This is a genomic window from Paenibacillus sp. CF095, assembly GCF_900101225.1.
GTDB lineage: Bacteria > Bacillota > Bacilli > Paenibacillales > Paenibacillaceae > Paenibacillus.
The window spans coordinates 519,042-576,712 of the sequence record NZ_FMZN01000003.1 but is presented as its reverse complement, the minus strand read 5'-3'; the positions used below and the strand labels follow the sequence as shown (position 1 = coordinate 576,712).

At 36.8% G+C, this 57,671-nt stretch carries 46 protein-coding genes and 3 pseudogenes; 34 read left to right on the top strand and 15 right to left on the bottom strand.

From position 1 onward, the window contains the following. The first annotated feature begins 1,262 nt into the window (after window positions 1-1,262). A complete protein-coding gene (locus BLS69_RS24435) occupies window positions 1,263-3,410 on the top strand; it encodes a tetratricopeptide repeat protein (RefSeq protein ID WP_091037460.1) in 2,148 nt (715 codons plus the stop codon). Between the two features lie 392 nt (window positions 3,411-3,802). Here the strand turns inward: BLS69_RS24435 and BLS69_RS31965 are convergent, their stop codons facing one another. Together BLS69_RS31965 and BLS69_RS32295 are read right to left on the bottom strand one after the other, a co-directional pair. Then, window positions 3,803-4,219: an IS30 family transposase gene (locus tag BLS69_RS31965; RefSeq protein WP_143023627.1), complete on the bottom strand. Its 417-nt coding sequence runs from the start codon at window positions 4,217-4,219 to the stop codon at window positions 3,803-3,805. Next, window positions 4,197-4,337 carry a hypothetical protein gene (locus BLS69_RS32295; protein WP_176872998.1) on the bottom strand — a complete coding sequence of 47 codons (141 nt, stop codon included), beginning with the start codon at window positions 4,335-4,337 and terminating at the stop codon, window positions 4,197-4,199. The genes BLS69_RS31965 and BLS69_RS32295 overlap by 23 nt, the downstream gene beginning before the upstream one ends. Window positions 4,338-4,683: 346 nt before the next feature. Between BLS69_RS32295 and BLS69_RS32290 the strand changes: the two genes are divergently transcribed. The 4 genes from BLS69_RS32290 to BLS69_RS24415 all read left to right on the top strand — a co-directional run bounded on the left by BLS69_RS32290 (window position 4,684) and on the right by BLS69_RS24415 (window position 7,421). Further along, entirely contained in the window at window positions 4,684-4,830 is a 147-nt protein-coding gene (locus BLS69_RS32290) for a hypothetical protein (RefSeq protein ID WP_176872997.1), read from the top strand. Then, window positions 4,761-4,958 carry an RHS repeat domain-containing protein gene (locus BLS69_RS33020; protein WP_091037459.1) on the top strand — a complete coding sequence of 66 codons (198 nt, stop codon included), beginning with the start codon at window positions 4,761-4,763 and terminating at the stop codon, window positions 4,956-4,958. The genes BLS69_RS32290 and BLS69_RS33020 overlap by 70 nt, the downstream gene beginning before the upstream one ends. Window positions 4,959-5,906: 948 nt before the next feature. Next, window positions 5,907-6,860, top strand: coding sequence for a hypothetical protein (locus BLS69_RS24420; RefSeq protein ID WP_091037456.1), 954 nt, complete (start codon window positions 5,907-5,909; stop codon window positions 6,858-6,860). A gap of 168 nt (window positions 6,861-7,028) precedes the next feature. Then, complete coding sequence (locus BLS69_RS24415) at window positions 7,029-7,421, top strand: hypothetical protein (protein WP_091037449.1); 393 nt, start codon at window positions 7,029-7,031, stop codon at window positions 7,419-7,421. A gap of 654 nt (window positions 7,422-8,075) precedes the next feature. Here the strand turns inward: BLS69_RS24415 and BLS69_RS24405 are convergent. Then, a complete protein-coding gene (locus BLS69_RS24405; protein WP_091037446.1) occupies window positions 8,076-8,897 on the bottom strand; it encodes a hypothetical protein in 822 nt (273 codons plus the stop codon). Between the two features lie 111 nt (window positions 8,898-9,008). On the opposite strand from BLS69_RS24405, the gene BLS69_RS24400 reads away from it, so the two are divergent. The 3 genes from BLS69_RS24400 (at window position 9,009) to BLS69_RS24390 (ending at window position 10,807) form a co-directional block, all read left to right on the top strand. Next, entirely contained in the window at window positions 9,009-9,353 is a 345-nt protein-coding gene (locus tag BLS69_RS24400) for a hypothetical protein (RefSeq protein WP_091037444.1), read from the top strand. 292 nt (window positions 9,354-9,645) lie between these two features. Further along, window positions 9,646-10,257 carry a restriction endonuclease gene (locus BLS69_RS24395; RefSeq protein WP_091037442.1) on the top strand — a complete coding sequence of 204 codons (612 nt, stop codon included), beginning with the start codon at window positions 9,646-9,648 and terminating at the stop codon, window positions 10,255-10,257. Between the two features lie 307 nt (window positions 10,258-10,564). Beyond that, on the top strand, window positions 10,565-10,807 hold the full coding sequence (locus BLS69_RS24390; protein WP_091037438.1) for a hypothetical protein: 243 nt from the start codon (window positions 10,565-10,567) through the stop codon (window positions 10,805-10,807). Between the two features lie 125 nt (window positions 10,808-10,932). On the opposite strand, the pseudogene BLS69_RS24385 reads toward BLS69_RS24390, so the two are convergent. Next, window positions 10,933-12,250: pseudogene (locus tag BLS69_RS24385) on the bottom strand (IS1182 family transposase). A gap of 815 nt (window positions 12,251-13,065) precedes the next feature. Between BLS69_RS24385 and BLS69_RS24380 the strand changes: the two are divergent. After that, window positions 13,066-14,103: a hypothetical protein gene (locus BLS69_RS24380; RefSeq protein WP_091037435.1), complete on the top strand. Its 1,038-nt coding sequence runs from the start codon at window positions 13,066-13,068 to the stop codon at window positions 14,101-14,103. A 237-nt stretch (window positions 14,104-14,340) separates the two neighbouring features. On the opposite strand, the pseudogene BLS69_RS24375 reads toward BLS69_RS24380, so the two are convergent. Beyond that, window positions 14,341-14,988, bottom strand: a pseudogene (locus tag BLS69_RS24375) (IS30 family transposase). On the opposite strand from BLS69_RS24375, the gene BLS69_RS32285 reads away from it, so the two are divergent. The 11 genes and pseudogenes from BLS69_RS32285 (at window position 14,976) to BLS69_RS24320 (ending at window position 22,823) form a co-directional block, all read left to right on the top strand. Then, window positions 14,976-15,245, top strand: a complete 270-nt coding sequence (locus BLS69_RS32285; protein ID WP_176872949.1) for a hypothetical protein — start codon at window positions 14,976-14,978, stop codon at window positions 15,243-15,245. The pseudogene BLS69_RS24375 and the gene BLS69_RS32285 sit on opposite strands and share 13 nt — an antisense overlap. A 51-nt stretch (window positions 15,246-15,296) precedes the next feature. Next, complete coding sequence (locus BLS69_RS24370) at window positions 15,297-15,941, top strand: hypothetical protein (protein WP_091037432.1); 645 nt, start codon at window positions 15,297-15,299, stop codon at window positions 15,939-15,941. Window positions 15,942-16,177: 236 nt separating this feature from the next. Continuing rightward, window positions 16,178-16,366, top strand: coding sequence for a hypothetical protein (locus tag BLS69_RS24365; RefSeq protein WP_091037427.1), 189 nt, complete (start codon window positions 16,178-16,180; stop codon window positions 16,364-16,366). A 98-nt stretch (window positions 16,367-16,464) separates the two neighbouring features. Then, a complete protein-coding gene (locus BLS69_RS24360) occupies window positions 16,465-16,743 on the top strand; it encodes a hypothetical protein (RefSeq protein ID WP_091037424.1) in 279 nt (92 codons plus the stop codon). 1,296 nt (window positions 16,744-18,039) lie between these two features. Continuing rightward, window positions 18,040-19,256, top strand: a pseudogene (locus BLS69_RS24350) (DNA polymerase IV). Next, window positions 19,253-19,600 (top strand): YolD-like family protein, encoded by a 348-nt coding sequence (locus tag BLS69_RS24345; RefSeq protein ID WP_091037418.1) that lies wholly within the window; start codon window positions 19,253-19,255, stop codon window positions 19,598-19,600. The pseudogene BLS69_RS24350 and the gene BLS69_RS24345 overlap by 4 nt, the downstream one beginning before the upstream one ends. A 1-nt stretch (window position 19,601) precedes the next feature. Then, on the top strand, window positions 19,602-19,970 hold the full coding sequence (locus BLS69_RS24340; protein WP_091037412.1) for a YhjD family protein: 369 nt from the start codon (window positions 19,602-19,604) through the stop codon (window positions 19,968-19,970). 637 nt (window positions 19,971-20,607) lie between these two features. Further along, the gene (locus BLS69_RS24335) at window positions 20,608-20,820 is read left to right on the top strand and encodes a YHYH domain-containing protein (RefSeq protein ID WP_256332419.1); all 213 of its coding nucleotides are present in this window, start codon (window positions 20,608-20,610) and stop codon (window positions 20,818-20,820) included. A 464-nt stretch (window positions 20,821-21,284) separates the two neighbouring features. Beyond that, window positions 21,285-21,758 (top strand): GIY-YIG nuclease family protein, encoded by a 474-nt coding sequence (locus BLS69_RS24330; protein ID WP_091037410.1) that lies wholly within the window; start codon window positions 21,285-21,287, stop codon window positions 21,756-21,758. Next, complete coding sequence (locus BLS69_RS24325; protein WP_176872947.1) at window positions 21,755-22,387, top strand: hypothetical protein; 633 nt, start codon at window positions 21,755-21,757, stop codon at window positions 22,385-22,387. Before BLS69_RS24330 ends, BLS69_RS24325 begins: the two co-directional genes overlap by 4 nt. Then, a complete protein-coding gene (locus tag BLS69_RS24320) occupies window positions 22,377-22,823 on the top strand; it encodes a DUF6884 domain-containing protein (protein WP_371129087.1) in 447 nt (148 codons plus the stop codon). The genes BLS69_RS24325 and BLS69_RS24320 overlap by 11 nt, the downstream gene beginning before the upstream one ends. Before the next feature lie 367 nt (window positions 22,824-23,190). Here BLS69_RS24320 and BLS69_RS24315 read toward each other — a convergent pair whose 3' ends face one another. Next, entirely contained in the window at window positions 23,191-24,771 is a 1,581-nt protein-coding gene (locus tag BLS69_RS24315) for an endonuclease NucS domain-containing protein (RefSeq protein ID WP_091037402.1), read from the bottom strand. Between the two features lie 1,506 nt (window positions 24,772-26,277). On the opposite strand from BLS69_RS24315, the gene BLS69_RS24310 reads away from it, so the two are divergent. From BLS69_RS24310 to BLS69_RS24285, 6 genes are all read left to right on the top strand, one after another. After that, complete coding sequence (locus BLS69_RS24310; RefSeq protein ID WP_176872996.1) at window positions 26,278-28,644, top strand: S-layer homology domain-containing protein; 2,367 nt, start codon at window positions 26,278-26,280, stop codon at window positions 28,642-28,644. Window positions 28,645-29,210: 566 nt separating this feature from the next. Further along, window positions 29,211-29,780, top strand: a complete 570-nt coding sequence (locus tag BLS69_RS24305; protein WP_218133581.1) for a non-canonical purine NTP pyrophosphatase — start codon at window positions 29,211-29,213, stop codon at window positions 29,778-29,780. Window positions 29,781-29,782: 2 nt separating this feature from the next. Beyond that, a complete protein-coding gene (locus tag BLS69_RS24300; protein WP_091037398.1) occupies window positions 29,783-30,634 on the top strand; it encodes an SIR2 family protein in 852 nt (283 codons plus the stop codon). A gap of 36 nt (window positions 30,635-30,670) precedes the next feature. Then, complete coding sequence (locus BLS69_RS24295; protein ID WP_091037395.1) at window positions 30,671-33,658, top strand: hypothetical protein; 2,988 nt, start codon at window positions 30,671-30,673, stop codon at window positions 33,656-33,658. A gap of 12 nt (window positions 33,659-33,670) precedes the next feature. Continuing rightward, window positions 33,671-36,481, top strand: a complete 2,811-nt coding sequence (locus BLS69_RS24290) for an amidohydrolase family protein (protein ID WP_091037392.1) — start codon at window positions 33,671-33,673, stop codon at window positions 36,479-36,481. A gap of 2,093 nt (window positions 36,482-38,574) precedes the next feature. Next, window positions 38,575-40,464 (top strand): P-loop NTPase fold protein, encoded by a 1,890-nt coding sequence (locus tag BLS69_RS24285; RefSeq protein WP_091037389.1) that lies wholly within the window; start codon window positions 38,575-38,577, stop codon window positions 40,462-40,464. A gap of 99 nt (window positions 40,465-40,563) precedes the next feature. On the opposite strand, the gene BLS69_RS33015 is transcribed toward BLS69_RS24285, so the two are convergent. The 3 genes from BLS69_RS33015 to BLS69_RS24270 all read right to left on the bottom strand — a co-directional run bounded on the left by BLS69_RS33015 (window position 40,564) and on the right by BLS69_RS24270 (window position 41,693). Then, entirely contained in the window at window positions 40,564-40,800 is a 237-nt protein-coding gene (locus BLS69_RS33015; RefSeq protein WP_091037388.1) for an IS3 family transposase, read from the bottom strand. A 7-nt stretch (window positions 40,801-40,807) separates the two neighbouring features. Then, window positions 40,808-41,164, bottom strand: a complete 357-nt coding sequence (locus tag BLS69_RS24275; protein ID WP_091037385.1) for a DDE-type integrase/transposase/recombinase — start codon at window positions 41,162-41,164, stop codon at window positions 40,808-40,810. Between the two features lie 211 nt (window positions 41,165-41,375). Beyond that, entirely contained in the window at window positions 41,376-41,693 is a 318-nt protein-coding gene (locus tag BLS69_RS24270) for a transposase (RefSeq protein ID WP_091037381.1), read from the bottom strand. A gap of 169 nt (window positions 41,694-41,862) precedes the next feature. On the opposite strand from BLS69_RS24270, the gene BLS69_RS24265 reads away from it, so the two are divergent. Further along, window positions 41,863-42,369, top strand: coding sequence for a hypothetical protein (locus BLS69_RS24265; RefSeq protein ID WP_143023625.1), 507 nt, complete (start codon window positions 41,863-41,865; stop codon window positions 42,367-42,369). 292 nt (window positions 42,370-42,661) lie between these two features. Further along, the gene (locus tag BLS69_RS32280) at window positions 42,662-42,826 is read left to right on the top strand and encodes a hypothetical protein (protein WP_176872995.1); all 165 of its coding nucleotides are present in this window, start codon (window positions 42,662-42,664) and stop codon (window positions 42,824-42,826) included. A gap of 90 nt (window positions 42,827-42,916) precedes the next feature. Here the strand turns inward: BLS69_RS32280 and BLS69_RS24260 are convergent, their stop codons facing one another. Together BLS69_RS24260 and BLS69_RS33010 are read right to left on the bottom strand one after the other, a co-directional pair. Next, on the bottom strand, window positions 42,917-44,386 hold the full coding sequence (locus BLS69_RS24260) for a PIN-like domain-containing protein (RefSeq protein ID WP_091037375.1): 1,470 nt from the start codon (window positions 44,384-44,386) through the stop codon (window positions 42,917-42,919). Window positions 44,387-44,415: 29 nt separating this feature from the next. Then, window positions 44,416-44,712 carry a 23S rRNA (pseudouridine(1915)-N(3))-methyltransferase RlmH gene (locus tag BLS69_RS33010; protein WP_371129097.1) on the bottom strand — a complete coding sequence of 99 codons (297 nt, stop codon included), beginning with the start codon at window positions 44,710-44,712 and terminating at the stop codon, window positions 44,416-44,418. 748 nt (window positions 44,713-45,460) lie between these two features. On the opposite strand from BLS69_RS33010, the gene BLS69_RS24250 reads away from it, so the two are divergent. Further along, window positions 45,461-45,988 (top strand): GNAT family N-acetyltransferase, encoded by a 528-nt coding sequence (locus tag BLS69_RS24250; protein WP_091037370.1) that lies wholly within the window; start codon window positions 45,461-45,463, stop codon window positions 45,986-45,988. 235 nt (window positions 45,989-46,223) lie between these two features. Here the strand turns inward: BLS69_RS24250 and BLS69_RS24245 are convergent, their stop codons facing one another. Further along, window positions 46,224-47,042, bottom strand: coding sequence for an AraC family transcriptional regulator (locus tag BLS69_RS24245; RefSeq protein ID WP_091037367.1), 819 nt, complete (start codon window positions 47,040-47,042; stop codon window positions 46,224-46,226). Window positions 47,043-47,354: 312 nt separating this feature from the next. On the opposite strand from BLS69_RS24245, the gene BLS69_RS24240 reads away from it, so the two are divergent. From BLS69_RS24240 to BLS69_RS24225, 4 genes are all read left to right on the top strand, one after another. Then, window positions 47,355-49,547, top strand: a complete 2,193-nt coding sequence (locus tag BLS69_RS24240) for an alpha-galactosidase (protein ID WP_091037364.1) — start codon at window positions 47,355-47,357, stop codon at window positions 49,545-49,547. 26 nt (window positions 49,548-49,573) lie between these two features. Beyond that, the gene (locus BLS69_RS24235; RefSeq protein ID WP_091037362.1) at window positions 49,574-51,016 is read left to right on the top strand and encodes a PTS transporter subunit EIIC; all 1,443 of its coding nucleotides are present in this window, start codon (window positions 49,574-49,576) and stop codon (window positions 51,014-51,016) included. 106 nt (window positions 51,017-51,122) lie between these two features. After that, complete coding sequence (locus BLS69_RS24230) at window positions 51,123-51,626, top strand: PTS sugar transporter subunit IIA (protein WP_091037360.1); 504 nt, start codon at window positions 51,123-51,125, stop codon at window positions 51,624-51,626. Between the two features lie 303 nt (window positions 51,627-51,929). After that, entirely contained in the window at window positions 51,930-52,145 is a 216-nt protein-coding gene (locus tag BLS69_RS24225; protein WP_091037358.1) for a hypothetical protein, read from the top strand. Window positions 52,146-53,262: 1,117 nt separating this feature from the next. Here BLS69_RS24225 and BLS69_RS24215 read toward each other — a convergent pair. From BLS69_RS24215 to BLS69_RS32275, 3 genes are all read right to left on the bottom strand, one after another. Next, window positions 53,263-54,237: an alpha/beta hydrolase family protein gene (locus BLS69_RS24215; RefSeq protein ID WP_091037356.1), complete on the bottom strand. Its 975-nt coding sequence runs from the start codon at window positions 54,235-54,237 to the stop codon at window positions 53,263-53,265. 289 nt (window positions 54,238-54,526) lie between these two features. Then, window positions 54,527-55,510 carry an alpha/beta hydrolase gene (locus tag BLS69_RS24210; RefSeq protein WP_091037355.1) on the bottom strand — a complete coding sequence of 328 codons (984 nt, stop codon included), beginning with the start codon at window positions 55,508-55,510 and terminating at the stop codon, window positions 54,527-54,529. Further along, window positions 55,507-55,668 carry a hypothetical protein gene (locus BLS69_RS32275; RefSeq protein ID WP_176872994.1) on the bottom strand — a complete coding sequence of 54 codons (162 nt, stop codon included), beginning with the start codon at window positions 55,666-55,668 and terminating at the stop codon, window positions 55,507-55,509. The genes BLS69_RS24210 and BLS69_RS32275 overlap by 4 nt, the downstream gene beginning before the upstream one ends. A 128-nt stretch (window positions 55,669-55,796) precedes the next feature. Here BLS69_RS32275 and BLS69_RS24205 point away from each other — a divergent pair, with 128 nt between their 5' ends. After that, entirely contained in the window at window positions 55,797-56,303 is a 507-nt protein-coding gene (locus tag BLS69_RS24205) for a TetR/AcrR family transcriptional regulator (protein ID WP_176872993.1), read from the top strand. The last annotated feature ends 1,368 nt before the right edge of the window (window positions 56,304-57,671 follow it).

Here is a 57,671-nt window from a genome sequence, read left to right as displayed (position 1 = left end):
TGTAAAACCATCAATAATTAGAGCTGTGACAATACCTAATAATAATGAGGATCCTGCTTTCGTTACTGCTATTATGCAAATTATAAGGTACATGTATGGGGAATTAAATGAACAACTAATTCGTTTATATTTACTTGGTCACTACAAAAGACTAACATTTAAAGGATTAATGAGCTTCTACTCTTTAATTAATGACGAGGAACAACTTAAAGAGTTAGATGGATGGTTAGTTTCTACAATATTGAACTCTCTATCAAATTAAGAGAGAAGTTGCTCATTTCTAAATGCTACAATATTCAAAGAGGATTTCCGTTTAACTAAACTAAAGGAAATATTTTAGAAGTTTGTAAACGTAGAAGAATTAAAGGTACAGTTGGCTTAGTCCAGATTCCTAGTTTTTGTAGAATATATCATGCTATACAATTAGGCATTGAGAATGACGGAATAGAGTACACTATGAACCCTAAGACTCTTACAACTACTAGTAATATCAACTTAGTGACTCATCACATAAATAATAAGTTATTTCGAATGGCGTCTGTGGAATTTCCGGTAACACTTTTCAATTTTGATTATTACTTCGACTGCTCTGTAGGACAGAAAGTATTGTTCCATCAAAAAACTGATGAAATTAAGCCTAGTTTTAGACTACGGCCGTTCTTGGTATTTTGCCGATGAACGGCTGTTTAGTTTTTTGAAAAAAGTGGAGATTAACTTTTTTAAAATGCAGTAGGTATAAATCAGAGATAATTCTCCTAGGCCGGCATACTACCGGTAGTTTAGCGACTAAAGGAAAAGCTACATAATTGTATATAACATAAATGACAGTGAAGGGGATGTATGCGGTTTCACAACTTACATAGTCATGTGCTTTTCTCATATTAGAATGCTCGTGTTACTATTCAAAAACAACTCGATGAAGATATGTTAGATACAATGTCTATTGCCAAAACAAAAGACAAAGATTAATTGCCTCTATATTAAAAGTTCGTAGTGTATATATTTGGTATTATGTGGTATATTGTGTATGGAAAAATAGTTCGTAGGTCTTAGGTCTTCTTATGAATGTATCGCTAAAAAATTCAAAAGTGCAAATGATTGCAAACATAGTGGCAGATTATCAAGGTGGAGGTTATTATGAATCCTGAAAGAATTTTGCAATGGATTGAACAATTTGATTCTGAAGATATTATCCTGATTATGATCTCTAGTGACACAGTAAAAGACTTCAGATATATTTTGCATTTAAGGAGACGAACATAATGGAAAAAGAATATTTTAGCCCGATCCTTTCTGGTGGTGCAGTCAATAGCAAAGGCATTTCTTACCAAGATCTGGTTAGCTTACTTTATTTGTTCAAACATATCAACAATCAAGAGTTCTTAGAAATAACTTTTGAATCGTATGATGATTTTACTCTTATAATGGAAAATCATGAAGTCTTCGTTCAAGTTAAGAATACACATTTATCTGTAGCACAAATACAAAAGATACTAAAAACAAAGTCCGAAATTTCAAAATATAGATCAATTAAGCATGTTGTCGTAGCTTCTGGTTATAACAGCAAGTGCAGAATCCTACTTGATAATTTAAAAAGTCTTAACAATTTTCGGAAAACAAATAGGAAAGAAGACGAAAAAGATAAATATTCAGCAGAATTTCATAAGAAATTAGAAGGAATTGATCCAGAATTATTTGAACAATGTAAATTTGAAGAAGTATCACGAGATCAAGTAATCCAAGCGATTAAATTTTATATGTATGATTGGACAATTAGGCAACACTGGGAAGTAGATATTGATGATTGGTTTAACAACCTTATAACTAGAATTTCTGTAGACTTACGACCTTTCCGTGGCTCTCTAAAAAGAAAAGAGATTGAGGATTTGGCTATTAACTGTCCTAAAAAAAGTTATATTACTTACGGGCTACCAAATACAGCTACTCATTATTTTGATAATTCTAAGGAGTCAATACTGCAATCACTAACTAAAGAAATTAATGAGAATAGTGAATTTTTGGATAGACTAACGCTGATAAAGTTGTATATTGAAAAAAATTCTTGGAATGAAGCATTGCAACATGCGATTAAAATTTTCAATATACAACATGAAACCTATAAGTACTATTATCTTTGGTTACTCTACAAGCTAGAAAAATACGAAGAACTGAGTATTCAATGCAATCAGTTAATTAAGCAAAAAAAATATCTATATTATTCATTTTATTTTACTGGGTTAATTTACATAACTAAAGGAGATCTTCCAAAGGCTATTTTCAATTTTAAACAAACTCTCAATATTGAGAATACATTTGAGGTTAATATAAAACTTGCTCAGTTATATTATGAAATGAACAATATTAAAAACAGTTTAGAACATTACCGCTATTGCCTTTCAATAAAGCCGTTAGATGCAAATTTATTAATTGAAGTAAGTCCTTTATTACCTCCAAATGAAGCAATTGCATCTCTAGACAAAGCACTCGATATTAACTCTAATTTACACAGAGCTTATTTTGAGAAAGGGAAAATTTTACGCTACTATGGTTTGAATGAGGAGGCGTATGAATATTTTAAAGTTTACCTTGGGAAAAATGCAAATATTGAAGAACTATCAAACGAAGTTTCTAAAGAAATTTCGCTTTGTTTACTTAGTTTAAAGAATGAAAGTGCATTTAATTATATGAATAATTGGCTACCTGATTTTTTATATAGTAGTAAGAATGAAAAAGTTAAGAGTGGTGAAATAATCACTATTATAGGAAGTTACTGGAAGGAAACGCATCTTATTACTTGTACAAAATATGGAGAGGATTATGTCATCCGTACTTCTATTCGTGATTATGTATTAATTAAACCTGAGAAAAGTACTATAGCGATTGGTTGTGTACAAGACTTTTTTTTAAAAATGTCAGCGGATTTATTTCGAAAGTATAATAAAAAAGTTGATGATGGAAGTGAATACATCCCTGCAATTTTGAAATTTTATGGTTCCAAAAATGAATTTGAAAAAGTAATTAAGTCTATGAAACTAAACGAAAACACCTATCTAAATAAAGATGATAGTTTTCAGAATGATATGGACAATAGCTGGTGGCAATTCAAAGAATATATTAGTAAGAATGGAACTACCTCATTACAGATTGAAGAATTACAAAATGCCTTTCATGTTTTAGTTAAAGTGGGCACTTTCTTTATAACAGGTTGGTTCCAAAAGGGTGGAGAAGGATATTTTAAGTTTTGTCAGAAAATTGAGCAACCATCTGGTTTTCACGAGGTGGTTCTCGTTCTAGAATGTTTCGAATCAAAAGAGGTTGTACATGTGAAATTTAATGTTAATGACGTAAAAATAAAAAAAATAACCTCCTTCTCTGGAATTTCACTGCCTAGAGAAATAGAATTTACTTAGATAACTCCAGGTTAAAACTAGTTTGCTAATTGAAAAAATGAGAAGTGACTTCGCCGTTCAAAAGATCAAGACAATATATTTTTACTCCAATGGACTATAACTGAAACATGAAACAGAGATCTTATTCCCAAACCTTAAACAAATAACTATATAGACTGATATATGAAAAATTCTAAAATGGACTATAACCCCAGTCTATTTTACAGACGAACATGAATATCAAACTAAGTAAACCTAATAAAAAGAATTTACTTTCAGCAAAAATAAATGACGGATTACCAAACCAAGTGCGACAGTTCCTTTGTAAAGAATTCGTGCGGTTCTCCACCCCAAACATTTTCGTGGTCTGTGATTGATTAAGCTAAGAGCGGTCTCCAAGGCTTCATCTGTGATTAGTGCGGAATCCGTTCCTTTGGGGAAAACTCTCGCAAGAGGCCATTGGTATTCTCATTCGAGCCCCGTTGCCAGTAGGAATATGGATCTGCGAAATACACTTGTAGGCCGTGAGTGGCTTCCAGGCTGCGTAACAGACAAACTCCTTGCCCCGATCTGCAGTAGCGGTCTGAATTGCACGGGCAGGGTACTGTGAGACAGCTACACCAAACGCAATCTCCTTGGACAAAGCTGTCGGTCAGGCATTGAATGGCGGTGTACATTCTGGTCTGGCGTTCGATGAATGTAGCAACGCATCCCGTGCTTTTCCCTCGGCCCGAGACGACCGTATCAAGTTCCCAATGACCGAAGGTTTTCCGGGAACGAACCTCTTTTGGACACTGAGAGATGGTCTTACCCGGTCTTACCCACAGCAAACTTACGGCGTGTCTCTACAGGCTTCTGCCGTTTACCTTTGTGACGTAGATCGGTAATCGCCCCTTTCACCAAACGGTCTGTATACAGCCAACGATAGATGGTTTTGAAGCAGACCACAGGGGGTCCCACTTGGCGGAGATGTTCTACGAACTGCTCGGAAGACCACGTGGCTTGCAGCTTTTCTTCAATAAGGACCGACTGCTGCGGTGTCCATTTTCCGGCAGGGATGGAGGACTTACGTCACTGGACATAGCTCTCCTGAGATCGTTCCGCACTGTAGGCTTTTGTGTTTCGTTTCGACGGATGTGTTGATTTCGCAGACATACTGGCTATATTCTTACTCGAACTAGTAGATATCTAATTATATTGATGTTAATAAAACTTTTGGACCCCGCTCGTCATTCCCAGAACAATTGGAACAATACCTGGAGGTGTTAATCCTAATGAAATAATTGGAGTACATGTGAAGAAGAATGGAGTGCTAAATACGGGCTACACCGATGCCAGTGGAAACGAGACCCGACTAACGTATGACCGCGGCTGGCTAAGTGCCAAGCTGGGTGCCAAGGACAGAAAACCCTGTACGCGTATGATGCCGCAGGCCGTCTGATTCGGGCAACCGATGAAGCAGGCGAAATCGTGCTGACGTACACGCCAGATGGACAAGTGGCGCGTGTGTTAGAAGCCGAGCAGCATGAGGAACGAACCTACGATGCGGCAGACCAACCGGCTCTCTGACAGATTCGACCGGACAGGGCATTCCTTTTCGTCATATTAAAGCCATAAAGATTGTATTAAAAAGTTCATTTTGAAACTAAGAAACTGTACACATGGCATCCTGTAAAATAACGGAGGTTAACAGGACATGAGGGAAGTATTGCTTAACAATATTAAAAGATTATACCAAAAAGGCGCTGTCTAAATACTTTGATAGGGATTGTTGGATTAAACAATTCAATAAAACAATCCAGTTTGTTTTTGGCGATAATCTTACTAACTTTAACTATTCTGTCTTCAGAAGGTGCAAACTCGACAATAGGTATTGGTGGTAAACAATCCGTCGTACGCATTAGCCTTATCAAATATGTGGTTAGCGATATACATGGTTATCCCTGGAGTTGGTATTGGATTGAAATTAAGAGGGTTAGAACGCAAAATAGTTGCATTAATAGGTATCTTTGCCGCATCCAAAGGAGCAATTTGCTTGTTCGAAGAAACATTTACATTTTTCTGAACTTGAGCTAGACAACAGGACGATCCATAACAATCCCCTCTTTGTTGATTAATGAGAAATTCGGTACTATATTGTAGTAGCACATGAGGGTAATGGTATTAACAGGCCAAGAGAGAATTTCAAGCGACCGGCGGCACGATAAAGTTAAAAAACATCGCCGCCGTGTATACTTTTCCCTAGACAAGGCTTCGCACGTGGATCTGTTCGTATTTAGGTTCTAATTTACCTATGCATAGTAAAACACTGAAAATAAGTACATACGACATTAGAGGTAGTCAAGAAACTAGTTTTAACCGCAATAGCAGAAAGGATCTAAGGTGATGGTTTCAGGTACAAAAATGCACTAGAGCAATTGAAAGGGATACCTCTTTAACAAAGAGAACGGTAATAGAATCTCTATTTAACTTGGTTGCTGAATAGAAACCTAGATGATAAGTAAAGGATTGAAAGAGATGAACAAATGGACGATGAAGGAAACATTGAAAGGAAAGACCTTATCCGTAATTATTCTAACGATTATTTTGACCATTGCAATCAATAAATTGGTCAATCGAATAATGACTAAAGAGATTATTTTTGAGGGGGGGTTATACACTTCTCATACAAATCATTTCTCACTTGGTATTTATGGCGTGATATTTGCAATCCCCGCTGGATTAATCAGTATCCTGGTTGTAAAGCTTTTTACGAATAAAATTAAAAGACAGTCCAATCCTTTTGATGATGAAAAAAACTTCAAATGGCATAGTATGTATGGAACAGCATCCGGGTTTATTATTCTGTTTCTTCTACTTAATTTAACCAATACGTTTGCATCTCAAGTGCTAGTATCTGATGTATGGGATGCTTTCATACATCTAGCTATTTCATTCATTATTCCAATTGTCTTTGCTGTGATATCTGCAAAGTTGATCAACAAAGTTATGGTTCGTATAACCAATACAAACAGAAGATTGATTGAAGAGATAGAGGCAGGGAAATACGATGGAGAGATTCTAAGTCAAAGAGATAGAGCTAGAATGTTGAAGTTATTAAAGAAAGGAAGCGTATCTTCCTTAAAGGGAGGAATGTTGCGGCTCAAAGTCATTGATTTTTTACTTTTGGTTGGTGGGACTGTTGTATTCGTTATGCTGCTAGTACTGGATAAGGTTGTTTCATTATTTAGTAATCCAAACCATAGTACCGGATGGAATAATGGGGAAAGTAATTTACACGAAGAGAAAGAACGATTAAAAAGTGAGGCATATGATACAGCTGAGGAAAAACGGAAACAGGCCAATTTTTCAAAAGAAAAGTTTGTAAAACAAGCTAATTATAATGTTAGGTATTCGCAATCAGAATGGAATCGAGCAGTTCGAGATGAAAGAGAATATCAGAGGGCCAAACGTAATGCAGATTCGATATAGTTTGAATTGAACAAGTTGATAGACACTTATCACTATAAACTCATTATAAATTCTCAAAGCAGTGGCTTACTTTACAAAAGCGGAAAGCTGCCAAATGTAAAAATACAATTCCTACTTATTTTAATACATTCTACAATCGAAATTACACTTCAGAGGATGGTGTTAGTAATGGCCAAGAATACGATGTTAGTGTTAAATAGAACCGCTCCTAATATACCTAACTATGCAAATCAGATTGTATCAGATTATGAAAAGGCAAGCGAGGAATGGACTAGAATTTTATCCGATCCAAAAAGTAAAACAGTAGATGGCTTAGCTCAATTGATCAATAAACACACTGACACTTTCTTAGAACTAAATACAACCGGTACTTGGGAAGATGCCATGGTATGGAGTGCATTTATGTATTATTATGATGCACAAACAGGCTTGCAATTCGAAAGTGGAATGCATATACAATTAATAATTGATGCATTTCATAAAAGTGACTGTTCCTCATATGTTAAACGAACAGTCGATTATGCATATTATGTCCTTCGCGACAAGAAAATCGAGAAGTAATTGGAAATTTTACATCCACGTGGGTAAGGCAAAAGGGGTATTGAAGATAATCCCCGAATCCATCAACAAAGAGGAAACGAAGGTCATGTTTGATTTCGTGTGCAGAGTTGTTGGCGGAGAACTAACTACTTCTGATGAAACGAGCGATTGCAAGTGGGTTCCAAAGGAAAATGTTCTAGATTTCATTACTTTACCTGCAATCCGTTTGCGTTATGAAGCTTATTTGAACTTTAACGGTTCTGTGAATTTTATGGATTACGTTACTACAACAACGCACGAATGTATCTTAATTTTCAAAGAGCATTAAAGTCGTTAAGGATAGTTCATTAAGCTAACGGGAAACGATAGCTCAATAAATTCATCTGAAGTCAATCGTAATAATGGTTGGCTTCTTTGACTTTGATGGTTTCATTTAAACCATAGTTTAAATTTCCTAACTCAAATTGTACATTTTGAAGGTGTTACTTCCCGCAACCGATATTTATAGTGATTTTTAATTCATAAAAGACCTGAAACGGGCAATTTTCACACTTTTTTCAGCGAAATAGGAAAGTGTGTTTGTAGATGGGTGCATTGGAAGCATAAGTTTCATCCTAACCTAAAAAATGTGGGAAGCTAAGATCCAATTGGATCTTAGCTTCCCACGTAAAAACGTCAAATAGGACTTTGACCTCTAATTTTCAAATCCCACCCATAGTTGAAAATCTTATTGTCATTTGACTGATTTAGAAAACCCGCTTGAACTTTAATGCCAACTTCTGATGCCAATCCTCCATCTTGAACATCGATCCAACCTGAAGGAGCAGTTGTTAAGAAAGTTTTTCCAAAATCTATAGCACCACCATTTTGAGAACAATTAGAGATTTGTTTCTTTGCTTTTGTGTCGATTCCAGGACCAATTTGGGTTAACTGGCATGAATTTGTACCTGAGGGTATAGCATTATTTATGTTCCAATTGGTACCTTTATCATACCGATAGTATGCTTTATCCAAACCGTTGTATATGAAACGATTTTTAGTCTGTGAATGGTAGTACAATGTAATTGTTAATTTGACTGTATTGTCGCTATTTTTGTTACCGCCTGTCCAATGAAAGGGGTCAGCTTCTACTACCATATCGGTCTTAAATTGAGTTAATACTTCGCCTGTTTCAATATTCTGTAAATCTCTGTAGATATATGTTTCGTTTGTTAGAATATCATAATCTACTTCTTCTGTAGCGTTGATAGATTGGGATGTACTAAAATTATTAGTATTAATTTCATTTTCAGGGTTGAAGCTACGCCCTTCTACTTGCATATCAACTTTATTACTTTCGTCAGTGGTATCATATTCCTTAATTACTTTGAAGCCTTCTGGAACGGTTGAATCATTTGGAAATACTTCTTCGTTTGGTGAAGCGGCTGCAGCAGATACGGAGCAAAATAACATCATTGTTGCTAATAACGAACTAAATAACTTCTTTCTGTTTCTCATCTTGTTCCTCCTAAATTTTGGATTTGTTGTTCCGGTTCTTAATTAACCGAGGTATCATATATTGAATCAAAATACACATTTTAGGTTATTATTAGATAGGAGGGATGTAATGTGAGAAGAAAATTATCATTAGTTATTTGTTTAACTTTTCTTTTGATTGTATTAGGAGCATGTGGAAATGGTGATATTAAGCATATTAAAAGTGAGCATTGGGATGTCGCATTCCAGAGATCAACAGGGTCATTTGGCATCACATATATTGGGGATGAGACGCAAATAAATGATCTAGTATATGGTGTAACTGGTACGAATATCGACCAAGAAGGTAAGGCTTATGCGACACAGGAAACACCATTTAAGATTTCTGGATTGGTGACCGATTCTGAGAAAACCAAAGATCCAATCATATTTAAAATTGATTGGAATAATAAAAGTGAGAGTGTAACTTTTGAATAAACTGAAAAGTAAAACGAGCCTTAAAGAATTTAGGGCTCGTTTTACTTTTAATAAAATAGTATATTCGCTATAAAATTTCGAACCAAACTTGACCTATCTTGAGACTATGTTAAACCCCACAAGACCATTTTTCGGGCTACATTTGGAGCATAAAAAAGGCGTGAATGAAACACAAAGCTGCACATGCAGCTTACCAGGCGTTCCTCATCTCACTATTTCTATTCATTGCAGGAAATTAGTCCCAAGTGTCGAATTATGTTTTAGTACAATTTAAATGCTTGGGGGAGAAGTTATGGCAAGAAGGAAAAGTAAGGCGAAACAGGAAGAAGAGCTGTTCCAAGGATTAGCCGGAATGGCAATGCTGGGAGGTATTGTAGGGACATATTCTTTAACAAAATCTTGGCAAGCGTCACTTGTCGTTGGATCTCTTGGAGTTGTTGGGATTATTGTTTTAATGGCTATCATTCAACAAAAGCGTGCTGAACGACTGAAGAGGTCGGGAATTGCCGAGATCGATAAAATGGATGGGGTGCAGTTTGAACACTATCTTGGACATCTGTTTCGTTCACAAGGGTATAGGGCAGAAGTGACAAAAGCTGCAGGTGATTATGGCGCCGATCTGGTTATCTCCAAAGATGGAAAACGAATCGTTGTACAAGCTAAACGTTATAAAAAAAATGTTGGCTTAAAAGCTGTCCAAGAGGTTCAAGGAGCTAAGGCACACTACAGAGCAAATGGAGCATGGGTTGTTACAAATAGCAACTATACTGAACAGGCATATCAGCTTGCTAAATCAAACGGGGTTAGGCTGATTGCTCGGGATGAACTCGTTGAGATGTTGCTCGCAATGAAAGAAAAGTTGTCGGCTTCAAAGAAAACGGGAAATGTAAAGACGAGTGCATAAGAGAATTACAAGCAATGAGAGTGAATCATTTTCGACTATGTTTTGAGGAATAAAGCCAACAACATACATAGCACATTAAAGTCGTTCCTTTGCGGATCGGCTTTTTTTATTGGAGGAATAGGATTGTTCAGCAGAAGACGGAAGAAGATACTCATTCGCCTCAACAAGCAGCCTGAGATATGCAAAGGTTGTGTATGGGAAGATGAGATGATGAGTTCAGTTTTTAACGGCTTGATTGTCTCAAGTAGGAACAACCTATAAAACATTAGATTGATATGTTAGGATAAATCCCAAAGGGGGTGTAGCTATGATTAGAGTTGTTTATGTTAATGCTGATGGGAATGGAGAGTTAGCTTGGGAAGACCGTGAAGATGCGGGAGTAGTTCTACATACATTTACTCAGGGAGCTGTTTTAAACCTAAGATACTCAAACGGAAGCTTTTGGAGAGGGACATATTCTCAAGCTTGCTTTGACAAGGAAATTGACGATGACGGAAATATTGTTTTAGAGAGTCTGTATCTATACTTCAATCATACCGACTCGCAATAATAGATGATAATGAGCATCCATCAGGGTGCTCAGATTGTCTAGAAACCCGGTTCTCTTTCGAGAGTCGGGTTTCTTTGTTATCTAAGTACTCGTATTTTCCTCAACCGGCAGAACAAGAAGGCCGTTTAGGTCTTCTTGTTCTGCCGGTTGAGGTGGTTCGCCACCTTCTTCATATTCTGGGCGGCTGCAGTTAGGAGTGACTGCTCTGTCACATTCACGAGTCCACACAGCCTTAAAGTAGCGAAAGCCATGCAGTTCTTTGGCATCGGCAAAGCTTCGCTCAATCGTCTCTTTTCGATTGCCGTATAACTGCTTACCCGAGCGGCTCAGAAGGTTTTCCGTATTTTTTTCTTTGCTATCATCCCAAACATGGCGGGTCAACACTTTTCGCTGGTTCGCCGAGCGTGTGCAGGGGGTGAGAAACGATCAGATTAGGCAGATCGCTGGATCTGACGCGTACTATCGGTAGCCTTGGCGGTCTGTGGTGCGGCAAGGTAGCTCTTGGTCTGCGGGCAGGTTAGGTACTTGAGTGGGCATCGTACTTAAATTTTGTTTTGGGAAATAAACCTTTTAAGGGCATGAATCTTCGGTATGCAATTAACGCCGTAAATCTGGTGTTCTTCCAAACCTTTGCAGATCGGGTAGGTCAAATAACCGGAGTCTACGCCACAGCTTCCACCGGAAGACGGAATCGCTCACGTTGTCGGTCCAAGCGTGTGATGTATGACACGTAATCATGCACATTTCCTGGCGTTACATAGACATCGGTAATCACATTGTACTTGCTGTCCACCGTACGGTGGTCCAGATAAAAAAAACCTTCCGGCTTGCCGTCACGTATAATGTAGCGCTGTTGGGATCGGTCGTGCTCACCTTCACTTCCTTCGTTTCTTCCACCTCCTCTCGTTCTTTCAAAGCTTTTTTCGTGTGCTTTTCGGTCTGCTTCTACCGCTTCATTCAGTTCATTTACATAATCTTTTGTGTTTTACAGCACTTCTTGTTTCATGTACTTATGTTTGTTGGCACTAGCTTTTATATATGTGGGATCGGAGAAGAGCACACGCCCGCCCACCATTTTGTGAGAGATTGCTTGTAACACAATTTCATCGAAAATATCATGGGGAATCGACGATAAGCTTGAATCGATTCCGTCAGTCCAAGTCCCAAAAATAGGGGTAAGCGAGATTCGTCTGGACTTCGCGTTCAAGCTGACGTTCAGAGCGAATACCATAAATGTAACTGAGGAAAATCATCTTAAAAAGGAGTGTTGGGTCAATGGCTGACGACCATTATTTTCACAATACAGTAGTGTACTCTTTTATCGATGATGAAAGACAAGTCGATATATCGATAAATTTTACGTAGCATATGGTTTTCCAGAACCAGTTCTTCAATCGAGACGAACTCGTAGGTTTGTTGTACCTCTCGACTTTGACGCAGCATGCGAACACCATTCATTCCTTAATAGCCGCTTATGTTATACAACATTAAAGCAGTGACGTCATGAATTATAAAGATACGAAAAAGGCTGCCGATAATTTCTCGACAATGTCAACTGACTACAACCATTGAATTTGAATGCGAGGTTTGATTCAGTTTAAACCCTCACTACTTAGCGATAAGAGCGTTTGAAGACCTAAAGAGGATGAGTACATAGCAAAAACCGAAAAATAAAATTTCTACTCCAAATACCATATTCAGTAAAAAATACAATCGTGTACTATTGATGTATAAATAAAATAATAAGAAGTAACGAATATGTCTGATCCTAGAGATGAGATTCGAATACGTGAAGATAAAATAGAAAACATTATACTCCTAAAGATTGGATTGCAATTGATTTTGCTATATTAGACATCTGGGATGGCAAGTGTCTGGTTAATTTATAGACAAGTGGAAACCTTTCTTTTACCTTAATAATATAGTAGAATGTCTGTGTTAGGTGAGTTTTTAGCACTATTAGGAGGGAACCGCTGGATCTACGACGACCGGTTCGACGGAGTTAGAGGTTCTCGATATATGAGCGAGAGTAGCGAATAAAATTTCAGAAAAGTGTCGAGAGACAAGAACATTTTACTATTGCCAGAATGAGAATAACATCTACCAATCAAATGTAGGTCGTTATATGGGCGTGGGAAGACATGAGAAGAAGAAACTTATTAAATCCAATAGTTGTATCTTGTTTGTGATTAGTTTAGTCATTGTGTATGAAACGTTTAGTTAACAATAAAGAAAAAATGATAAATGGAGGGGAAGACATGGGTGGCAGAGATACAATTAAGGGTGTAAAGGCCCAAGGGATGATAGCCGTTTTGGAGTCAATTTCAAGAGACGATTGGGATATAGTTCGAATTGAACCAGAAAAACATGAAGAAATAACAGACAAAATCGACATTCAATGGGATTTAAAAGACGCTAAACATAAAATTGCACAAGTGAAAAGTACGGAAATTCCGATGATGCCAGCTCAAATAAAGTCCTTTTTGAATGAGTTAATTAAAGAAAATCATTCTCCTGAGAATTTGTATGAACTACATATTGTGGGACCGCTTCATAAGAAGAGCCATGAACTAGTTTCTCGAATTAACAATAGGGAGGTCCGAGATCAAGAGTTAAATGGTTTTGAATTTCTTGAGCAGAGTGTGGATTCTTCAAAGATCTTTTTTAGGGAATTTGATTTTCAATCGTTAGAGGCTCTTGCCTATAAGCTGCTACATCAATTCTATAATAAGAATAATATTCCTTTACAAGCAAATGAAGTAGAATTAAGAACTAAGGCATTATTAAATGAATTTGATGTTTTACCAATTTATCGTAAAGACCTTAGTAGAAGAGACATGGAAAACATATTGATCGCATGGACAGATAGATTTTCAATTGGAACTATTGATATAAAGAATCTTCAAGAATTAAAAGATTCAGTAACATATTTAGCTAGGGAGTTTAGGCGGCTTCTGGGATTAATGTCATATCCCTTTCCTGTTAGTGGACGTATCACAAGACTAAACTATGTTAAGGAGCATGAGAAGGCATTTACCTTAGGTACGGTTCAGAAAAAATATCTGAATATTATGATTGAACTGGAAGAACTTGAAGAAAAACGAAGTTTACTATTAAAATACCAGGCAGATTATGAAGTAGGTAAAAAGAGTGGTACTAGTAATGGAAGGCTTATACCATTAGCGAATAAAATAAACAATCTTTCAGAGTTATTGGATGATAAGGTCGAAAATTCGAAAACAATCAACGAATTCCATGAATATTTGGATGAGTTTATTAAGAATATTTATAGTTAATATCAGTTGGGCACAAGAACATTGTTCCATTCAAAGTCGCCATTATAGCGGCTTTTTTTGATCTAAGCAACCAATTTCTTGTGTCAAGCTAGTCGCACTATAATCTAACAGATGCATTAATAAATTAAACATGATGAAAATTAATAACCGATGATTGTCAAACCAAGTGCGACAGTTCTTCTGCAAAAGATTCGTGAGCCGTCTTCCAACCCAAACAATTTCGGGGTCTGTGATTGATTAGATCGAGTGAATGGGCAAGATCATCATCATCCACCCCCGCAAGATCGGCACCTTTAGGGAAAACTCTCGAAGCAACCCGTTCGCATTTTTGTTGGATCCACGTTGCCAGGGTGAATACGAATCAGCAAAATAAACTTGCAGGGCATGGGTTGTTTCAAGATTGACATAGTAAGCAAATTCCTTGCTTTGGTCAGCTGTAGCCGTGAGGAACGTCCCTGTGGGGTACTGTAAGATCGCTACACCAAGCGTGACCTCCATGGACAATGTGGTACGATTGGACATGAGAATAGCGGTGTATAGACGCGTTTTACGTTTAATGAGTGTTCCTATGCAGCCTTTACTTTTCCCACGACTTCATACAACGGTATCCAGTTCCCAGTGTCCAAACGTTTCACGGGAGCGGACTTCTTTCGGACGATCCGAAATGGTTTTGCCAATGGTGAATTTACCCTGATTTTCTGCGGATTTCTGATGCTTCCCTTTGTGACGTAGGACCTGTAATGTACCCTGAACCATAAGTCCTGCGTAGATCCAGCGATAGATGGTTTTGAAGGAGACTACAGGCAGACTATCCGCACGGAGTCGTTCGGTGATTTGTTCTGGAGACCACGTTACTCTCAGTTTTTCCTCCAGTGAAGAAGCCAAAGTACCTGACCATTTACCTGGAGAAACGGCTGCCTTACGGCGCTCCTAATACGCTTTCTTGGATGAAGGGGCAACCGGGGGTAACATGGAAAGATCTACAGGAAAAATCGTTTAATAAAATGTTTGGTTGGGATGAAGTTATACCTGGACTTATGGATTTAACTCCACTAGGTGATGAAGCTTGTAAATTGCTTGGTTTAGATGAACTGTCTGAAACTGAACTAGAAGAATTGATAAGAAACTTTAAATCAAGCTAAGATAATTAAACAATTGTAAATTATTCTTTGATAAACTTGAAGGAGTAAATTATGGACAAAGAACTTATCCCGCTATTAAGTGCTGCTATTGTTGCTGGGACTACCTTGATCGTTCTGATCATTAACAAAATCGTAGAATATTCCATGTGGAAGACCAATTTAGATAGAAAGGGTGAAGAAAAATACCTAGAAAGAAAAATTGATACATTGCATATAACCATCGTTGATATATTTGAATTGACGGCTGAAACATTAACTCTCGGCAATCAATCAGATCAAGGAATTAGATCAATAATAAAAGAAGGGTTTAAGAGTGTGGATGATACTTTTAGAAAAGTAATAGCAAAAGCTTCCCCTTTTTTAGATAAGAAAATAATGGATAACGAAGTACATCATGTCTACATGCTTACAGCATCTATCTGGGAGCTTATGAGACAACATGATAAAGAAGGAAATGTTAAACTTTCTATTATTGAGTCTGAAGATTTCGGATATAAGGAAATTAAGACACTAGAGGAAATAATAAGTACTCATATTTTCTGGTTAAACGAAGCTCTCCATGAACTAAAAGATGAATTGGCAATACTTGTGAATCCTATACAAAAATCGGCACCACAATGGAGAAGTTTTACTATGATTTTAAGTATCATTGTTAACTGTTTACTTGCCATTGCCTTAATCTTTTCATGGGTTTAAAAAATTTATTATTCATCACAGGCTTCCTTAATTCCATAGTGTGAGTTTACCACCTACTGTAAAGGTGGTTTTCTTTTATCTACGTCCATTAATCAAAAAATAAAAAGGGAGGGCACAGTAATGTCCTCCCCATCACCGAGGGTACCCCCGGCTGAGATAGTGGCCTGCTGTGCGCAGCTGTATCGACAATATCCGCTATCTCGCATTCCATCAAAACGGAAAGCTGAGGAGTAGGCATGAGAACACCAGGTGAAGATTTATTGCAACATGAACTCGCTGTAATGGAAGGTATCCTCGAGAGTAAAGAGCAGTACAGAAAGATCGTCAAGGTAGCTATCGCCCAATGGGTTAAAGATCTGCAGGCTGGACATATAATGATGAAGACCGTTCAGGATCTGGAACGTCTCATCGAACTGGATATATAGCTTCAGAAGGATGATGAATCGTGAATTACGTAGGCATGTTAAATTAAGAGTAGCTCCTCTTATATTGGTAGTACAATCCAATATAGGAGGAATGAAAAATGTTATTCAAAGATGTAGTCCTGCTTCACCTTGCCGATAAGGAGGAGAAGCAAGAAGTTTATACCCGCTTCTCAAGTAAAGGGAAAGCAGATGATTTCATCGAGGCCCTGTTTCAGCTGAACAAAAAAGGGTTGATTTATGTCCCTCGTCGGGCATGGGCTTGGGGTGGATATAACAGGCTTATACCGGAAGATGTGGTCATGACGGGGGTTAAACTTACTCCACTTGGCCTAATCCAAGTCGAACGTCTTACCTTTAAGAATAGGAAGTCCCTTTAAGGGGCTTCTTTGGTTTATTCCACAGTTGGGGGTGGTGATGAAAGTATGAGGACTTTGAGTAAATCCGTAGTAACAGCATAGTAAGTCGATGACATTATAAATCCATAAAAGTATGACCAAAGGGAGAAGGTAAGGAAACATTTCCTGCCTTCTTTTTGTTTTGCCAGAAAGGAGGTAAGCGATTGAGGGAAAAATCATGGTTAATTAACTGGCAGAGTGAAAAATGAACGACCGAATGACAGAGAGTTATCCTTTTCCATACGGAGTAAAATGCGTAAAGGTAAAAACCAGCCAGCACCTAAACGTACTACAGCGAACTTAAGGAAGCTGTCGGAGCTAGGAAGGGCAATCCGCGTCATCAAGAATGGAATAGCCAAACTGAACTGTTCGGTAACAGCTATCGATGAGAATGATCTGAAAGATGTCGAGAAATATGCAAGATACTCTCTTGAAGCCTAACCAAGGTGACTCATTCAGTTCTTGGATTGAGCCCATTCAGAATGTATCCTGTTGATACGTTTTCTGCAGATTTATATCCAGAATGGGATGGATATACGCATGAATCCAAGATGCAACTACGGTAAAAGCATTCCGTTCTTACTGGGAAAGCGAGGTCATGGACAGGGGGATCGACCTGTCCATCGGGGGTAAGAATCCAAGTGTTCTTGATCTTGGAGCTACTGATGACAAAACTTTTTTCCTTGAATGGCAACGTTTCTTGATTGAAACCATGGCTATCTCCTTTTATATCTCGTGAAAAAGCTTGGGTAGACGAAGGATGTCAAAGGAGTACGCCGATAGTAAAGGACGAAGATACAAAGGATACTGTCCATATTTCATAGCAGAGAATATGTTGAGCATATTAACATTCACATTATAGCGTTATCTTCGGCTTGGGTGGTGTACTAGAGTTTAAATTCCATAATGAGACATCTTTAAAGATAGAAAACTAAAGAGGATATTGATGCAATCTATTTGGATCTAATGGTCAATGAAAGATGAAGTTCTTGATGAAAAAGCCAAGATAGCGTTGCCTAATGAGCATGGTGAATTATTTCCAGTTTGAGATGAAAATCCATTGTTTATCTGATCGATCCTGCAGGTGTTCATACCAAAACACGAGTAATCCACAACTAAACGCAACAAGAGGCCGTATTGCTCCCCATGACCTTATCTCGCAAGAATATAAATATTTACCTCTTGCATAAAGAACATATGTTCGGTTTATAATATATACAAACATACGTTCTTAAATGTACAGGAGTGATTTCAGTGTTGGCTAAGCAGCGAACTATTATGCTCATCGACATGCAGTCGTTTTATGCTTCAGTCGAAAAGGCAAAAATGCCTCAATACAAAAATAGGCCTCTCGCCGTCGCTGGAGATCCAGCAAGGCGTTCTGGAATTATCCTTGCCGCTTGTCCACTAGCCAAAGCTAAAGGTGTATCTACCGCGAAACCACTTTGGCAGTCTCTCAGAAGTGCCCTGAACTGATCATTGTGAAACCACACATGCAAGAGTACATCGAAGTATCCACTCAAATCATGTCCATTATTGAGGAGTTCACCGATCTGGTCGAACCGTACAGTATTGACGAATTATTCACTGATTTTACAGGGTCTATGCATCTATTCGGTGATGATCCAATCGATTTAGCCAAGCAAATTCACGACAAAATCTATAATGAAACAGGCGTTTACGCGAGAGCTGGCATTGGTGAAAACAAAATCATCAGTAAATTGTGCTGCGATATGATTGCTAAAAAAGCTGAGGGTGGCATTTTCCACTTAAAGAAAGAGGAATTACACCTCCACATTGGAGATAAGCCCATCCGCGATATGTGGGGGGTAGGCTCAAGAATGGAAAAACATCTGTGGAAGATGGGCATCCGAACCATTAAAGACCTGGCAAATACGCCTCTTTCCAAATTAAGAAGTAAGTGGGGTGTTAATGGAGAAGTCATCTGGCTAGTCGCAAATGGACTCGACAATTCGCCGGTAACCGTCAACACGCACAGTACACAAAAAGATATCGGAAACGGAATGACCCTGCCTAGAGATTTCACAGAGGCTTGGGAGATCGAAGTGGTTATTCTCGATATCTGTACAGAAGTATGCAGAAGAGCCCGCAAAAAGGGACTGATGGGTAGTGTCGTATCTATGAGTGTATCTGGAGCGGATTTTGACCACCCCACTGGTTTTCACAGGCAGGTTAAACTGTCTGATCCTACAAACATAACTGTTGATGTGTGCAAGATAGCCAAGCGCATATTCCATCAACACTGGGATGGGCAACCGGTGCGCCGTGTAGGTGTATCCCTTTCTCAATTATCCAACGCGGATACATATCAACTATCTTTTTTTGATGATCAAGAACAGAAACGGGCCATTGATCAGGTGATGGACGACATTAAGGATCGATTTGGCGATATTGCTATTCTACGAACGAGCTCCATTACAGCTGCCGGTCAAGCGATAGATCGAGCATCTAAAATTGGGGGGCATTACAAATGAGCAAGAAACTGGAGGCCAATGGATTATGGGAATCGAGCCGTATGATGCTTCCACAACATAAAGAACGAATTATACAGCATCGTAACCAAATTCACTATCAGGCGAAACCGCTGATCCATGAAGATGAGTGGGAGATTATTGTACAACATATAGATATGTCGCTCAACTATACATTACAAGGAACCTTTGAAGTATTTAATGAGTCAGGCAATCGGTATATACATGGGATCGTCACTTCAGTCAGTACCTTTGGAAAGAAAATCAAAATTGAAATGGAGAATGGATTTGAATGGGTCGATTTTGATCAATTGGTCGCTGTAAAACTTGAAGAAGGAGGCGTGTAAGGTGCGACAGACTTCTGAGGAACTTTCACTCGTGAAGAGGCTGGTAGAACTCCCTTATCTTTTAGGTGCGCTGGAGGTAGATAAGCAAAAAATATACGCTTCAAACTTTAAGATGAAATCTGTGTATGTTGACTACTTGGACGGCACCCAAAAGAAAATTGCTTTAGAGATGTACAAATCGAAACAAATTTTAAAGGAACATCATATAAAAATCATAGATGAAAAGAGGTCTCAGCTGAGTTTAACGGTAGATTATTCGGTAAGAGGTTACCTTCATAAAATGACATTATTATGGAGCAAGGTGAAAGTGGATGTAACCTTAATGCTTACTGAACATATGAACGTTGATATTACTGATTTGCCCAAATAAACATAGAGTTAGTGCAGAATACGGTATATAACTTCATAGGGTGGAGATAATGCAGTTATAACCATTGTTTTCTTCTCCCATATGGGTAAACCGACCTTTGAAGTTGAAAGGTCGGTATTTTTTGTCTCTACGCTAATACAAAACTTAGAAGAAAAGAAGAGTATAGAATCATTACAAATTATACGGAACTGTTTGCTTAGGTGTGTGCACAACTGACCTCATTTTACGAATACTATCTAGCTGCCTTCTTTATTTTAGAGACCAATAGATAGCCAATCCTTTACGTTACTTTATTTGCTTTCCCTTAGATTAAGAGAAAGTACGCATCAGATATAGGGATTCTATAAGAAATGAATCTTCATAAGGGGGTAAGTAAGAGATGTTAGCTTGAAATAACAGGTATCATCTCTTACTTATATGAAACTTAACGGAACTATAGGATCGGTAAACTATCCGAAAGGTATCTCAATCCCAGTTCCAAATCTCTACAAGGTTCAATTGAAAATGGTAACCATATATTTAATTATCAGATACTGTATGATATGATAATCAGGAAAATAGTACCAGTGAAAATCGCGAAAAAAAGTTGCTGGTTAGTGCTCTATTATCTTTTTTGCTTTTATCAAGTACAACAAGTGTGTTAGCTCATCCAGGTAGAACCGATGAAAATGGTGGTCATACATGTTGGATCAATTGTACCAAATTGGGACTAGAATACGGAGAATATCATTATGATGGCGGAAGTCCTATTTCAAGTTCGAAGTCATTCAATAGCTCTAGTTCGTCCTCATATCATCAAAAACTACAAAACAAAAATAAACTAAGCCTCAATACACACAATCGTCTTTAAAGGTTTATGTAAATGATAAGAAAGTGGAATTTAGGAACAGATTTCTACGATATGAAGAAAGTAAATTGGTTCATTGCGTGACATTTCAAAAGCTCTAGGTGCCTCATTTACATATGACCCTGGGTGTGGAACGCTTGGTTTAACCAATGATAAGTACAAAGTAACCACACCGTTTGACAGTAAAAATGGTATTCTAGAATAGCAACTCTTCTACATTGAGTACTCCCCCAAAAGCCATTAACGGAATTACCTACATACCCGTACAGGCTCTTGAAGGTTTGGTTGTACCCATGAAATTCACTTCAAGCAATAACACATTAAATATTGAAATCTATACTACTCCGTGGAGGGCGCTTGCTCTCCATTTTCTTTGAATCAAGTTAGAGAGCGTATACCACCTACTGTATTGTTTTCACACAAATATCAATAGTTCAACTCAATAATACATACCTTGGAGTGCACAAATGTTAACTAAAAAGGATCTGCTAAAACAATGGCTAAATAACCATCAACAATATTCATTTTCATTTCCTTTAGGAAACGTGAATCTAGAACAGACTGTTATTCTAAAACAAATAGAACAATTAATCGAAGGTAGCTTACGAGATAACATTTATATCTTATATATTGTGTCTGAATTAGACATCGTACCAGTTTATGTCGGGCGAAGTAATAACCCTCTCAATCGTTGGAAAGCTCATTTTAAAGGCCTAGTGAGGGGACAGGGCTTGTATGAAAAGTGGAATTCGCTGCTACTAGATAATGCTGGTAAATTTAAATATGAAGTTGGTTTATTTGTTGTTGCAGATTCCGTTTTGTCTCAACCACCAATCCCTGGAGTCCCTTGCACCATTGGTTCAGTAGAATACCAGCTTGTGAGTTTGATATCCGACACTTATCCAAAAACTCTTTTAAATCACGAAGGGAATAGACGATGATTTCATTTAATGAATGGCTTAAGTCGAACAGAGGGTATTCGTTTGTTCCGTTATTTGAGACAGATGCTGACTCTTTACTTGTACAAACCAAATTGAAATTTGTAAATCATACTGAAAGACGATTACTCAAACGGTCTACTCTCATGGAGAATGCGATCATTGATATTATTGAGTCAAATATCAACGATCCAAGATGGGAGGGAATCATTTACGTTATGGGAACAGGAGACTTAGATAACTTTATTCCTTTATATATAGGGAAGGCAGATAAAAAAGGGGTTAAGAATGAGATCAGTGCAAATATAAAGAACATCCGTAAGAACTCTCATATGTTTGCAAGGTGGGGAGATGGACTTGCATATCATATCGGAGACTTGAGTCACGTTCTTTTTAAATTTGAAGGCTATAAGAAACCTTCAAAAAAATATGAGCGGTGGGCTGAGTCCTTGTTTATCTCCTATGATCCTCCCATACTAAAGAAATCAGTAAATTTTTATATCTGTCCTTGGTTTGAAGAAGAGGTTGGTATGTCTGGCTTTTCGGGTTCATTACCAGCGATTGAAAAAGAAATGATAGCGATCGCCTCTTATCATTATAGTGACTTCCTTCTAAACAAGGATGGTGTGTAAAATTAGCAAAATTGCGCTAGTAAGTTGTACTAAGGTAAAACAGAATTTCCTTTGTGAAGCCCAGACTATGTACAATAAGTCAGCTTTGTTTTCAAAAGTTACACAATTGATAAGACAATGCGAATATACGGATTGGTATATTTTATCGGCTAAATATGGTCTTATCGAAAAAGATGAACTTATTGAACCCTACGATATAACTTTAAATAACATGAAATCCGATGAACGAAAAGCTTGGGCTAAGGAAGTAGCAAAAAACATTCTCACTTTAGATGTTAGTCACATTGATTTTTATACGGGGCAAAAATATCGGCAATATCTTATTCCAATCCTTAAGTTGAATGAAATTACCTGCGTAGCACCATTAGAAGGTCTAGGTATTGGGGAACAGTTAAAGTATTTGAATGAGAACAATCGTGGGACAAAATCGAAGTAATTAAACTAATAAGTAAGCCGGTTTCATATCTGATATTGCTTGTATGGCTATGTTTTCTCTAGCTTCATTGCGTTTATATCTAACTGTAGCGGCTTCCGCTCAGGAAACCTGGATTCCTAACCGCCAAATAAGTTCGGTCAGTGAATGTCTTAGCCATATTAAGGTCACCGTTGTTTTAGCCGGGTATATTACATGGAATATACCTTTTTGTGTTGCGGCTAGCATTATCCACTGAGCTTTCCTAACGGTGACCACTGATCTTAGCATGAAATTTGATTGTTACCCTAGCATTTACAATAGCCTCATATTCATACATTGGAAAACCTTCATAGATTGTGTGATTCATCGAGCTGAAAAACTTTTAAACTCATCCAAAGAAACTATACGTTTTAGCTGTGAAATATTCTAACAATCGTGTTAGTCCGGTTTTGTGAACTTCAATAAATTGCTGCATATTCGACTGTTTTTCTTCAGAAAGTAGTAGTTCTCCATGAACTACTTCTAATGAAGCCATTGTCTCCATGTCATGCCTAATTTCAATTAAGTTTGTTACATATTCTAATCCTAGTTGATTCATGATGTTCAAATTTTGATTAGAATCAAATCTATTAAAATAATACTCCATAATATCGTTACGATAATAGGAATTGAATAACCCTAAAATATCAGCTTGTTTACCATTCCACTGAATTAATCCATAGTAGATATCCGTTTTTCCTTCTGTATTACTATCTATATACAATGTGTATAAAGGTAGCCCGTTAACATTTCCATTCATGTATGCCAGCAGAGATTCGAGTATTCGTCCTGGATCATAGATATTTAAACTCAAACTGAAGTCCTTATTCTTTTTGGCTTTGTTTATTATAGTTAAGATGTGTGAACGCCAAATTTTGTTCCACAACAAAACGGTTTCTATATTTTCTTCAATCTCGATAATTTTAGCTTTGTTGTTCGCGTGTCCTTGAGTCACGAAAATCTCAAAGTTTTCTCCACTTAATCCAAGTAATTCTTCGCGTATGATTGCTTGATCACTGAGCCGAGTATCTTCTTTAAAAACGCCACCTCTAATAATTTCATCTGTACTCCAGGATCTGTTTATACTTCCGAGTAACTTTTCAGGATGGCTTGTTTCAATTGTGTCACAACTTATATTAGGAACTACATGCTGCAAGAAAAGATCTTCTAAGTATATTGTATATCCCTCAGTATCGTTCTGATAGTAATTTTCCTTTTCCTCAATCAATTCTTCTATGTGATCTAAAATTTCATTTTCTTCCCATTCTTCTTTTTGTAGTAAGAGCTTTAAATTTTGAAAGTAATAATTCACATCATATTTTTGTATCGCAACATATAATGAATAAGGATAAGGGATGTTAGCGTCCGAATGCATCTTCAAAACCACATAGTCTGTAAGTCCGCACTGTTCTAACTGTTTTCGCAAATTACTGATTTCATCATGCGCTTTTTCATACGTCTCGTAGAGAAAGGATAAGTGATTTCGAGATAACTTCTTACTTATGGGATTATCAATTGGTTGAATTTCTTGTTTTGTAATGGGGATATTATTTTCATCTAGGGTAATCATATAAGCCTCGGTTCGATAGTTAGTTGATAGTATAAATTCAGAATAAGGGGTCAAGAGTTCATGCCACTCTGATGAAACAATTATTATTCTTATCTCACTTGGCTTAACACGAAATTTATGTTTTAACAACATTGGATATTTTGATATCTCATTAAGCGCTTCTCTTGCAGCTTGATTAGATCGTTTTATCTCAATAATCACATAGTTTCCTTCCTGATCAGTGGCTAAAATGTCCACGTAACCTTTTGCACCATACGGATTTTTCAACTCAAATTCTTCTTTGACTAAATTTAGTTCTGGAGAAATAAACGATAGATTACTTGCTATGTATTTTTTGATTTTCTCTTCGATTTTGAGCAAGGTAGCACCTCATATACTAGTAGATTAATAAAAATTAATGTATCATCCTCATCAAAAAATAAAAATAGACGCCACAGAACGTCTATCAAAGTATATTTTAAATTGATAAACTCCATACTATCCGGAAAGAGTGGCATAGTTTTAAATAAAAGACCTAATCCCACTTGGAAAAAGTTGGATTAGGTCTAAATATAAAGAAACGGAATGTGTCTGTCAATACAAATCGAATGAGTAATTGTATTTTTCAAAGTTAGATACTTACTAATTAGAACAGTCCTGCTTCTAAAAGGAAGTAATGATGCATAACGAAATATGATTAGCATTATGAATGATTATTTAGGTGTAACCGTTGATTCAGGGGGATATAAAGTTGGACACATTGTTGCTAAATTAAATGAAGAAGTTGGGTTCAAGAGAAAAAAGAATACTTAAATATTGATGAACAGAAGGATCAATTAAGTATGTATTCAAAGGAAACATTGGGCAGATTTTAAAAACACCTAGAATAAAGACACAGAAAAATATCGGATATGCTTTATGTTGTATCCATTATCTTATTTATATTTTGGTTTGGTAAGAATGTATCTTTTGGAGACAATCTGATATCAATATTTTCGGAAGCCAGACAGTCATATTGTCGGAGGAGACGCGTACAACTACATAATAATAGGTATCCGCGGAGTCCGTCTTGGAGGTTCGTTATTCTCAGTGGTAATGAGAGCGCTAGCAATTATTGAAGCATTAGAAAAAAGAAGTATTCCATAGTTAATCAAGTTCTAATCACGAAAGTACCATTGCAATTGATTTCTTCTATTTGTAAACGCTCTATATCAGTCATGATAATGAATTCTTGAAAATGGTATCTATATATTTATTTATCAGATATTGTATGTTATGATACTTAGGAAAAAAGTACCATTATGGGAGGTTTGATAGTGAACAAAAAAGGTGTTTTTTAGTTCTTTGGTATTACTCATTTTTTTATGATAAGTAATACATAATTGCGATGTTGAACCACTTTGGAAAATAGAGGAGCTAAAAAAATCATCTTAAAAAATCTGACTATACAGATAAACCACTTAAGGGTCAATAATTAAATTGGTTTCATTAGGTCTTAAAAGCTCTAAGTGCTTCATATACATATGATCCCGAGAGTAGAATAATTGATTTAGCAAGAATAAGAGTACGGTAACATTAAATCTCAACAGCTAGCAAAGCTTTATACATGATATACCGCTCCCAAAGTCGATAACAGTATTACGTACAATTCACTAAAAGCCCATAAAGGTCAGGGTGTATCTTTGAAATTGACAACAACATTTTAAATGTAAAAAACTTAAATTTATTTTGTGGAGGGTAATCGCTCTTCATTTTCTTTGTGTTTTATTAAGTGTGTATGTCAGCGAGTGGACAAACTTGATAGCTGGATACCGTAATTTGAAAACCTATAGTTTGGAAGTAATTAATTATATCTAAACTATGAAATTTAGAGAGGATGTATTAATAATGATCTATTTGTTTAGGAAACTAGTTAGCAAGACCTTTATCGGATTACTCAGCTTGGGGACTTCAAGTTTATTCCTTTTTTCTTCTAATTCGATATCTGCAGATGAAGGAACGTATACTCGCTTATCTGCAGGAACTCAAGAAATCACTATTGGACTCAATACGGAGTATAGCACTTCATTTTCAGCATTAGGAGATTTTGGAGTCGAAAAGTCGGTTAATTCTCTTGCCAGTTGTACAATTGAAGACAGTAGTGTAGCCGTTGTAGTCAACGACTGCCAAGTTTATTCCGTTTCACTTGGAAGAACTTCATTACATATAGAATATCAAGGGTTGACTCTAAACATCCCTGTGACTGTCATAGATAAGTATAGAATTCAAACAGATGCACCAAATGTAGAGCAGTCCACTCTGGATGTTTATAAAGACTTAGATCTCTCGTCTATCTCAAAACAAAGAGAAGAAGTGCTGAAGGAACTCAATCAATACCGTTCCTTTGCAAAATTGCAGCCTCTTACTATCAATGAAAATCTGAATAAAGGTGCACAAGCTCATGCTAATTATCTAAAAGCAACAGGAACAACCGGCCATATTGAGAATCCGGCACATCCTTTGTTCTCAGGTACTTTTCCTTCTATGAGATTACAGGCTTTTGGTTATCCCAACATCAATGTAAGTGAGGTAGTCAGTCCGATGAAATCTGATCCGGTTGAATCTCTGAATAGATTAATTGCAGCTCCGTTACACCGAATTATTTTACTAGGTCCGGGACCTGACGAAGCGGGTATAGGAGTGAGCACAAATCATTTGGTTATTACAACAGGAACAAAGCGGGTAGGTGAGAAACTAATTGATCGTAGTGTCGTTTTGTTTCCTGCGGAAGGGCAGAAAAATGTCCCTTTGTCATGGGTAGCCCTAGAATCCCCTAATCCTCTGGCCTACTATCAAAAAGAAGGCGAGCAAGTTGGTTATCCAATTTCCATTAGTACGAGTTATTCGAATAAAATGAAATACCACTCAGCAACATTTACAGATTCTAAGGGTCAATCAGTTGATTTTTACCTTGTAGATAGTGAGCATGGTGGAGTTGAAGAAGCTATACTGCTGATTCCCAAGCAGCCATTGAAACCTAATGAGAAATATACTGTCCAGATTGATTTTGGCCAAAGCAAGCAGTCTTATGAAGGGTATGGTATACCTCCACAAGAGGACACTAAAACGTGGAGTTTTACTACTCGTAGTGAGACAGCGCACAGCTTGACATTAAATAAATCGAATTTATCTCTTAATGAGGGGCAATCGATCAATCTACCTAAGGTCTTCTTAACAACAGAACAAGGAACCATTAGGGACGTAAGTTCAGAATCTCAATATAAATCTGATTCAAGTCATGTTGTCATTCAAAACGGTAATTTAGTAGGTGACTCTGCGGGAACTGCAAAAGTTGTAGTTAGTTATGAGGGTAAAATAGTAAGCTTCACTGTTGATGTATTACCTACAGTCAAAAATACATTTAGCGATATGGCGTCACATTGGGCTAATGATGCTGTGAATTGGGGTAAAAAACTGGAGATTATGGGAGGCTACGCAGACAATACCTTCAAGCCCAATAGACTAGTTAGTGAAGAGGAATTCCTTAAAATGTTATTTAAGCTGTATGAGAAAGAAATTCCGACGGAAATTCGCAATCGATCAAAAACTAAAACAAAATGGTCCATAGGGTCATGGAGTGACCCATACTATAACTATGCTCTTTCATATAATCTTGATTTAGATAAAAGCGCATTAAAGAAATCAGCTCGTCAAGAGCCATTAACAAGATATGAAGTTGCATCAATTATCTCAGGTCTACATGGTAAGAATTATAGCAATGCTCAGGATGCCGTACGTTTTCTCTTAGATATGGGATACTCGACAGGGAAAACAGCTTCAACCATAGATGGGTATCAAGGTAATGACTCTTTGACTCGAGCAGAAGCAGTCCAGTTTCTTCGCAACTTGGTCCAAGAAGGGATGAATAGTATTCAAGGTAGACCAGAACAAGTTAGCCCATTTATTAAGCAAGATCGTTTTATCAAAGCCAAATACAACGAAGATACAACACTTAACGTTAGCGGCAGATTTCAAGAATACGCTAATCAGACAACAAAAGTTATTATAGGTACTCTCTTACCAAAATCAAAAGTAATCCAAGAATATTTGGTGACGTTTGATCGCGAAGGTTACTTTACAATCCTAACTTCAAAGGTAATTGATCAGGATGGCTTACCAATTGAAGAGTTAATTATTGATTTTCCTATTCGCGAGGATCTCAGCTATCAAACTAAAGTGAACTATTTAGCTACATTTTATAATGTTTATCGATAGTTCTTTTCAAGATTAATCTTTGAGTAGTACTAAATATATCTCTATATACAAGTAGCATGGCATCAGTAGAGATTATGTTGTCCTTTCAGCATGAAGCTACTGCATGATATTTAAAATGATGAGGTCGGTTGGGATTTCTAATTGGGGGAATAGCCTTAATTACGTTTTAAATGCTTCTTTTTGGGATTAACGCTGTTCGGTTTGAGGTGGGGATGGAAATTGTCTATCCTCATTTTTTACTGATAATTGATTATAAGAAGAACTATTTCATTTGTTTTTGGCCTTGTTCTAAGTTTTGTTGTTGCCTTATGGCGTAATAAAGGGACACAACGCTATGGATTGAGATTATATCCGTTCTTCATGGAATCGGTGTTTTAGGAGGGGGCCATAGACAGCGTGAAGCAGCAGTTAAGTACGCTCACTTTTGAGATTAAACGAATCGAATACGGCAATACAAATGCATGCTTGCAATATACTGCGATTAAATCACATTCTTCTCAGATAAAGGTGTAAATATCCCGATATATTAATTATTAAGTCTCTCATTTCGAAAGGGTGGAAAATGCTTGAAAGAAATATGGTTTGTGACAAGCAGTGCAGACAAGTTTAAAGAACTTAACGAGATTGTTCAAAGCTTTCCTAGTAAAAAAAAGCCTGTTTTTAGATTTCATTCAGTTGAAACTAGCGAAATTCAAACAGAGGACATGGAAAAATTAATTAAGTTTAAAGCGTTAGAAGCTTTTAAAAAGATCAAGCGTCCTTTATTGGTAGAACATACAAGCTTGCATTTAAAAGAATGGGGAGATTTGCCTGGGGGCTTGACACAAATTATCTGGAGTAAATTAGATGAAGATAAATTTATTAAACTAGTAGGTACGGATCGAAGAATAACTGCTCGGACTTATCTTGGCTACATCGATGGAAAGAAGATACATACCTATGTGGGAGAGATAAAAGGAAAGCTAGCAAAAGAAGCACGTGGAGATAATGGTTTTGGCTGGGATAGGGTGTTCATTCCGAAGAAACGTAGAGAAACTCTTGCCGAACTATCCTCTGAGGAAAAAAATGATATTTCTATGCGAAAAAAAGCTGTAAGGAAGTTCCTGAAAGACTTACAGTCTAAAGGAGAGATCTGAGTATGACTGACGGATATATCTATAGACTTGCTCGAAGTATTCAAAAAGGCGATACCATTTTATTTGCTGGAGCAGGAGTGTCCCGTAATCTGTCGCTTCCTTCTTATGGAGAATTAATCGATCAATTAGGCATGGAGTTGGGCTTCGATCCAGAAATATTTTGGAATTTAGGCAATGATGACTACTTGTCTCTAGCAGAATATTATGTTCTAGAAAAATGCTCATTAACTCCACTTTTAGAAAAATTCCAAAGTAAATGGATTGTCAGTACGGATATGGTCAAAGCCTCAACAGTTCATGAATTGTTGGTACAGCTGAATTTCCCGATCATATACACGACGAATTATGATAACGGATTAGAAATGGCTTTTGAAGAATATGCTCCTAATATTAATTGTCGCAAAATTTCTGATGTAAAGGATATTGCGAGAAGCAACGGGTGCGACACACAAATCATAAAGTTTCATGGTGATATGGAGACCAAAGATGAATCGACTATTGTTCTAACCGAGTCAAGTTTCTTTGACCGGCTAGATTTCGAGTCTCCTTTGGATATAAAGTTTCGTTCTGACATACTAGGAAAATCGATACTTTTCCTGGGCTACAGCCTAAGCGATATTAATCTCCGAGTGCTACTTTATAAGCTGAACCAAATTTGGAAAACTTTCAATTCCACTAGTGTTCGTCCTCCTGTATACATGTTCCTGACAAGCCCTAATCCAATTCAGGAGCGTATTCTAAAAGCTCGCGGCATTACGCCCATAATTTCGAGTGACCCGGACCCTCGTATCGGTACTATTGCATTTTTGGAGACGCTAGTTGAACGGACTGGGAAGCTGAATTCATCGTGCTAAATATAAACTAAATTGAATATGGAAGGGAAAAAAATTATGAGTTCCAATGCAAATACATCAGAGAAGCAAGACGAAGTAATTATCGGAGCTAGAGCACTTGGCGATCAAATCTATAAGATTATGCCAACATATGATCTTTTACTAGAACAATTGAAAGAGACTCGATTAATTGCTGAAAAACAGTATGACAAGAGTCAACATCAGAGGAGTGGGCTTAACAAGCAAGATTTCAATAATACGGTAGGGATCTTTGGTCCAAGAGGGACCGGGAAATCTTCTGCACTCTATACACTCCGAGATGAGTTGTCGGATGACAAGTTGAATATCTTGCTTCCACTCATTGAGCCAGATAACTTTGGAGAAAATACGAAGATTATCGGCTCAATTGTCGGTTTGCTATGCGAAGAAGGCAGGAAACTACTGCATTTATTGAAATATGAATCGGATGTAACTGATAGTATTGGTGCATATTTTAATAATGGTATTTTAAAACCAAATAATCCACTTAGACAAATTATTGATGAAACGATTGAATATCATCTTTACACTGAGCGACAATATCGTGACATACTCGGACAGAATTATGCCGATTTCGCCACTCACATACGTAAGTCAGAACGCTTGTTAATTCCTGATATTGAGTTTAAAAAGAAACTAATGATCTTAATAGATACAATCGTTAATTTAAAAAAATTATTAGCTTCAAAAGAGAAAATAAGTAAAAACGGCACATTAAAAGCAGATAGCATATCCGGAGTCCCACTCATTTATATCTTTATCGACGATATTGACTTAAAAACTTCTAAAACTCGTGAACTCATGGATGCTCTATTGCAGTATACCAACCATCCAAATATCATCACAGTATTGTCAGGAGATTATGAAATTTTGACAGAATCTCTGACACTGGCTTTATTACAGGATGAACCACTTCAAGAGCTGGGATTAGGTGCCTACGATTCATTAAAATTGATAGAGAGAGAAATTGGGGTTACAAGAGATGAAGATTTGGAAACAAGATCTGCAGAGAAAAAAGAAACTTTCACAATTTTGAAACGGAAAACTGGTCTGGCTCATGAATATCTTAAAAAAATCATACCGCCGGCGAGACGTCATCAACTGGTGAAATGGAACGAGAAGACAATTCCAAACTTTGGTTTTGGCGATGAAACACTCTTAGATCAATTGGTCAAGCTATTGGGAGAGTGGTCCATATTTAGTTATAAAGAGATTGACAAAAAAAAGAGGGAAGCAACTAGAAAGGCTATATACAGAAGTTATTTAATTTTCGATGAACGACCGCGTGGAATCGTAAATGCGTACTATCATCTCAATCAATTGTTAAAAGCGAAACAAGATGAAAAACCGAACGAGTTAGAGAAACATTTTCAGTTGGTTAAGGCTTTTATTGATACATTGATTCTATCTAACTCTAAACTGCTGCCTCAACAAGAGTTTATATATGAGAAATTTCTCCTTTGGGGAAGTGAAGCGAAAAGTTCTTCAATTCAATATGCTGTGTTAAATGAACTAGATGGTAGAATTGGGTTAGCGAAAGAACTGGAATTTTACAGAATTTCTTTATATGTTATCAGTGAGATTGTCAGAAATTTGTTACCAGATGTAATGTATGATCACGCAGGTTACTTCAACTGGCGCAGAAGAGTGATGAATGATTTGCTTAATAAACCGAGTGATCTAAAAAAAATATCAGAAAAAAATATAAAAGATAAATACTTGATTAGGAACCAGTATTCAGACTACCGACTATTTTTCCTTGTAGAAACACTCTCTGTCTTAGCGAAACCTGAGATTTCTGCATTGTTGGCCGAATTAATTTCTAACACAGAATTAAAGTTGTATTACAAAAGTAGATGGAACTCAGACGATGCTCAGGCCCAGGATGAATTTGTGATTCAGACAATCCATGAACTATTGATTCAAGAGGAGGAATTGAGAAAGCAGAGACAGCTGTCGGGAGACAATAGGGAGGATAAGTCCTTCACTTTGCTCGAGGAAATCTATCATCAGGCTTACTTCAATGAGAATGATGATAAAAGTGATTTGGCGAACTTCAGTATAAACCTTATAGAATCATTGTGTGCAGAAACAGCAGAAGTTGTGACTGCTGAACGTCAATTCAAGCTGATGATGAACGAATGGGACATCGCTCTTGAGGAAGCAAAAAAACAAGTAGAAAAAGGTCCAGATCAATGGATTGCATATATGAAGCTACAAATTAAGAGATCCTTATTCTTAAATTCTATTATTTCCATAAAAAACAAGGAGAATATTGAATATAAATTTGATGATAAATCCACGCATATTGGGCACACTCTAAGCATTATTAACACTGAAACCGAGAAATCAGGGGACTCATCTAAAGTACCAGATGCAGTCTATTCAACATTAGAGAATAGGATGAAAAATTTCGCAAAAGATTTACTTATGAGATTCACTGATAAAGAAATGTATGTTGATTTAGATCAATTGGACGCAAACGCAAAGAATGATTTCTTAAAGGAATATTCTGGTATAAGTTATACCCGGTATGATCAGGCCAAAGGGGCTTTACGAGCTATTTCTAATACAGTGAACTTAACTTTTGATCTATATTGGTATGTTTTAAGGACAATTGAAGAATTATCACAAAATAATAGGGTTTACTATGGACGGCAAGAGGCTGCTCTTTTCCTGCCTATTTTGAGAAATGCTTCAATGTTTCCAATTGACGCTTTCACAGATTTAGAAATGGCTACAATTCAACAATACGCTAAGTATATTGGAACCAATCACAACGAGGCCCAGTTGGATACCTATGAGAACGCAAAGAAATTCATTCATTCTAAACTAAATGAAGCACATAAACAATTACAGTTGAGGACGCTGGCAGACATTAAGGGATATAACCTTGAATTAAGAGATTTAGATAGTGACCAACTCTCAGAAAACGAGAAAATGGAATTAAGAAATGATTATGATTTATATTTATATTCGGAAGATGTACTAAATTGGGAAGAATAAGGAGTTTAATCTGTGATTAACAAAATAACTCTCCTTATCAACATTTCACTTTTTCCATTCCAGAATCTTCGCTTCATGGATCAACGTGAGATCCTAGCGGCTCTAGGTTACACAGAAGAGAAAAGTGAAGTAGGTAAGGAAGCTCGGCGAAAAGCCCAACGTGTTCTTCAAAACCATATTCAAAATGAAATCCTGCGGAAAGCGCGGCCTAAAAGTATGGATGAAATCAATCTACTCATGCAAAAGTTTTATCCGATGCTTTGCAACGACGAGGAGGCCGAGCAAGGAGGTTTTCTTTATAAATCTTCTGAGATATCAGTTCCTGTAGAAAAAAAATTATATCTTCACTACTTTCAAATACTAGAAGAGTTTGGTGACTCACTAATCTCGTATCGTGATGGAGATGTAGTGTTCAAATATTGGAAAAATGATGCAAATAACTACAATAAGTGGATGTTTATTGATTTCATGGAACATTATAAGGGGCAGGACAAGGTTCATTTCTTCCATGCTATTAGTAGATTTATCCCCTTAGATCTAATTATCATTCTTCACCTAATAAAAAACGGGTTACATGATCCCATTGAACTCCATGAGTTTTATCAACATGTCAATTTGGCTGATGCAGCGCTGGATGACATTCTGCATAAAGGAGTGGCAGAGAATCACATTCATGCATCGGCCGCGTTTAATTTTTCCATTCTATGGCAGGCTGTGATGAATGGTCGCATTGAAGCTGGATATCTGAAAAAGTTTCAGCCAAATCACCTTGCAGCCTCAACACAAGTGGAGTCGTATATATTGACGGCCAGACTGCTCCGACTGGTAATGGCACTCTATCTAAAGGATCAATTCTTCAAAAATCAATCAGATGCTTACCAGACAGGATTTGTAGCAAATAATCATGTTCCACTATTTAAGTGGCTACGAAATAACTTTGCTGAGGAAGATCCGGAGACATTTCAGCTATTAATGAGTCAGCTTAGGGATCGAGACTTAATATTTGCTTCATCTGAAGAAATAATAAGCGCAATTGATCGAATCAGACTTGCTTTTACCGATGTCGAGGAAACAGAGGCATTAGACTTTGTTTTTGAGATTTTTTCCCATCTTAATGGTGTAAAAACTTACGGTGAAAATATCTTTTTGCATCAAGTTATACTGTATAAACATCTAATCCAGCAATCGACTTTATTTTCAGAGAATTTTGAACAGTTTTTCCGAACTTTTTACCTCTATCTGTCGATAAAAAACGAATTTTATCAACAGGTCACTCAGCCCACAGTCATGCATGGACTCGATTTTTTTCGAGGATATTTCGATCGTGCAACAGACGGCATCGCCAAAAATGGGGACTACTATAAAACGATGCTGCGAACGTTATTCCAAAATCGTTATTTAAAAAAAATAGAACTCCGGATCTCTATTAAAGACCAATTGCAAACAAACAAGCAAACTCTATTTGAAATTTTAAATTCTTATCGTGACGTGATTCGGGAGGACTACGGAGTCGAAGATGACCCTCAGGTGGAGTTTCCGATGCTTGGTATTGTCTACCATTTAATTAAAAAGCCAGATAACTCAAACAAAGACTTATGGATGTACGACGACGAACGAATTCATACACTTGAGTCATTACACTTCGGCGACTTGCAAGAGGAGTACATTAGGCAGGTACAGCATTTGCAGGAATTACGTAAAAACGTGCCAATGGCTACGAACTTTATTGTAGGTTTAGATGCAGCAAGTCTGGAAAACAACACGCCTGTGCAGGTTTTCGCCCCAGTTTTTGAGGAAGCACGAGATAGCAAATACGACGGACTTCGCATTAAAGATCCCGAAGGGAATATTCTACCACGGCAAAGTTTATTTTTTACTTTTCACGCAGGAGAAGACTTCCGTCATTTAATCTCCGGTCTTCGCCGTATCGATGAAGTCATACGCTATTGTAAACTTCATGCTGGCGACCGTATCGGTCACGGCATAGCACTGGGAGTACAGATAACGGAATGGGTAAGGCAGAACCCGCTAGTTATCTTGCCTCGAGGTGAGTATTTGGACAATTTGCTCTGGATTTGGGGAGTATACAGTTATACACCGAAGCTTCAAATGGAAACGTTGGTTTATTTAGAGCGAACGATTGACCGAATAGCTGCAGAATTATTTGGAGAAGTTGTTTCTGCGGGTGATTTACGAATTCCGGTATTATATTCTGTTTATGAACGTAGATTTAAGCGACGTACGAAAGAAGCAATGAAACTCCATCAACTTAAAGAAAGAGCAAATGAACAGCAAGGATACGAACATACGATGAAACTTCAGGACAAATTGTATGTAGCGTATCATCAAGAAGTAACACTACGAAAAATGGAAGAACCTATTTATGTTAATACTAATGAAATTGAACATATGATAATGAATGATATGCAAAATCACCTAATTCAGAAGGTTTCCGCAAGTGGAATTGTAATTGAGGTCAATCCTTCATCAAACGAGGCGATTGGAGAAATTGATTCAGTTTTTGGCAATCAGCTGTTTAAACTGCAATCTGCGGGAAATGAAGAGCTTACTAATGTTCTTGTCAATGTTAACTCTGATGATCCAATGGTCTTTAACACTAATGTCAGCAATGAACTTGTCTATATGTATTATGGGATGCTTCAACAAGGAATGGGTAGGGATGCTGCGCTAGACTGGATTGAAAACCTGCGCAAAGCGGGGATGGAAACTTCATTTATCCGAGGCGCTCGAAGTCGCAAGCAGTATCTTCATATATTAGATATTACCATTTCAGCATTAGAAACATATTCTTCTCCCATTTAAATTAGTATTAGGGCTACAAAAAAGTTCTGGCCTCTTTTTCTGAACTGTGACCCATTTGTGGACCTTTTTGAAAGGGTTCTTATTCATTAAACAGCAATGAGATGACTTCTGTATTCATCAGAAGCCATCTTTTTTTAATCTTAATTAGATCCGTTCGGTATTGTAATAAGTGATGTATTATTCGTTGACACGGACTTTCAACTCTTGTAGGGACGAGCAATCCTTGAGCTCTAATTAATCCTTCTTATGTCTGACGAACGTCTCCATTGAATTATTATCCCAACATTCTCCTTTTTTCGTAACATCGATTGTTTGAACACACCTTTAGCAATCATGGAACGAACTTTAGGATTTGTCTAATGAAAACCCTGAGCAGAGTGAAAGACAGCCTCTGGATGTACTTCCCCATCTGAACGGTTAAGCAGTCACTTCAGTGTTCGTTGAACAAGAGACAATTCAAAAGAATAGGACAGGTAGTAAGCTAAGATTTCGTTTGTTGCGCTATTCTTTACACAGGATAAATAAACTCCACTGGCCATTTCCATAATGTATATGAGTAAATCTTAGGCTCTCCCTAGTCAAACAGACGCTTCAGTGGGTTTGGACAGCTGTGGTACACTTTCGCAGTTTTAGCCATGTTGTTTAAGTCATGTCGAGGATTAGTTCACTATGTTATTTTTAATTTTGTTCAGTATCTTTAGCTTCATTGCTTGATCTTAAGGCCTACATATATATCATTTAGAACAAATTTCCGAAATATAAAATTCTAAATTAATCAAACGATTAGTTTAGAAGAGAACTCGAAGGTTACGGAGGAGTTTTTATTTTATCGAAGCGATTATAGTAATTTTTTTGTCGTGGGAGAAGAACATTAATGTGGTCAATGACTTTAAGCGAGTGTTTAGAGAGAACTGCTATTAAGTAGCAGCAGTCTTGTCTAAGTGCGGTTAAGTCAATTGACATTCAATCGCTTGCAATACTTTATTATAAAATCGAACTCATGAAGAGGCTGGTAGAGCCCCCCCATCAAGTACTTTGGAAGTAGATAAGCGGTTCATGTGAGTTCGACTCGAGGAATCTAACGCTCCTCAAAATGTCTATCAGACATCGATTTTATGATTCTTCTTTTTTCAATTCTAACGATAATTTAGCCTCGAAAATGGTAACCATATATTTTATCAGATATTATATGATATGATATTTAGGAAAAAAATACCAACCAAGAGGTGGATCGTGAAAAAAGTTTTTGTTTTTAGTTTCTCTTTTACTTCAATCAAGTACAACAAGTGTGTTAGCTCATCCAGGTAGAGCTGATGCACATGGTGATCATACGGATTAGAGAAACTTTCCTGAATAGGGATTATCATAGTAAAGGCTGCAGTTCTTCCGAAATTTAGAAGTCGTCCTTTAGCTCGAGAAAATGATCGTCCGAAAGCTCTAGTTCAAGGACATCGTCAATACACACAAAATCAAAAGAAACGAATTTTCAATACACAATAATCATCTCTGAATAGATTTTATGACAATCCTATACAGTATGAAGAAAAGTAAATGGGCTCCACTGAGTGATATTTTATAAGCTCTAGGTGCATCATTTAAATACGATTCTGGGAGTGAAACGATCGGTTTAACCAAGGATAAGTACTAAGTAACGTTAACGCTTTGCATGCAGTAAAATTTTGTTCTAAAATGGAAATTCTTCTACATTAAGTACTGTTCCAAAGCCATTAACGGTATTAAATAATTTCTGCGGACAACTCTGCCAGATATATTTTTCACTCGAAAGTTTTCTTATGAGAATATTACGAATTCGTAGGAGCGATATAAAGATGTTCTATTAAATAGTTTCAAAGAGAACTTCAAAAAAATCACTTATAGGTTATATCGTATCCTTTAAAATTGTGTGAATTTTGCTTAAGTTTATTGCTGCAATTTGTAATATTTCAAAGTAGCTTAAGAAAATGAGACAAATGATATAGTGAGAACGCTACAGCAGACTCAAATATCACAATCATTATTTGCACTAGGCTATTTAGATTCTACTAGTCTTACAATCTCATTTAGGGTGAACATCAAATTTTGAAAGAGGTGCTATGGATGACTTAGAGAAAGCAATTAACGATTATTTAAAAACAAAAGAGACGACTTATGCTTTATTAATTGACGGAAGATGGGGTTCTGGTAAGACGTATTTTATTCAGAATAAATTGATGCGTAGAATTGAAGTCATAGAACACAAGCCATTACATGATGAGGGCATAAGAAACGGTCAAAGTATGTATAAACCTGTTTATGTTTCATTGTTCGGTTTAGAATCAATTTCTGATTTAGAGAAGGAGATTTTTCTAGCTATTAACCCAAGTGTAAAAGAGAATCAGGAAAAATTAATAATAGGAAAACAGCTAGGTAGAATTGCACTTAATGTTAGTTCTGCATTCGGTTTTCGTGTTGGCAACACGGATATTAGTTTGCAACCTTTTATTAAAGCTTGGACTGATAACTTGGACACTGAGGTTGTTCTATTTTTTGATGACATAGAAAGATGTAGAATTAACTACGTTGAGTTATTTGGTTTTTTGAATAAATTAATTGAGCAAGACGGGATAAAAACTCTATTAATTGCTGATGAAGAACAGATACTTTGTGGAACAGATAGTTCCAAAGAAACGGTACAAACACCAGTAACAGCGAATGTTCAAGATTACAAGAGATTCAAGGAGAAGATCGTTGGAAAAACCTTTATATTTTCACCGAATGAAAAAGTAAGTATAACATCAATCATTGAAAAATATCGTCTTCACAAAAAATACTATGCATTTTTAAATAAAAAAACAAAATTAGTAGTAGAAGTTTTTAGAGATACAGAAACTAAAAATCTAAGATCTTTATCCCAAGCTTTATCAGATTTTCTAATTATATTTGAAAAGCTAGATAAAATGAGTTTGCAAGATATTGATAATGTCGCAGAGAAATTATTAAAATACACAATTGCCTTTACCGCTGAAATAAAGACTGGAAAGTTTGCTAATGATGAACTATCTGGATTGAGAAAAATTGAAATAAGAGGGCAATATTATTCATCATCTAGGAGAAAAAAAATGCTGCTTGATGCTGAAAAATTAAATTTCACGGACTACTTTATGACTAAATACTATAACGGGACGACCAATGTATTAATGAAACTGACATCAATTACTGACTTTCTTATCACGGGATACTTAGATGAAGATGAGTTAAAAAAAGAAACAAGTTTATATAATATTTCTGAAAAAACTGTAGAAGTACTACTGTATGAAAAGTTTTATGAAATGGAACAAGTAGAATTTAATAATTCCATCGAATCAACTCTTTCACGTATAGAGGAAGGTTTACTGTCTGTAAATCTTTTTGAGCAGTTTTATACTCATTTTTTAATGTTTATTGAACAAGGTCTAATTACTAAAAGTGTAATTGAAATTCAAAATGTTTTCCAAAAAGGAATCGTCTCATATTTTTCAAGTAAGAATGTAAGAGATGGTGATATTCTAAAGATTAATAAGAATGAGATCACTGACTTTCATCATTTTCTTAGAGAGAAAATCTTTGAATTTGAACAACTACAAAATAAAAATCAGTGGAAAAAGGATATAAAGAGTGCAACTTCAACTGTAGCTTCAAACCCGGATAATTTAATCAACCTACTTGGAGGACGAATTCAAACAATAAAATTTTTCGAATATTTAAGTCCGATTGATTTCGTAAATGCTATTTCCAAAATAAATAGGAATAAAAATATAATTAAATTAAGAAATGCCATAAAAGATCGTTCTGATCTTATTAACACAGGTAAACATAGAGAGGATTACAAAATATACGAACAGTTAACCGTAGAATTACAGAAAGTGATTAATAATCAATCAGTTGAACCTTTGCGTAAATATAATTTAAATATTTTAAATGAGACATTTAGGGAAATAGAACACGAGTTACGAACAAGAAACTAACAATGACTGTTGATTTAGCTGGAAAGAACACTATAACAATATTTAAAGAAATAAGATGGAGAGATTCTAAGTCAGAGAGATAAAGCTAGAATTTTGAAATTAATAAAACAAGGAAGTTGGACCTATGTCAAAAAAGTAGACACTACGCTGCGGATCTGTCCGTAAATTCATCGCAAAACGAGCAGGGGAAAGATAACATAGTGCGCTATGCATTCGCTTGCCGTTGTAGTAGAACTCAATGTACTGGTAGATCGCAGTATAAGCCTCTTCAGGTGTCTTAAAAGGAGGGTTGCAGTAAATAAGTTCCTTCTTTAAAATACTGTGCCATGACTCAATACATGCTTTATTCCATTCCGTATGATTTTAGTTGCTCCACGTATTCTTTTGACGTGTATTGAGAACCGCGATCCGAGTTATGGAGTAATCCCGGAGCGGGGCGTTTGGCCTTGTAAGCTTCCTCCAGTGCCCCCATCACCAAACTGGTTTCCATATGGTTATATAGACGCCAGCCTACAATTTCACGTGTGCACAAATCCAGAACGCTGGCGAGGTTTAGACGACCTCCTCGGCAAGGAATGTAGGTGATGTCGGTAACCCATACCGTATTCGGTTTGGACGTTTTAAATTGCTGATTCAGCGTATTTGGCGCAAAGGGATGGTCATGTTTGGAATCCGTAGTCTGAACGCGATATTTGGGCATGACCACAGATACGTAATTTTAGGGCTTACACACCGCATCTGGTGGACGTAAAAATGATAGCGAATACGCTTCATTACCTCGTCTTAGCGGTTCTGCCGCTTGCTGGTTCGGTCCATTCGCCATTTGTAATATCCGCTCCGTGATACTTGAAAGGTTCTGCACATCTTCTCCAAAGAAAACTCCGAGCGATGATCTTCCACAAACTGAAATCTTAGCTCTTTGGATTGCTGAAGATGTGCACTGCATTTTTTACAATCGCCAGTTCTTCTTGTGTATCCGCAAGCGTGTGATCTTTCTCTTGAAGCAACCGGCGCATCTCTTGAAGCTCTGCTTCCAGTTCCTTCACTCGATCTACGCTGGCAACAGGCTCATGTTTTAGTTCGCGGTACTTACTCATCCGTTGGTGCAACGTACTTTTTGGAATGTTGAGTTCTTCTGCCAAATCTCCAAGAGTCTTCGTCTGCTCTTGAATGAATTTGACCGTTTGTTTCTTGAATTCTTCGTTATATCGTTGCCGCTGTTCTCCCATGTGGACACCTCCGTTAGTCTTATTATCCTTCCGTCCGTTAACGGGTGTCCACTTTTTATTCTAGCTCCAAATATAACTTTAACGAAGAAATATCCGATAATACTGATATAAATAATCTTGAGGAGGAACTGACATAGCAAGAAAAAGTTTGAATCAATACCGAAGAATCATGAAGCCAGTAGATAAGGCAAAAAGTATTAAAGATACTGTATCGGCTTTAAAAAATGTAGAAGCAGAAATTCAGTGTTTGTCAGATAAGGAGTTAACTTTGCTAAGATCGGATATCAATTCAATTTTAGAACAAAACAAATTAAGCCCAATATTGGGGGTATGTATTAGTTTATTAATATTTACATTGCCACTCTATTTTACAAGCATTAAGGAAATGCTTGTGGAAACTGCTAAAATGATTATTAGTAGAAAGATTGAAACTGGGCAAGCGATTGATCAGGAAAGAGTCATTTCCCTCTTAAGTATTCTCATGAATTTCTTACCCGCTCTGGGTGCTTTGACTATAGCCTTAATAATGTTCAGTCAGATTACTAAGTTACTTGAAAATGCCAGGTATCTGAGTTCTTTAGATAAGATTATTGAAGGAGTTATAAGAGGACGTGAAATCTTTTCTACTAATAAAGATAAAATATATGAAAAGTTGATTGAAAAAAAACTCTTATGATGGTTTTTTAAATTGAACAGATTCTTGGTGTTGAGGGTAGTGATGAATTGTATAAGAATTTCAGACTAGCTCCGTAGTAACACTATAGTATGAAGAAGATTAGAAAGAGTCTTCAATTATCTTGCATAATTCTCGATATCTCTCAGATTCTTTCTCATCGATAGTCGTTACCAGTTTAGTTTGGTTGCCCATTCTTTAAGACATTGATTGCTCGTGCTCTATAAGCTGGATCGTTTAGCTCGAAAGCTACGAGATCCCCTGAGAAGAGAAGGCGAACAGGCTACAGCTTTCATTGATGGAACTGATTTTAATCATTGAAGTAAGTTGTAGAGAAGATGCTGGAGGACTTTCTGCAAAGATTCCTTACGGAATAGTTGCTCTCGAGGTTAAGGATGGTATTGATGTAGAAGTTTATCAGGAAGTTAAAGACCGAGTTAGAACGAAAATTAGACCTTAATATTGAAAAAGCGACATCACTTAATTGCTGAGATGTCGCTTTTTATCTATGGCAGTAATGTCGGAAGTGTCTCAGAGAAGATCACCATTTTTAATGGTTCCAGGCACAGTCGATGCAAAATCCGTTCCCACCATCATCTTCAGATGAATATACACGTCCACAGTCGGGACAAGTATGTTCTGCACCACTGTAATTACTTTCTTCAAATTCATATTCATCAAAAATAATTTTAGCTATTTTGAAGGAGCTTATGTCTTCGTCATAAATAGAATGTGATTTTGATGGTTCTGTAATACTATAGTCAACGGTATATATGATGCCAACATCGCACAATGCTTTTATTTGAGCTTGACCATTTGTACGGCTCCCTTTTCCCCAATACACTCCTATGTTTGCATTTGCAGTTATCTCTGCTTTGAAGATAACATTAACTTCAAATTCTGTAGTGTCAAACTCAAATTCTTCATTTAGAGTTTTGATACCAATAATCTCAATGTCATCAATATCTTCGATGTTACCACCAGCAACTGACTCACCGTAAGCGTTCGAACTGATTTCAATAGTCAGTGAATCATGCTTAGAATCGATATATTTCTCAACAAGTTCCTTTATATTATCTTTGAAATATTTATTAACTTCAGAGATAAAGGCAATCCGTTCGGTTACCTCTAGGATAGAGTTTTTACTAAAATGTAGTCCTTCCCCTAAATGATGTACTAGCTCATGAAAAGGAACCATATACAGTTGGGCTTGGTTGTTAGTTGCTGCTTGAAACTCTTGCTCTAGGACAGAAGGAATTCTATTTTTCTTAATATTTTCAGGTGCCCACCAGTCAGATTTACGCTCATTATTCACAAAAATCACATTTATAGGACGTTTTTTTACATAATCAAGTATTTCTTTCCAAATTACAAGATCGCCATACTTTCTTTCAGGGATTTCAGAAGAACGATCAGAGTTTTTACTTTGGTCAGTAAATCCGGGTGGAATGCAATATTTATAACGCTTTTCCCCTTCTTCATAGATTTCAAGTAACTGCATTATTGAAAAACCATTTGGTTCTGAGAGCTCTTGTTTGTAGCTAATAAAATATTCTTCAATAAAGTCACCATCGAAATTTATATAGTTTGTACTCATTTCTACTTCGTGATCTGTCTGCATTTGTTGCAATTTCTTTTTAACATCTTTTATTACATCATTTAATTGATTGTGTATTACTTTATGGAACGCGGTTACATCAGATAGTTTATGTTTATTATGCGTATTAAACAATGAAGTAATTTCGTTATTGGCATTTGAAATTACTTTGCAAACCTCTTCTTTTAAACTGCCATACCTTTTAAAATTTCTTTCGCGAACTTCCTTAACTTTCCGTTGAAATTCAACGATAACTTGATGCGGTATCCAAAATATATTTGAGTTATCAATTGCTTCCATTACATCGGAAATTGTTTCTGGTGACAAAGAGTATAAATCTAGCCATACGTTCGTATCCATTATTATAATTGCATTGTAGTTAAGGAGACTAACTAATTCTTCTTTTATATATATATATCTCATTAGAAAATCGACCTCTCTTAAAGTCGTAATTATTTATGGTAGGGATGGTTGTTGATTATTCGATAAGCTCGATAAACCTGTTCAAATAAAACGGTAGTCTGTAGGCCGAAATCCATATCCATCTGACTGAGTGTTAAAACTTCATTGTGCTTGAGTGGATTCACTCTAATAACAATAGAGATGTCAGAAACCCCCGAGGTTGCCTTATGATCGAGTTTATGAGCCAAATCCAGTTTCTTACCCTTCGATATTAAAGTGACTTTTAAAACTAGGAAAAACTTCTTTTTAATGTTTCCGCAATTAAAGAAGTTACATCCGACAATCATCAATATCCTAACGAGGGAATTCGACAGCATTCAAATGTGTCTATAGTTCTTATATCGTCGCGTTCTCGCATATCCCAGTCCTATTGTACAAGCCATTATTAGTATATCATGCACACAGGTTCTTACGCACACCAAGCGGACACGTAGTCTATGAAATAGCGTGTCCACTTGAGCTGTTGTATATTATTGCTATGGTTCAACCGATAGATTCGAGTTTACCTTATCAATAGATACGGTGAACCGTACCACAAGTGACGGCGAAAAATTGGGGTGTGGGTAGGGGGAAGAAGACTGTAGTAGTTATAGAGCAAGGTGCTATAGAGATATGTTTAACCCCCCTATAGATGATTTCTAGGCGGGGGGCGTGTGGCTTTGAGAGACAAAAATTTCCGGATCCGTGGTATGATTGTGGTACTTATGGATTCGAATAGACTTATGCAAGAAAAGCGCTGGGACAAATTCGATTTACGGTACGGGAAGAATTGAAAATTGTCGAGGGACAAGAACATATTCCCATTGAAGTCGCTAATTTAGCGGCTTTTTTATGTTATCGGTACAAGTTCTTGTCCCGAGCCAAGGACAAGAACTTGTACCGATTACCGTATTGGACAAGAACATGTTCCTATTTCCGATTAGACTTGTATCTAATCGTCATATTGCCCTTTAATTCATTAAACTAATGGGCAGGTTAGTTCCAATATGTGGTATTGTATAGTTAGAAAAATTTACTTAACGGAGGCCATAAGAATTGTCTATTATATTTCCTGAAATAGAGACAGACAGGTTAAAACTCGCCATTCTTACTTTAGACGACACTAAAGCCGTATTTAGGCATTTTTCAGATGAGAATGTTACAAGATTTATGGATATAAGTCCATGTAAAGATATAGACGAAGCTGAAGAAATCATAAAGTTTCATATAGATGATACTGGTTGTCGCTGGGGAATTTTCAGCAAGAGTGATGCTCAGTTAATAGGGACTTGTGGCTTCCATTGCTGGTTTCAAGGCGAAAAATCTAGAGCTGAAATCGGATTTGATTTAGCGAGGGGATATTGGGGAAGAGGAATTATGCAAGAAGCTTTGAAGCCTGTTATAGATTTTGGCTTCAATGTGATGAGCTTAGATTTCATTGAAGCTACTGTGGAACAAGAAAATGAAAAATCAATAAACTTACTTCGAAAACTAAATTTTGAAAGAGAAACAGAATTAAGAAACCGGTTGATATATTATTTCTTATTTAGAGAACGTTGGGATTACGCTAACGGGAAACAATAGCGTAACAGAACTAAGAAAGCAGCTGATCAATGTGATCGGCTGCTTTTGTTCAACTAACGGGCAGGTTAGTTTGGTAATTTTATCGGAAACGATAGCTCAATAAAACCAAATAAAGCAGCTGATTCATGTGATCAGCTGCTTTTGTCCAACTAACGGGCAGTTTAACAGAACAATAATTTGTCTACTAAAAGGGGATAATACCATCAAAGTGGTTTTTTCGTTATGAGGCAGCTTTCTAAGGCAGCATATTTCTAAATTCTGATGGTGTACAGTTTTTTGTTTTTTTAAAATTTTTGGAGAACAAAAGGACATCGTTATATCCGACTGACCGGGCGATATCTCCAATTTTGAGAGAAGTATTGGTCATTAAATAACATGACTTTTCAATTCTAAGATGGAGTAAAAATTGTTGGGGAGACTGATGAAGGTATTGCTTAAATAGACGATGCAAATAGGAACGATCAATAGAAATATGTCTAGCGACATCATTTACCGTAATATGATGTGCATAATTCTGATCAATGAAATGCAATGCATCTTCAATATACTTCTGTTGTTTTACTTCACTAGGTACTTTGATATTCGGGTAAAGTTCACACAATTCATACAAAAATTCATAAAGTTTTGCCGTCAACAAAAAGTCTCTGTTCGAAGTCAGGGACGTCAGACTTAAAATACGATGGATACATTCAGCCAGATTGTGCGTTTGATCAAAACTAAAGATCGGATTATCTATAGATAAACTCGTTCGAAGCAAATATTCTTTTGCTTTAATTCCATTAAAACCAATCCAAATATATTCCCAAGGATCTTCTGCATCTGCTTCATAATAAATTAAAACGTTAGGCTCTATTAAAAAAGCATCTTGTTGTTCGAGGTGATAAGTTTTGTCATTAACTTTAAAAACACCTTTTCCTTTTAATACATAGTGAATCATATATCCGCTTCGAATCGCAGGACCATAATAGTGTCCTTTCATACAAGCTTCACTACCGCATGTGTACAAATTAAGATCTAGATTATTATGGGAATGGTTGGAGAAACTGGCTGTCATTCTTGTCACCTCTCATTAAAACGCTGAAAGTTATCACATTTCTTAATACTCAGTCTACATTATTCCATATTCATTGTCCATTTAAACCTTTAGAATAAAAGCAGACTAATCATTGTATAGTAATTAATTCATTGTTTAATCCTAGGTAAATCAATAAATAAAGCGCTATCTTATATTAGTTATAATATCGTTTTATTCGTTAGCGAGATGATACAGGCTATTTATTATTCCACATTTTTTACAGACAGCTTAATCTCATCTATTCCTAAAACCTTATCAATTATAGTTTTAATAATGTGCAAGGAGGATTCTATGGCAATCCACATTAATAGCGACCAACTGTTATTTCATATACAAGGGAAAAATTCTAGCTATGTAATGCAGATCGTTCGTGAAGGATATTTGGCTCATTTATATTGGGGAAAAAAAGTGCATACCTATCGTGGAAGCAACAAAATTATTTATATGGATCGAGGATTTTCGCCTAACCCTGACGCCTCTGATCGAACATTTTCACTCGATACGCTGCCCCAAGAATATCCAGCCTATGGAAATGGAGATTTTAGAACACCGGCTTATCAAATACAGCTAAATAATGGATCTACGCTGACGGATCTCCGTTACAAAGAGTACAGGACATATAAAGGAAAACCCAAGTTAGACGGACTGCCGTCTACTTATGTAGAGGACGAAGAAGAAGCAGAGACACTGGAGCTTATCATGGAGGATAAGTTGTTAGGATTGACTGTGACACTATGCTATAGTTTGTACCCTGAATTAGATGTGATCACAAGGTCGACTCATTTTAATAATAATGGAAAACAACGCTTGAAGATACTTCGCGCACTTAGTGCAAGTGTTGATTTTCGGGATGATGAGTACGAATTAATTACATTATATGGTGCTCATAACAATGAAAAAAATATCGTGAGACGCAGCATTGTTCCAGGGATTCAATTGGTTGATAGCAGCCGGGGGGCGAGCAGTCCTCAACAAGCACCGTTTCTATCGTTAGTAAGAAATGGAACTAATGAGGATCAAGGGGAAGTTTATGCGTTTAACCTCGTTTACAGTGGCAATTTCACGGCTCAAGTTCAGGTGGATCCATATCGTAATACGAGAGTGTCCATAGGTATTAATCCTTTTGATTTCTCATGGCTTCTAGAACCTGAGGGATCATTTCAAACTCCTGAAGTTGTAATGGCTTACACAGCAAATGGGTTGGGTGACATGTCCAGGATTTATCATAAGCTCTACAGTAAAAGATTATGTCGTGGAACATTCCGGGACAAGTTGCGGCCAATACTAATTAATAATTGGGAAGCTACGTATTTCGATTTTAATGCGGAGAAAATTGAAGAAATAGCTGTGGAAGCAAAAAAAGCAGGAATAGAGCTGCTTGTATTGGACGATGGATGGTTCGGAAAAAGAGACGACGATAACAGCTCACTTGGGGATTGGGTTGTCGATCAGCGTAAACTTCCAAATGGATTGCGGGACCTCGCAACCCGGATTTGTGATCTCGGACTGGAGTTTGGATTGTGGTTTGAACCTGAAATGGTTTCAATAGACAGCGATTTATATAGAAAACATCCAGATTGGTGTTTACATGTTAAAAATCGCCCTCACACACTAGGACGAAACCAACTTGTTTTGGATTTAACCCGTGAGGAAGTCTGCGATTACATCATCGAATCCGTATCCTCTGTTTTATCAAGTGCACCGATTACCTATGTGAAATGGGATATGAATCGACATTTGACGGATTTAGGTTCAGCTGCTTTACCACCGGAACGACAACGTGAAACCGCTCACCGTTTTATGTTAGGTCTTTACAAAGTAATGGAAGCAATCACTTCGAGGTTTCCTGATGTATTGTTTGAGAGTTGCTCTAGTGGGGGTGGGCGTTTTGATGCCGGTATGCTTTACTACATGCCTCAAACATGGACAAGTGATAATACGGATGCGATGTGTCGGTTGAAAATTCAATATGGTACAAGTCTGGTTTACCCGCCAATTACAATGGGAGCACACGTTTCAACCGTCCCTAATCATCAAGTGGGAAGAATAACGCCATTGGAAACAAGAGGACATGTCGCAATGGCTGGTAACTTGGGTTATGAGCTGGATCTTACAACCATGACAGAACAAGAAAAAGAACAAATTAAAGAACAAGTTGCTTTATATAAATTAATTCGACCAATTATCCAATTTGGAAATTTTCATAGAATAATCAGTCCTTTTGATGGAAATGAAGCCGCATGGAACTTTGTTTCGGATGATCAATCGGAAGTCGTCGCCAGTTATTTCAAAGTGCTTTCGCAACCAGCTGCATCTCTTCGAATCATCAAATTTAAAGGGTTGAATCCAGATTTTATGTATAAAAATGTCGAGACTGGTGAAATTTTTGGTGGAGACGAGCTAATGCATGCAGGGCTCACATTGCCAAGAATTAAGCAAGACTTTCTAAGTATGTTCTGGAGATTTACAAAACATCCTAATTGAACAGTCAAGAAAGAGGGAAAAGAGAAATGAAAGATAAGAATAAACAATACAAAGAAATTTCTGAAGACATCCTGAACAACATAGGGGGGAAGGAAAACATCGCTGGGGTCACACATTGCGCCACACGACTAAGAATCGTATTAGATGACAACGATAAAGCAGATTTAACAAAAGTGGAGAATATAGATTTAGTAAAAGGCGTTTTTATAGCAGGAGATCAACTTCAAATTATTTTTGGAGCCGGGTTAGTAAACGATGTTTATGCCGCATTTTCTAAACTTACAGAAACAGAAAATATGTCTCTAAGTGACGTAAAGACAAAGGCTTCACAAAAGCAAAATTTTTTACAGAAAGCGATAAAATCTTTATCAGATGTTTTTATTGAAATTATGCCTGGAATTCTTGCAGCCGCATTACTAATGGGGATAACAGGTTTGTTGGATCAACAAGGTTTATTTGGCGAGAAATCGGTTGTAGAAATGTACCCGGCTTTGAAAGGGATTAACCGTTTATTATCGATTGTATCATCTGGAATATTTACAATACTTCCATTGTTGGTAGTATATTCTGCAACCAAAAGATATGGCGGCAGACCCATTCTTGGGTTAGTGCTTGGCGCCATTATGCTCCACCCGAACTTAGCAGATGCATATGAAGTCGCTAAAGGCAACGTTCACCCTGAAACCATAAATATTTTAGGGTTGAACATCGAGCTCGTTGGATTCCAAGGCGGCATTATTATTGCTTTGATGATGGGTTTTGTCGTTGCAAAATTAGATCAATTCTTTATTAAGAAAGTACCCAATATGATCAAGCTGTTTTTAGCACCTATGTTGACAGTATTTGTTTCTACCGTACTATTATTCACAATTATCGGACCACTGGGTCGCGAATTGGCTCAATTCGTAACCACCTCATTATTATGGAGCACACAAAACTTAGGTATTTTTGGATATATGTTCTTTGCTGGTATTCAACAAATTATCGTCATTACGGGGTTACACCATGTTTTAGGTGCAGTGGAAGCACAGCTTCTTATAGATACAGGGCGAAACTTCATAAATCCATTAATGTCCGTAGCCTTATTCGGACAAGGAGGGGCCGTATTAGGATATGTTCTTTTACATCGGAAAAATACAAAAGTGAAGGAACTTGGAATTTCGGCATTTGGCTCTGTGATCTTTGGCGTATCAGAACCAGCAATTTTTGGAATTACATTAAAATATAAATTCCCTCTCATCGCTGGATGTATTGGGGGAGCGATTGCTGGTGGTTATGTTTATTTAAGCAAACTCACAGCAATAGGATTTGGAACCACAGCTCTTCCGGGATTAGCGATTGCTTCCGCCGACAATCATGGGCATCTTAATTATATAATCGCACATATAATCGCATTATTTTGCGGAGCAGTATTCACCGTAATCTACGGGAAATTTAATCAAAAAAAGATTAAGCTAAACTATCATTAAAGATAGTTTTAGGTGAACTAGATCTCTCATAGCTGGGTCGGTTTGTGAGAACGCTACGCAATAGGTTAAGGAGTTTAAATGACTTTTAGTGATAGGAGCAATTTACATGTTTACTTGGGGGAGAAGCAAAAAGACACTTGATTTGCTGGAGATTTCAGCACCAATTCCAGGCACAGTACTTGAATTGAAACAGGTGCCTGATCCTGCATTTGCAGGAGGCCATATGGGTAAGGGAGTGGCCATTGAACCAGTGGAGGGTAGGGTCTATGCGCCATTTGATGGGAAAATTGCTCATGTTATGGATAAAAGCAAACATGCAGTCATCATTGAGCATAAGAGCGGCATCCAGATTCTGATTCATGTCGGGATTGAAACCGTTTCGCTAAAAGGTAATGGATTCACACTACTTGTGGAGAACGGTAACAAAGTGAATAAAGGACAACTTTTACTTGAATTTGATATTTCCGCTATTCAGGCAGCAGACCTGTCAGTGATTAGTCCGGTAATTGTTCCGGATGGATTGGAATGTGTTGGCCATGTAGAGATACATGATATCCAGAAGCCTAAAGGCTCTGATGAGCCGATCATGACAGTGCATTTGAATTCATAAATTAGTTGACGTATTCCACGCCAAAAAAGCCAGAGAGCCATTGTAATCAATGGTACTCTGGTTGTTCTTCATTTATTTTAAATACTTACATTGTTCTTTAATCTCGTGGTGTCATGCCTTAAATAGCCTAGAACACCCGATTAAATGTACGCTGGCTATCATCGAATCCTGTATTCATCAATACCGTTGTAAGAGACACATCTGTTGTATGAATTAACATGTACGCATATCAACCCGAAGTATCGATAGATGTTTCGCAGATTCATCTTGAAACGTGTGGATAATTCATTTTGGTAGGGAGGCATGGCCGTCATTGTCATTTTATATCCTATCGAGGAACAAGAACATAGTCTCATTGGAGTCGCTATTTTAGACCCTGACAACGGAATGGCCAAAACATTCGGTTCAGTTGCAGCAATGGATTCCGAAAAAGTTTTTGAAGAGCTATCTAAAAGGGGGAATTTAACCAAGAAAATCGTAATCCTGCGTCATTTTTCAGCTTACTTTAGGAATCTATAATCCAAGTACACAATATATAGCGCTTACAAAATCAATCATAGAATCACTTAAGTTTAATTTAAAATACTCTAGGGGGTGGTGTTAGAAGCAAATTACACAAATAAGTCTTGCAAGTAGTTCGGGGGTTGCTGAAAATGAGTGGTTCACAGCAAATGTAGGAAGACACGGAAATCGTATAGGGCATGCTTTATTATTTAAAGGGTACATTCGAGCTTGAGCGAGATCAAAATGAGAAGTGCTGTAAACAACATGGATAAATAATCTAGGGGAGTGACATAAAGTTACCCACCAGGCTGGAGAATGACATGAAGTTGCATACCAGACTGGAGAATGACATCAGAAAGTTGCCTACTAGACTAGAAAAATTACTAAAGGAACAACAAAAAGAACAGATCAAGTTCGAAATTCACTCCATTGAGGGCATAATTGCGTGAAAGTAGGGTGCTTTGTGTCATTTTGGTAGGGAACTTTATGTCAATATACATGAGGAAGGCAACTCCTTTTACGTTTAACAACACAATAAACAAGGAGGGATCAAGAAATGATTAATGGTAAATATAAGATCATTGGCCTTATTGGTACAGTGCTAATTGTATCAATAGTTTTTGTTTGTTCTTATTAGATTTATCTCAATGTTTGATGATAAAGACTCAATTGAAATACGACACTGTTTTCTGGGACAAGGCTATCATTAATGATGCAAATAGTGACCGAAACGTGTTATTGAGAGTTAAAAATGCAAAAGGAGATATTGTTATTTAGGAATTCCAAGTATCTCCTGGGACCAGCAAGCATTTAGATGGCCTGATTAATGATACAGAGTACTTCTTTGAGATTAAAGCTGAAGAAGGACAATTCATTCTTAATGCAATATAATAAGAACGTATTCATATTCGAGCCCCACTTTTAATTATTAGAGGAGAGGGGATTGGAAGTTATATAAGTAAAATATTCATTCAACTTAACGGGAAACGATAGGCTAATAGAATTAAGAAAGCAGCTGATCAAATTAACCAGCTGCTTTTGTTCAACTAACGGACAGGTTAGTTTAAGATTAGTCACAGAGAATTTAACCCTTAACAGAGCCTGTTGTGATCGTGTACTGCTTTTTCATAATTTAAATTACTAATGGCATATATTTATCTAAATATTCACTTAATTTATCCATGAATTGAGTCATCTTCTTTGGTTGCCATCCTAGGTTGTGCCCTGATTTCTCAAATTCGATAAAATCATATAAAACATTATTTTTTTGCAATGCTTCTAGCAGATGTTCTGCTTCTGCAAATGGTACAATACGATCAACTTTCCCGTGTGCAAATAATATGGGTACGGAGTCCTTATTAACTAATAGTGCTGGCGAAACAGGAGTTATCTTATTTTTAATGTCATCTTCATCTTTTAACTCGTCTTTAGATACTCCTACACCAACAAAGTTATTAAAAAAATCAATTGCTGCTTCTGAACCTTCTTTGGATTCAAACTCTGTAGTAACGCCAAATCCTCTTGGATCTGCTAAAGTGGGTCCTGCAGCTTGAAAAGTGAATACTACTGGTACGGGGGATTCTTTTGCATCTCTAAAAGCATAAATCATGGATAACATTGAACCTGCTGATCCACCACCAATTGTCATTTTGTTTATATGATAACCAAGTACTTCTGCTTTTTCTACTGCTGCTTTGACCCCTCTCTTAATTTCCGTGGACATATTATAAACTGTTGAATTAGGATCATCCTTACTATTTACAGTATAATTAATTCCTGCAGCTACATATCCTTTAGAAGTTGCCCACTTAAGTACTGGAGCATCCCCTTCTTTATCTCCACCTGTAAATCCTCCACCATGAATATAAACAACTAATCCATAAGCATTTTTGGAACTATCAGCGGGTAAATAAAGGTCAAATTTTTGTGATTCTTCATCTCCATACTTATAATCTTTTTGAATAGTACCAACTGTATCATCCCACTTGACTTTTGAAACCCCACCATCTCCAGTTGTAAATTTTGTAATTACCGGGGCAAAAATTATTGCAGATGTTATAAAAACAATTACATAAACTAATCCCCAAATTAATTTTCCTTTCTTCATTAGAAAAACTTCCCTCCTACAATTAGATTAATTACTGAACTATAAATAAACCATCCTGTGAAAGCACCAAGTACTATCAAAATCAGTAATATTATTATTCTCTTTTTCATTATTCTCACATTACTCCTTTTTTTAATTACATTTGATAGACGTAATAGAACTAGGCGGCAAGTGTGTTTCTCTTCCGCCTGGATATACACGGAATGATACGTTTAAATTTTTAAAATAAAGTGCAGAGTATTCGACTCTTCGAGGATAAATTAAATAGACGAACAATAGCATTTATAAATCAGTTATTTGAATCTATAGGCATGTATTTTGTAAGGTATTCTTCGATTTTTTCATGATAGATCACAGCCTGTTTATTGTCGTTTTGCAAACCATGACCGGAATGAGGGAACACGATAAATTCATGTGGAATATTGTATTGCTCTAATTTACTCACCAAACGCTCTGCTGACTTAAATGGTGCAATTTTATCATGTGCTCCATAAGCCATCACAACCGGAGGAGAATTTTCGCCGACCCACATATCAGCTGAAATGGGCTTGACGGCGTCATAATAAGTGTGGTTTTCGATCATATCAACCGTAATTTTTTGCCCTGACATGACACTAAACAAATTGGCTGCGTTATCTTCATTTTGATCCAATCCGTAATTTGTCCAGTCTTCGTGATAGAAGCTTGCCGGTCCGACTCCTTCAAAGATGAGATTTACGGGCACAGGAGATGTACCTGCATCCCGAAGTCCATAAATTAAGGCAAGAGTTCCTCCGGCAGAACCGCCGGACACTGCCATTTTATCAATGTGATATCCGAGTTTCATTGCTTCCGCCACAACATCCGGAATTGCTTCTTTGATCTCCATTGACTGCGAATATACACTTGCATCAGGATTCTCGTCTGTGAAAAGCGTATAATTGATCCCGGCAGCGACATAGCCTTTAGAGCTCAACCATTTCAGCATTCCTTCATCATATTGTTTATCTCCGCTAGTAAAACCACCGGGATGAAGATAAACAACAAGACCATAGTTCTTTTTAGCGGTGTCTGCCGGTACGTACAGGTCAAATTTATTTGCTTCCTTATCACCATAGGAAATATCCGTATATACCGTTCCTACCGAGTCGTTCCACTCCACTTTCGTGGCACCATGTAAAGGATCGTAACTAGTCTTAATAAAAACGGAGAGAGCAGCTGAAACAATAAAGGCACCGATACACAACAAAACGAATTTCCAAGTGCTTTTCTTTTTGTTTATTTTTTGGATCATAGAATGTTACCTCCAAACATTGTTCCTCCAAGCAAAAGATTCAGCGCAAATCGAAACATCAATCTTCCGAAAACTGCTGCTATAACAATCACCAGCACTAATATGATTATTCTTTTTGTTGTGAAAAACTTTTGTTTTTCAATGATTTGATCTGACATAATTATTCCTCCTACCTTGACATTCAGAATTAACAAATGTATTATCCGATGCAACAAATGTATCACCGGCGTATCGGATAATCAATAGATATGAAATAATGGCACAAAAACAGGGGGAATGTACCATCATGGGAAATGAAGAACGTAACACTTATGTAAAAGTCCAAATAATCAATGCGTTAATTGTACTGCTTAAAGAGAGAGAACTTTCGAACATTTCCATTAGTGACATTACAACTACAGCTCAAGTGAGTCGAAATTCTTTTTACAGAAACTATTCCAAAAAGGAAGACATTCTTCTAGATCATATCCATTCTATACTTCAAGGATGGCGGCTTGATTACGATAATGATGGAGACCATACAAACGAGGAAATGTACGGGAGCCTTTTTGCCCACCTAAAAGAAAACTGTGATTTCTATCTTCTTCTAAAGAAAAGAGGGCTATTTCATTTATTTCTCGATGTATTTCTTAGTATTTTTGGTTCAAAACCAGATCAGGATAATCTTTCCGCATACATTGTTTCATTTATAGCTTATGGTACCTATGGTTGGATTGAAGAGTGGATAGGAAGAGGGATGCAGGAGTCGGCAGAGAGTATGACAGCACTGCTATCCTCTCAGGGGAAACGATAGGTTCATAATTAAAGATCAGCGTGATTAAGATTAACTGGAGTCAACAACTAGCGAACGTTAAAATGGATCGTTGCAGAAAATGCAAACGATCCGTTCCTTTATACCTTCAGGGACGGCAGCGGAAAAATTATATTAGACTGATGAACCTCATTAAGCTAACCGGAGACGGTTAGCTTAATAATACAAAGATAGGAGCTGATCAATGTGATCGGCTGCTTTTGTTCAACTAACGGGTGTGATTATAAGTTTAAAATGTAAAATATTAAATAAGCATTGCCACCGTATATGGCAATGCTTTTTTTATAGAAATAGGATTGGAGTCGATACAGGAGCCAGGGAGAGCTCCTGGTTATTTTCTGATCATTTATTTTATGGATCTATTCAAGTTTTTCCTGTACATATATTTTCTATACATAATGAAAAGCACTACTTGTATCTAACTTTTGAACTGTTCTAATCATTGAACTAACGGGCAGGTTAGTTTAAAAATAAAGTCCTTAAACATTATTTATCGAGCTTGTCTTTAGAGAAAGAAAAGCTCTTTGTTTTAGTAAAAACTTTATTTTCTGCTTGAATCCCATTGTTTAAAAGATGTACTAATTGCTTAACGTAATCTATCGGCTTTGTAGTTTGATTATGCATCAAAATTATTAGCAGCTCCATAAAGTGCCCAGCTTAGCTTAACATCATAGCAACCGCTTCAATCTCCATTTAGTTATGTTTAGACCACAGTTTTTGCCCCCACTCCAAAAAGAATATTTGAAGTTTATGTTTAAAAATGGTTACTATTTGGGTTATAAAAGCCTCTACTTTTCTGACATTGATTACTGAGCGATGTTAGAAATTTAATGACAGAAGAGAAAATAGCGGTCAGCGTGTGGCACCAAATTACATTAGCTAAGCCAGGAATATGTATGTTACGTAATGAAAAAAGAGAGTTGTATTATCACATCTCCTTTTTGACACTCACTTCTTACGGGTAGGCATTTTTATTACAAAGAATAGTAATGATAAGAAGAAGAGAGCTTGTGAAACGTTTATAAATATTCGAATTCCTTCACTCGATTCTTTTATATCAAATAAAATATCAATGAATGAAACTAAACCTGAGATTATAAGTACGGTCAGTGAGAATATGTACAAGTTTAATCCCCCTTAAAAATAGATGTTTTACAGCAGGAGAGGACAAAAACTCTTGCTGACGCATCATTTAATCCTGCCGAAACATCAACAGATTAATAAGTATTGGAATGACCCTGCAGTACTTACTCGATGGACTTTTAACTGTTATATATTCCTATTGTGGAAATTGAATAAAATTAAAACGTTCAACTGAGAAGCAACCCTTGACTGGGCACTCCTCTTCAC

Coding starts and splice junctions, on each gene's coding strand:
- BLS69_RS24435 (WP_091037460.1), top strand. CDS start 1,263: ATGGAAAAAGAATATTTTAGCCCGATCCTTTCTGGTGGTGCAGTCAAT.
- BLS69_RS24420 (WP_091037456.1), top strand. CDS start 5,907: ATGAACAAATGGACGATGAAGGAAACATTGAAAGGAAAGACCTTATCC.
- BLS69_RS24415 (WP_091037449.1), top strand. CDS start 7,029: ATGGCCAAGAATACGATGTTAGTGTTAAATAGAACCGCTCCTAATATA.
- BLS69_RS24405 (WP_091037446.1), bottom strand. CDS start 8,897: ATGAGAAACAGAAAGAAGTTATTTAGTTCGTTATTAGCAACAATGATG.
- BLS69_RS24395 (WP_091037442.1), top strand. CDS start 9,646: ATGGCAAGAAGGAAAAGTAAGGCGAAACAGGAAGAAGAGCTGTTCCAA.
- BLS69_RS24390 (WP_091037438.1), top strand. CDS start 10,565: ATGATTAGAGTTGTTTATGTTAATGCTGATGGGAATGGAGAGTTAGCT.
- BLS69_RS24380 (WP_091037435.1), top strand. CDS start 13,066: ATGGGTGGCAGAGATACAATTAAGGGTGTAAAGGCCCAAGGGATGATA.
- BLS69_RS24370 (WP_091037432.1), top strand. CDS start 15,297: ATGGACAAAGAACTTATCCCGCTATTAAGTGCTGCTATTGTTGCTGGG.
- BLS69_RS24365 (WP_091037427.1), top strand. CDS start 16,178: ATGAGAACACCAGGTGAAGATTTATTGCAACATGAACTCGCTGTAATG.
- BLS69_RS24360 (WP_091037424.1), top strand. CDS start 16,465: ATGTTATTCAAAGATGTAGTCCTGCTTCACCTTGCCGATAAGGAGGAG.
- BLS69_RS24345 (WP_091037418.1), top strand. CDS start 19,253: ATGAGCAAGAAACTGGAGGCCAATGGATTATGGGAATCGAGCCGTATG.
- BLS69_RS24330 (WP_091037410.1), top strand. CDS start 21,285: ATGTTAACTAAAAAGGATCTGCTAAAACAATGGCTAAATAACCATCAA.
- BLS69_RS24325 (WP_176872947.1), top strand. CDS start 21,755: ATGATTTCATTTAATGAATGGCTTAAGTCGAACAGAGGGTATTCGTTT.
- BLS69_RS24320 (WP_371129087.1), top strand. CDS start 22,377: ATGGTGTGTAAAATTAGCAAAATTGCGCTAGTAAGTTGTACTAAGGTA.
- BLS69_RS24310 (WP_176872996.1), top strand. CDS start 26,278: ATGATCTATTTGTTTAGGAAACTAGTTAGCAAGACCTTTATCGGATTA.
- BLS69_RS24300 (WP_091037398.1), top strand. CDS start 29,783: ATGACTGACGGATATATCTATAGACTTGCTCGAAGTATTCAAAAAGGC.
- BLS69_RS24295 (WP_091037395.1), top strand. CDS start 30,671: ATGAGTTCCAATGCAAATACATCAGAGAAGCAAGACGAAGTAATTATC.
- BLS69_RS24285 (WP_091037389.1), top strand. CDS start 38,575: ATGGATGACTTAGAGAAAGCAATTAACGATTATTTAAAAACAAAAGAG.
- BLS69_RS24275 (WP_091037385.1), bottom strand. CDS start 41,164: ATGCCCAAATATCGCGTTCAGACTACGGATTCCAAACATGACCATCCC.
- BLS69_RS24270 (WP_091037381.1), bottom strand. CDS start 41,693: ATGGGAGAACAGCGGCAACGATATAACGAAGAATTCAAGAAACAAACG.
- BLS69_RS24265 (WP_143023625.1), top strand. CDS start 41,863: ATGAAGCCAGTAGATAAGGCAAAAAGTATTAAAGATACTGTATCGGCT.
- BLS69_RS24260 (WP_091037375.1), bottom strand. CDS start 44,386: ATGAGATATATATATATAAAAGAAGAATTAGTTAGTCTCCTTAACTAC.
- BLS69_RS33010 (WP_371129097.1), bottom strand. CDS start 44,712: ATGATTGTCGGATGTAACTTCTTTAATTGCGGAAACATTAAAAAGAAG.
- BLS69_RS24245 (WP_091037367.1), bottom strand. CDS start 47,042: ATGACAGCCAGTTTCTCCAACCATTCCCATAATAATCTAGATCTTAAT.
- BLS69_RS24240 (WP_091037364.1), top strand. CDS start 47,355: ATGGCAATCCACATTAATAGCGACCAACTGTTATTTCATATACAAGGG.
- BLS69_RS24235 (WP_091037362.1), top strand. CDS start 49,574: ATGAAAGATAAGAATAAACAATACAAAGAAATTTCTGAAGACATCCTG.
- BLS69_RS24230 (WP_091037360.1), top strand. CDS start 51,123: ATGTTTACTTGGGGGAGAAGCAAAAAGACACTTGATTTGCTGGAGATT.
- BLS69_RS24225 (WP_091037358.1), top strand. CDS start 51,930: ATGGCCGTCATTGTCATTTTATATCCTATCGAGGAACAAGAACATAGT.
- BLS69_RS24215 (WP_091037356.1), bottom strand. CDS start 54,237: ATGAAGAAAGGAAAATTAATTTGGGGATTAGTTTATGTAATTGTTTTT.
- BLS69_RS24210 (WP_091037355.1), bottom strand. CDS start 55,510: ATGATCCAAAAAATAAACAAAAAGAAAAGCACTTGGAAATTCGTTTTG.
- BLS69_RS32275 (WP_176872994.1), bottom strand. CDS start 55,668: ATGTCAGATCAAATCATTGAAAAACAAAAGTTTTTCACAACAAAAAGA.
- BLS69_RS24205 (WP_176872993.1), top strand. CDS start 55,797: ATGGGAAATGAAGAACGTAACACTTATGTAAAAGTCCAAATAATCAAT.